Annotated in this window: 61 protein-coding genes and 1 tRNA gene (2 of these 62 running past the window's edge); 29 read left to right on the top strand and 33 right to left on the bottom strand. The window is 63.5% G+C overall.

The features are described 5' to 3' along the window. Window positions 1-165: the 5' portion of a DUF5791 family protein gene (locus tag BW940_RS13170; protein ID WP_076609678.1), read on the bottom strand. The gene continues 261 nt to the left of window position 1, outside the view; the window shows 165 of its 426 coding nt (coding positions 1-165); it begins with the start codon at window positions 163-165; its stop codon lies off the left edge, out of view. Window positions 166-292: 127 nt separating this feature from the next. Between BW940_RS13170 and BW940_RS13165 the strand changes: the two genes are divergently transcribed. The 6 genes from BW940_RS13165 (at window position 293) to BW940_RS13140 (ending at window position 6429) form a co-directional block, all read left to right on the top strand. Next, window positions 293-1375, top strand: a complete 1083-nt coding sequence (locus BW940_RS13165; RefSeq protein ID WP_076609753.1) for a tubulin/FtsZ family protein — start codon at window positions 293-295, stop codon at window positions 1373-1375. Between the two features lie 397 nt (window positions 1376-1772). Next, window positions 1773-2654, top strand: coding sequence for a coiled-coil protein (locus BW940_RS13160; RefSeq protein WP_006067892.1), 882 nt, complete (start codon window positions 1773-1775; stop codon window positions 2652-2654). A 146-nt stretch (window positions 2655-2800) separates the two neighbouring features. Continuing rightward, the gene (gene sppA / locus BW940_RS13155; RefSeq protein WP_076609677.1) at window positions 2801-3796 is read left to right on the top strand and encodes a signal peptide peptidase SppA; all 996 of its coding nucleotides are present in this window, start codon (window positions 2801-2803) and stop codon (window positions 3794-3796) included. 72 nt (window positions 3797-3868) lie between these two features. Next, window positions 3869-5131, top strand: coding sequence for a DUF373 family protein (locus tag BW940_RS13150; protein ID WP_076609676.1), 1263 nt, complete (start codon window positions 3869-3871; stop codon window positions 5129-5131). Window positions 5132-5183: 52 nt separating this feature from the next. After that, the gene (locus BW940_RS13145; protein WP_076609675.1) at window positions 5184-5909 is read left to right on the top strand and encodes a diphthine--ammonia ligase; all 726 of its coding nucleotides are present in this window, start codon (window positions 5184-5186) and stop codon (window positions 5907-5909) included. A gap of 55 nt (window positions 5910-5964) precedes the next feature. Next, window positions 5965-6429 carry a DUF892 family protein gene (locus BW940_RS13140; RefSeq protein WP_076609674.1) on the top strand — a complete coding sequence of 155 codons (465 nt, stop codon included), beginning with the start codon at window positions 5965-5967 and terminating at the stop codon, window positions 6427-6429. Between the two features lie 5 nt (window positions 6430-6434). Here the strand turns inward: BW940_RS13140 and BW940_RS13135 are convergent, their stop codons facing one another. After that, window positions 6435-7403: a sugar phosphate nucleotidyltransferase gene (locus tag BW940_RS13135; protein ID WP_076609673.1), complete on the bottom strand. Its 969-nt coding sequence runs from the start codon at window positions 7401-7403 to the stop codon at window positions 6435-6437. Between the two features lie 147 nt (window positions 7404-7550). On the opposite strand from BW940_RS13135, the gene BW940_RS13130 reads away from it, so the two are divergent. Then, window positions 7551-7847: a transcriptional regulator gene (locus tag BW940_RS13130; protein WP_076609672.1), complete on the top strand. Its 297-nt coding sequence runs from the start codon at window positions 7551-7553 to the stop codon at window positions 7845-7847. A gap of 203 nt (window positions 7848-8050) precedes the next feature. Next, entirely contained in the window at window positions 8051-8413 is a 363-nt protein-coding gene (locus BW940_RS13125) for a DUF7344 domain-containing protein (RefSeq protein ID WP_076609671.1), read from the top strand. On the opposite strand, the gene BW940_RS13120 is transcribed toward BW940_RS13125, so the two are convergent. Further along, the gene (locus tag BW940_RS13120) at window positions 8414-8842 is read right to left on the bottom strand and encodes a Rieske (2Fe-2S) protein (RefSeq protein WP_076609670.1); all 429 of its coding nucleotides are present in this window, start codon (window positions 8840-8842) and stop codon (window positions 8414-8416) included. Window positions 8843-8933: 91 nt separating this feature from the next. Between BW940_RS13120 and BW940_RS13115 the strand changes: the two genes are divergently transcribed. Then, on the top strand, window positions 8934-10052 hold the full coding sequence (locus BW940_RS13115) for a saccharopine dehydrogenase family protein (protein WP_076609669.1): 1119 nt from the start codon (window positions 8934-8936) through the stop codon (window positions 10050-10052). Window positions 10053-10179: 127 nt separating this feature from the next. Here BW940_RS13115 and BW940_RS13110 read toward each other — a convergent pair whose 3' ends face one another. Next, the gene (locus BW940_RS13110) at window positions 10180-11562 is read right to left on the bottom strand and encodes an MATE family efflux transporter (RefSeq protein WP_084776764.1); all 1383 of its coding nucleotides are present in this window, start codon (window positions 11560-11562) and stop codon (window positions 10180-10182) included. 117 nt (window positions 11563-11679) lie between these two features. Between BW940_RS13110 and BW940_RS13105 the strand changes: the two genes are divergently transcribed. Continuing rightward, entirely contained in the window at window positions 11680-11865 is a 186-nt protein-coding gene (locus tag BW940_RS13105; RefSeq protein WP_076609667.1) for a hypothetical protein, read from the top strand. A 157-nt stretch (window positions 11866-12022) separates the two neighbouring features. On the opposite strand, the gene BW940_RS13100 is transcribed toward BW940_RS13105, so the two are convergent. Continuing rightward, a complete protein-coding gene (locus BW940_RS13100) occupies window positions 12023-12853 on the bottom strand; it encodes an IS5 family transposase (protein ID WP_076609666.1) in 831 nt (276 codons plus the stop codon). 93 nt (window positions 12854-12946) lie between these two features. Between BW940_RS13100 and BW940_RS13095 the strand changes: the two genes are divergently transcribed. Beyond that, a complete protein-coding gene (locus BW940_RS13095) occupies window positions 12947-13237 on the top strand; it encodes a hypothetical protein (RefSeq protein WP_076609665.1) in 291 nt (96 codons plus the stop codon). A gap of 125 nt (window positions 13238-13362) precedes the next feature. Here BW940_RS13095 and BW940_RS13090 read toward each other — a convergent pair whose 3' ends face one another. The 5 genes from BW940_RS13090 to BW940_RS13070 form a co-directional block, all read right to left on the bottom strand. Further along, window positions 13363-14250 (bottom strand): aminotransferase class IV, encoded by an 888-nt coding sequence (locus BW940_RS13090; protein ID WP_076609664.1) that lies wholly within the window; start codon window positions 14248-14250, stop codon window positions 13363-13365. Then, window positions 14247-14888, bottom strand: coding sequence for an anthranilate synthase component II (locus BW940_RS13085; RefSeq protein WP_076609663.1), 642 nt, complete (start codon window positions 14886-14888; stop codon window positions 14247-14249). Before BW940_RS13085 ends, BW940_RS13090 begins: the two co-directional genes overlap by 4 nt. A gap of 127 nt (window positions 14889-15015) precedes the next feature. Beyond that, entirely contained in the window at window positions 15016-16677 is a 1662-nt protein-coding gene (locus BW940_RS13080) for an anthranilate synthase component I family protein (RefSeq protein WP_076609662.1), read from the bottom strand. Window positions 16678-16802: 125 nt separating this feature from the next. After that, complete coding sequence (locus BW940_RS13075; protein WP_076609661.1) at window positions 16803-17588, bottom strand: helix-hairpin-helix domain-containing protein; 786 nt, start codon at window positions 17586-17588, stop codon at window positions 16803-16805. Between the two features lie 82 nt (window positions 17589-17670). After that, entirely contained in the window at window positions 17671-18480 is an 810-nt protein-coding gene (locus tag BW940_RS13070; RefSeq protein ID WP_076609660.1) for a shikimate dehydrogenase, read from the bottom strand. Window positions 18481-18598: 118 nt separating this feature from the next. Here BW940_RS13070 and BW940_RS13065 point away from each other — a divergent pair, with 118 nt between their 5' ends. After that, entirely contained in the window at window positions 18599-19543 is a 945-nt protein-coding gene (locus BW940_RS13065; RefSeq protein WP_076609659.1) for a calcium/sodium antiporter, read from the top strand. 52 nt (window positions 19544-19595) lie between these two features. Here BW940_RS13065 and BW940_RS13060 read toward each other — a convergent pair whose 3' ends face one another. Together BW940_RS13060 and BW940_RS13055 are read right to left on the bottom strand one after the other, a co-directional pair. Next, complete coding sequence (locus tag BW940_RS13060; protein ID WP_076609658.1) at window positions 19596-20891, bottom strand: DUF7344 domain-containing protein; 1296 nt, start codon at window positions 20889-20891, stop codon at window positions 19596-19598. A gap of 86 nt (window positions 20892-20977) precedes the next feature. Beyond that, the gene (locus tag BW940_RS13055; RefSeq protein ID WP_076609657.1) at window positions 20978-23098 is read right to left on the bottom strand and encodes a bacterio-opsin activator domain-containing protein; all 2121 of its coding nucleotides are present in this window, start codon (window positions 23096-23098) and stop codon (window positions 20978-20980) included. A gap of 180 nt (window positions 23099-23278) precedes the next feature. On the opposite strand from BW940_RS13055, the gene BW940_RS13050 reads away from it, so the two are divergent. From BW940_RS13050 to BW940_RS13040, 3 genes are all read left to right on the top strand, one after another. Further along, the gene (locus tag BW940_RS13050; protein WP_076609656.1) at window positions 23279-24643 is read left to right on the top strand and encodes a D-aminoacyl-tRNA deacylase; all 1365 of its coding nucleotides are present in this window, start codon (window positions 23279-23281) and stop codon (window positions 24641-24643) included. A 155-nt stretch (window positions 24644-24798) separates the two neighbouring features. Beyond that, window positions 24799-25971 carry a cell division protein FtsZ gene (gene ftsZ / locus BW940_RS13045; protein WP_076609655.1) on the top strand — a complete coding sequence of 391 codons (1173 nt, stop codon included), beginning with the start codon at window positions 24799-24801 and terminating at the stop codon, window positions 25969-25971. Between the two features lie 188 nt (window positions 25972-26159). Then, window positions 26160-26909: a pirin family protein gene (locus BW940_RS13040; protein ID WP_076609654.1), complete on the top strand. Its 750-nt coding sequence runs from the start codon at window positions 26160-26162 to the stop codon at window positions 26907-26909. A gap of 44 nt (window positions 26910-26953) precedes the next feature. On the opposite strand, the gene BW940_RS13035 is transcribed toward BW940_RS13040, so the two are convergent. Then, window positions 26954-27286 (bottom strand): 2Fe-2S iron-sulfur cluster-binding protein, encoded by a 333-nt coding sequence (locus tag BW940_RS13035; protein WP_076609653.1) that lies wholly within the window; start codon window positions 27284-27286, stop codon window positions 26954-26956. 215 nt (window positions 27287-27501) lie between these two features. On the opposite strand from BW940_RS13035, the gene BW940_RS13030 reads away from it, so the two are divergent. Both BW940_RS13030 and BW940_RS13025 read left to right on the top strand, forming a co-directional pair. Further along, window positions 27502-28908, top strand: a complete 1407-nt coding sequence (locus BW940_RS13030; protein WP_076609652.1) for a geranylgeranyl reductase family protein — start codon at window positions 27502-27504, stop codon at window positions 28906-28908. Between the two features lie 271 nt (window positions 28909-29179). Next, window positions 29180-30031 (top strand): DUF4397 domain-containing protein, encoded by an 852-nt coding sequence (locus BW940_RS13025; RefSeq protein WP_076609651.1) that lies wholly within the window; start codon window positions 29180-29182, stop codon window positions 30029-30031. Between the two features lie 85 nt (window positions 30032-30116). Here BW940_RS13025 and BW940_RS13020 read toward each other — a convergent pair whose 3' ends face one another. The 3 genes from BW940_RS13020 to BW940_RS13010 all read right to left on the bottom strand — a co-directional run bounded on the left by BW940_RS13020 (window position 30117) and on the right by BW940_RS13010 (window position 32361). Beyond that, window positions 30117-31400, bottom strand: coding sequence for an amidohydrolase (locus BW940_RS13020; RefSeq protein ID WP_076609650.1), 1284 nt, complete (start codon window positions 31398-31400; stop codon window positions 30117-30119). Window positions 31401-31483: 83 nt separating this feature from the next. Beyond that, window positions 31484-31954, bottom strand: a complete 471-nt coding sequence (locus BW940_RS13015; RefSeq protein ID WP_076609649.1) for a hypothetical protein — start codon at window positions 31952-31954, stop codon at window positions 31484-31486. A 71-nt stretch (window positions 31955-32025) separates the two neighbouring features. Further along, entirely contained in the window at window positions 32026-32361 is a 336-nt protein-coding gene (locus BW940_RS13010; RefSeq protein ID WP_076609648.1) for an uS10/mL48 family ribosomal protein, read from the bottom strand. Between the two features lie 188 nt (window positions 32362-32549). On the opposite strand from BW940_RS13010, the gene BW940_RS13005 reads away from it, so the two are divergent. Next, window positions 32550-32984 carry a bis(5'-nucleosyl)-tetraphosphatase gene (locus BW940_RS13005; RefSeq protein ID WP_076609647.1) on the top strand — a complete coding sequence of 145 codons (435 nt, stop codon included), beginning with the start codon at window positions 32550-32552 and terminating at the stop codon, window positions 32982-32984. Window positions 32985-33132: 148 nt separating this feature from the next. Continuing rightward, window positions 33133-34182: a DUF5787 family protein gene (locus tag BW940_RS13000; RefSeq protein WP_076609646.1), complete on the top strand. Its 1050-nt coding sequence runs from the start codon at window positions 33133-33135 to the stop codon at window positions 34180-34182. Window positions 34183-34207: 25 nt separating this feature from the next. Here BW940_RS13000 and BW940_RS12995 read toward each other — a convergent pair whose 3' ends face one another. The 4 genes from BW940_RS12995 to BW940_RS12980 form a co-directional block, all read right to left on the bottom strand. Next, a complete protein-coding gene (locus BW940_RS12995) occupies window positions 34208-34711 on the bottom strand; it encodes a DUF5797 family protein (RefSeq protein ID WP_076609645.1) in 504 nt (167 codons plus the stop codon). A 126-nt stretch (window positions 34712-34837) separates the two neighbouring features. Beyond that, a complete protein-coding gene (locus BW940_RS12990; protein WP_076609644.1) occupies window positions 34838-36127 on the bottom strand; it encodes an MFS transporter in 1290 nt (429 codons plus the stop codon). Between the two features lie 125 nt (window positions 36128-36252). Continuing rightward, window positions 36253-37284, bottom strand: coding sequence for a phosphate uptake regulator PhoU (locus tag BW940_RS12985; protein WP_076609643.1), 1032 nt, complete (start codon window positions 37282-37284; stop codon window positions 36253-36255). A 104-nt stretch (window positions 37285-37388) separates the two neighbouring features. Further along, a complete protein-coding gene (locus BW940_RS12980) occupies window positions 37389-38531 on the bottom strand; it encodes an ATP-NAD kinase family protein (protein WP_076609642.1) in 1143 nt (380 codons plus the stop codon). A gap of 116 nt (window positions 38532-38647) precedes the next feature. Between BW940_RS12980 and BW940_RS22365 the strand changes: the two genes are divergently transcribed. Next, entirely contained in the window at window positions 38648-38773 is a 126-nt protein-coding gene (locus BW940_RS22365; protein WP_268875546.1) for a hypothetical protein, read from the top strand. 8 nt (window positions 38774-38781) lie between these two features. Here the strand turns inward: BW940_RS22365 and BW940_RS12975 are convergent, their stop codons facing one another. Further along, the gene (locus BW940_RS12975) at window positions 38782-39477 is read right to left on the bottom strand and encodes a competence/damage-inducible protein A (protein ID WP_076609641.1); all 696 of its coding nucleotides are present in this window, start codon (window positions 39475-39477) and stop codon (window positions 38782-38784) included. A 277-nt stretch (window positions 39478-39754) separates the two neighbouring features. On the opposite strand from BW940_RS12975, the gene BW940_RS12970 reads away from it, so the two are divergent. From BW940_RS12970 to queC, 4 genes are all read left to right on the top strand, one after another. Next, window positions 39755-40111, top strand: coding sequence for a winged helix-turn-helix domain-containing protein (locus BW940_RS12970; protein WP_076609640.1), 357 nt, complete (start codon window positions 39755-39757; stop codon window positions 40109-40111). A gap of 148 nt (window positions 40112-40259) precedes the next feature. Then, entirely contained in the window at window positions 40260-40748 is a 489-nt protein-coding gene (locus BW940_RS12965; protein WP_076609639.1) for a 6-pyruvoyl trahydropterin synthase family protein, read from the top strand. Between the two features lies 1 nt (window position 40749). Then, window positions 40750-41529, top strand: coding sequence for a 7-carboxy-7-deazaguanine synthase QueE (locus BW940_RS12960; RefSeq protein ID WP_076609638.1), 780 nt, complete (start codon window positions 40750-40752; stop codon window positions 41527-41529). A 19-nt stretch (window positions 41530-41548) separates the two neighbouring features. After that, window positions 41549-42295, top strand: coding sequence for a 7-cyano-7-deazaguanine synthase QueC (queC, locus tag BW940_RS12955; protein WP_076609637.1), 747 nt, complete (start codon window positions 41549-41551; stop codon window positions 42293-42295). A gap of 477 nt (window positions 42296-42772) precedes the next feature. Here the strand turns inward: queC and BW940_RS12950 are convergent, their stop codons facing one another. The 6 genes from BW940_RS12950 to BW940_RS22360 all read right to left on the bottom strand — a co-directional run bounded on the left by BW940_RS12950 (window position 42773) and on the right by BW940_RS22360 (window position 47150). Further along, window positions 42773-43996: an iron-containing alcohol dehydrogenase family protein gene (locus tag BW940_RS12950; RefSeq protein WP_076609636.1), complete on the bottom strand. Its 1224-nt coding sequence runs from the start codon at window positions 43994-43996 to the stop codon at window positions 42773-42775. 230 nt (window positions 43997-44226) lie between these two features. Beyond that, window positions 44227-44868 (bottom strand): 30S ribosomal protein S3ae, encoded by a 642-nt coding sequence (locus BW940_RS12945; protein WP_076609635.1) that lies wholly within the window; start codon window positions 44866-44868, stop codon window positions 44227-44229. Beyond that, window positions 44861-45160 carry a KEOPS complex subunit Pcc1 gene (locus BW940_RS12940; RefSeq protein WP_076609634.1) on the bottom strand — a complete coding sequence of 100 codons (300 nt, stop codon included), beginning with the start codon at window positions 45158-45160 and terminating at the stop codon, window positions 44861-44863. The genes BW940_RS12945 and BW940_RS12940 overlap by 8 nt, the downstream gene beginning before the upstream one ends. Continuing rightward, on the bottom strand, window positions 45157-46377 hold the full coding sequence (locus BW940_RS12935; RefSeq protein ID WP_076609633.1) for an exonuclease: 1221 nt from the start codon (window positions 46375-46377) through the stop codon (window positions 45157-45159). Before BW940_RS12935 ends, BW940_RS12940 begins: the two co-directional genes overlap by 4 nt. A 15-nt stretch (window positions 46378-46392) precedes the next feature. Next, window positions 46393-46860, bottom strand: a complete 468-nt coding sequence (locus BW940_RS12930) for a 30S ribosomal protein S15 (RefSeq protein WP_076609632.1) — start codon at window positions 46858-46860, stop codon at window positions 46393-46395. Window positions 46861-47027: 167 nt separating this feature from the next. Continuing rightward, window positions 47028-47150: a hypothetical protein gene (locus BW940_RS22360; RefSeq protein ID WP_268875545.1), complete on the bottom strand. Its 123-nt coding sequence runs from the start codon at window positions 47148-47150 to the stop codon at window positions 47028-47030. A 65-nt stretch (window positions 47151-47215) separates the two neighbouring features. Here BW940_RS22360 and BW940_RS12925 point away from each other — a divergent pair. After that, window positions 47216-47287 (top strand) — tRNA-Ala (locus tag BW940_RS12925). Window positions 47288-47517: 230 nt separating this feature from the next. Further along, complete coding sequence (locus tag BW940_RS21950; RefSeq protein ID WP_216819666.1) at window positions 47518-47940, top strand: hypothetical protein; 423 nt, start codon at window positions 47518-47520, stop codon at window positions 47938-47940. Window positions 47941-48051: 111 nt separating this feature from the next. On the opposite strand, the gene BW940_RS12920 is transcribed toward BW940_RS21950, so the two are convergent. Further along, the gene (locus BW940_RS12920; protein ID WP_076609631.1) at window positions 48052-48444 is read right to left on the bottom strand and encodes a hypothetical protein; all 393 of its coding nucleotides are present in this window, start codon (window positions 48442-48444) and stop codon (window positions 48052-48054) included. Between the two features lie 329 nt (window positions 48445-48773). On the opposite strand from BW940_RS12920, the gene BW940_RS12915 reads away from it, so the two are divergent. Then, window positions 48774-49094 (top strand): HalOD1 output domain-containing protein, encoded by a 321-nt coding sequence (locus BW940_RS12915; RefSeq protein WP_076609630.1) that lies wholly within the window; start codon window positions 48774-48776, stop codon window positions 49092-49094. A gap of 118 nt (window positions 49095-49212) precedes the next feature. Here BW940_RS12915 and BW940_RS12910 read toward each other — a convergent pair whose 3' ends face one another. The 5 genes from BW940_RS12910 to BW940_RS12890 form a co-directional block, all read right to left on the bottom strand. Beyond that, entirely contained in the window at window positions 49213-49359 is a 147-nt protein-coding gene (locus BW940_RS12910; protein WP_076609629.1) for a DUF1328 family protein, read from the bottom strand. 225 nt (window positions 49360-49584) lie between these two features. After that, window positions 49585-49974 (bottom strand): helix-turn-helix transcriptional regulator, encoded by a 390-nt coding sequence (locus BW940_RS12905; protein WP_076609628.1) that lies wholly within the window; start codon window positions 49972-49974, stop codon window positions 49585-49587. Between the two features lie 356 nt (window positions 49975-50330). Beyond that, window positions 50331-51128: a 5'/3'-nucleotidase SurE gene (gene surE, locus BW940_RS12900; RefSeq protein ID WP_076609627.1), complete on the bottom strand. Its 798-nt coding sequence runs from the start codon at window positions 51126-51128 to the stop codon at window positions 50331-50333. 103 nt (window positions 51129-51231) lie between these two features. Continuing rightward, window positions 51232-52785, bottom strand: a complete 1554-nt coding sequence (locus BW940_RS12895) for a small ribosomal subunit Rsm22 family protein (RefSeq protein ID WP_076609626.1) — start codon at window positions 52783-52785, stop codon at window positions 51232-51234. After that, the gene (locus BW940_RS12890) at window positions 52782-53639 is read right to left on the bottom strand and encodes a prephenate dehydrogenase/arogenate dehydrogenase family protein (protein ID WP_076609625.1); all 858 of its coding nucleotides are present in this window, start codon (window positions 53637-53639) and stop codon (window positions 52782-52784) included. The genes BW940_RS12895 and BW940_RS12890 overlap by 4 nt, the downstream gene beginning before the upstream one ends. 173 nt (window positions 53640-53812) lie before the next feature. Here BW940_RS12890 and BW940_RS12885 point away from each other — a divergent pair, with 173 nt between their 5' ends. Both BW940_RS12885 and BW940_RS12880 read left to right on the top strand, forming a co-directional pair. Continuing rightward, window positions 53813-54544 carry a GNAT family N-acetyltransferase gene (locus BW940_RS12885; RefSeq protein ID WP_076609624.1) on the top strand — a complete coding sequence of 244 codons (732 nt, stop codon included), beginning with the start codon at window positions 53813-53815 and terminating at the stop codon, window positions 54542-54544. A 93-nt stretch (window positions 54545-54637) separates the two neighbouring features. Next, a protein-coding gene (locus BW940_RS12880; protein ID WP_076609623.1) for an NAD(P)/FAD-dependent oxidoreductase crosses the window boundary here: on the top strand, window positions 54638-54824 show its start. 851 nt of this gene lie beyond the right edge of the window; the window shows 187 of its 1038 coding nt (coding positions 1-187); its start codon is at window positions 54638-54640; the stop codon falls past the right edge of the window.

The raw sequence follows: 54824 nt of genomic DNA, 5'->3' as shown, positions 1-54824 counted from the left end.
TGTGTCGCCCTCGAGAAGCGCCTCGAGGGAGTCGCGGTCAACGTCGGTCACGGTGGCGACCTCGTCGACGCCGTACTGGTCGATAACCGACCTGAGATCGGCTTCGTACTCGGCACGGAGTGCAGCGGGCGAGTCGGGAACGGTCATCCGCTGTTCGTAGAACATGGCAGAACGAACGGGTATCGCGCTGAAAGGTATTACTATCGGAACCACTGCCGTGCAGACTGTAGCAGCCAGTGAGAGTGACACGGCCACCGGAACGTTCAACAGGATTCCGTTACATGAGCGTGACATGAAAGTCGCCCTGATCGGTGTTGGACAGGCTGGCGGTAAAGTCACTGAACGACTCGCCCGATTCGACGCGGACATGGGCTTTGGGGCCGTTCAGGGTGCGCTGGCCGTCAACTCCGCGGAAGCCGACCTCCAGTCGCTCGAGTTCGTCGACACGCAGCTGATCGGCGCGGACCGCGTCAACGGCCACGGCGTCGGCGGTGACAACGAACTCGGAACCGAAGTCATGCAGTCGGACATCCAGCAGGTACTGGGCTCGCTCGATGGCCGCGTCACCTCGAGTGCCGAGGCGATTTTCGTCGTTGCCGGCCTCGGCGGCGGCACCGGCAGCGGCGGCGCGCCCGTGCTCGTGCATCACCTCCAGCAGGTCTACGACGTCCCCGTCTACGCACTCGGCATCCTGCCGGGGCGCAACGAAGGCGCGCTGTATCAGGCCAACGCCGGCCGTTCGTTGAAGACGCTCATCCGGGAAGCCGACTCGACGCTGCTCGTCGACAACGACGCCTGGCACGAACAGGGCGAAAGCGTCGAGGGAGCCTTCGAGACGATCAACGAGCGGATCGCAAAACGAGTCGGTCTGCTGTTTGCCTCCGGCGAGGCCGTCGACGGTGTCGGCGAAAGTGTGGTCGACTCGAGCGAAGTGATCAACACGCTTCGAGCCGGCGGCGTCGCGGCGCTTGGCTACGCCACCGAGGTCGCAAGCGAGGACAGCGCCGAGAACATCCGGACCGCGATGAGCGTCTCGCGTCAGGCCCTGCTGACGGGGACGAGTCTGCCCGATGCGACCACGGCCGACTCGGCCCTGCTGGTCATCGCCGGCGACCCCGACCGGATCCCTCGCAAAGGCGTCGAGCGAGCGCGCCGCTGGCTCGAGGACGAGACGGGCAGCATGCAGGTCCGCGGTGGCGACTTCCCGCTCGACAGCGATCGACTCGGCGCGCTCGTCTTGCTCGGCGGCGCGGAACGCTCCGACCGGGTTCAACAGTTCATGAACCGCGCCCGCGAGGCGAAGCGCGCACGCGAGGAGGAGCAGACGGATCACGCCGCAGCGTTCGCCGACGATCGACTCGAGGATCTGTTCTAAGCTGACCGAAATCCCCAGACGGCGTTTCGGATCACCCTGTCCGTGCGGACGGACTCGGCTACTGGCCGGCGCGGGGCGTTTATATACCAGCACAGTACCCGTGACACGTCTCAACACAGACGAGGACGGCCGTGTCAACTGTTTTCAGGGGTTTTGGGACCGGTACATTTAAATTGAAGGCGACAGTAGAATCTGATACCAGAACGCCACCGGGGCGCGTATCGCTCGACGATCGATGACAGGAAATCTTATTCACCGAGGTTTCGCAGATTGTGAGCGACCGCTGTACACAGTCGCGTCTCCCACTGCTGGACCGACTCCCGAGCGACGGGTGTCGGCTCCGTTCGAGACGCCGATCGCCCCCGGTGCGGGTATGGCACAGAGGTTTGACTAACACATGGTAGACGAATCACAGAACATCGAACTTACAGAGGACGACCTAGAAAACAAATCGAAAGGCCAGCTTATCAAGATGGCCGGGCAGCTCCGAGACCGGCGAAACGATCTCAACCAGATGGCCTCCGAGCGCGCATCCAAGCGCGACGACCTGAACGCCAAGACGCGCGAGAAGGTCGACAAAGCCCAGGAACACCGCGAAAAGCGTGACGAGCTCAACGAGCAGGTCCAAGAACACAAGGACAGCCGGAACGAGCTCAACGCCGAGGCCAACAAGCTCTTCGACAAGGTCGAAAAGCTCAAATCCGACATGGAACTCGACGAGGGCAAGGACTTAGAGGAGCTCAAAGAGGAGATCGAGCAACTCGAGTTCAAACAGCAGACCGAAGTCCTCTCGAGCGAAGACGAAAAAGAGCTGATCGAGAAGATCGAGTCCAAGCGCGAGGAGTACGAAGAGCGCAAGCAGAAACTCGACCAGAACGAGGACCTCGAGGAACTCGTCGAGGAAGCCGAAGAAGTGCGCTCGGAAGCCTCGAAACACCACCAGAAGGTGACGGAGCTCGCGGACAAGGCCCAGGAACATCACAACCAGATGATCGAGGCCTACCGCGAAGCCGACGACGTCCGTGACGAGGCCGACGAGATGCACGAGTCCTTCGTCGAGGCCCAGGAGGCCGCCGACCGCCACCACGAGGACTTCGTCCGCGTCCAGAAGCGCCTGCGCGAACTGGACAAGAAAGAAGAAGAACAGCGCAAATCCCAGCGCGACAAGAAGAAGGAAGCGGCCAAAGAGGAGGCCGAAGAGATCTATCAGAAGTTCAAGGAAGGCGAAACCCTCGACACCGAGGACCTGATGAAGCTCCAGAAGACGGGGCTGCTCTAACGCGGTTCGTCCACCTGTGTCTTTCTGCGGCTTGTTTTCTGCCAGCGTGAGCGGTCGCGCCGGACTCGAGTCGGTCCCACGAACGCGAACACGTATGCTTAACTCGACGGCAGCCACAGGTGCTGGCATGATACGAGGTGTTGCCGATGGACGACGGTAGTGGAATCGCACGGCTGGTGATCGTGGCGATCGGTGCCGCCGCGTTCGCCGCGATCGGCGTCGCGTTGTTCGTCGTGTATCCGGAGTCGCTGGCTGACCTGGTCGGCGTTCTCGTCGCACTCGCCGTGGTCGTCGTGGGCGTCCGAGTCGCCAGCAACCTCGCCGACTCGCTGTTTCCGGACTACGACGTCGCCGAAGTCGCCGTCGAGGGGCCGATTACCCGCGACGGCGGCGGCGGACGCCTGCCCTCGAGTCCGCGAGGGACACCGGCTGACGACATTGTCGACCAGATCGATCGGGCCGACGAGGACGACAGCGTCGACGCGTTACTGCTGAAGCTGAACACGCCGGGCGGTGAGATCGTGCCGAGTGACGACATCCGGCTCGCGGCCGAGCGGTTCGATGGCCCGACCGTCGCCTACACGACCGACGTCTGTGCCAGCGGCGGCTACTGGATCGCCAGCGGCTGTGACGAACTGTGGGCCCGCGATGGCAGTATCGTCGGTTCGATCGGTGTCATCGGGTCGCGCGTCAATGCGAGCGACCTCGCCGAGAAAGTCGGCCTCTCTTACGAGCGCTTCGCGGCGGGTGAGTACAAGGACGCCGGAACGCCGCTGAAAGACCTCGAAGAAAAGGAACGCGAGTACCTGCAGGGACTGATCGACGACTACTACGAGACGTTCGTCGAGCGGGTCAGCGACGGTCGCGACCTCGAAAGCGAGTTCGTCCGGGACACCGAGGCCCGGATCTACCTCGGCGAGGAGGCCTACGAGATGGATCTGGTCGACCACCTCGGCACGCGTCGCGAACTCGAGACCGAACTGGCGGACCGACTCGATAGAGACGATGTCGCGGTCGAAGAGTTTGAGCCGGAGCGACCGTTGATGGCTCGCGTTGGCACTGGTGCTCAGCAACTGGCCTACGCCTTTGGCGCTGGTATCGCCGGTATCGCGGAGGACCGAGAGTTTCGACTGCGGCTGTAACCCGTCTGTCGACGCTGGCAACGCGTCGAACGAGTAAGTGGTTTTATCGTCACACAGCATGGAACAGCAACCGTGACAACGCTGGTCGTCTGTCTCGACCGGACCGACGACGTGGGACGCAAGACCGGTCTTCGCTCGCCCGTCGTCGGCTGGGAAGCCGTCCGCGCGCTGGTAACCGATGTCGGACTGGCGGATCCGGAGGATTCGAGCGTGAACTCGCTGCTCGAGACGCTCCGCGTCGCCCAGGACCTCCGCGACGAGAACGAAGCGGTCGTCGTCGCGGTCGTCTCGGGGGACCGAGAGTCGATGGTCTCGGCCGATCGAGCAGTCGCCCATCAGCTCGACGAACTCGTCGCCGAATACGATCCCGACTCAGCCGTCGTCGTCATCGACAGCGCGGAGGACGAACGGCTGGTCCCGATCGTCGAGAGCCGCATGCAGGTCGATTCGGTCGACCGTGTCGTCGTCCGACAGGCCCGGGATATCGAGTCGACGTACTACCTGCTCAAGCAGTTCCTCGCCGACGAGGAGTTGCGCCAGACCGTCCTCGTTCCCATCGGGCTCACGCTGTTGGTGTTCCCGATACTTGCGACTGTCGTCGGCCCCGCCGAGGGTGCTGCCGCGATCACGACTGTAATCGGCATCTTCCTCCTGTACAAGGGCTTCAATATCGATGAACTCGTCACCGGGCTTGCCCATCAGGCGCGTGAGTCGCTGTACTCCGGGCAGGTCTCGGTCGTCACCTACGTCGTCGCCGCTGGCCTGACGTTCGTCGGGCTCTTTGCGGGAGCGCTCGGTGTCTCGGGTCTCGACGATCCTTCCGGCGTGGTGATCCCGGCGATGCAGTTTGCCTTCGACAGTGTGCCGTGGCTCGCCATGGCCGCGCTCACGGCGAGTGCCGGGCGGCTCCTCGACGAGGTGATCAGCGACGAACCGATCCGCAGTTCCTACCTCAACCTGCCCTTCATCGTCGTCGCCGTCGGGCTTGTCGTCCGAGGCTTTTCGGCGTACTTCCTCGAGCAACAGGGCGTCATCGAGCCGTTTGCGGTCCCGGCCGCCGAGTTCGGTGCCCTCTCGAACGAGCGTTTCGCGGTGACTGCGGGCGAACGGCTCGCCCTGTTCGTCGTGACGGCGATCGTGATCAGTCTCATTGGCGCACGAATCGCGTCGTATTTCAGCGAGAGTGAGTCCGCAGCCCTCGTCGATGCTGATGCTGACGTCGACTCGGATTCGAGTTCGGACGCGAGTCCGCAATCTGAACTGACTGACGGAGGGCCGACAGGGTCGCCCGTCGACGGCTCGGACGGCAGCCGTGAGAACGAGGCTGACGAGTAAGCCATAACAGCCGACTCGGTATCCATTTACCCCTGTACGCTCAGTGACGACTATGAGCGATGCAGACGGGACGTGGGTAAGTCTCTTTTCGGGCGGCAAGGACTCGGCGTGGGCACTGTATCAGGCTCTCGAGGACGGCCTCGAGGTCTCGCATCTCGTTACCGTCCACCCGGCGGGGGACTCCTACATGTATCACGTCCCCGCGACGGATCTCGCCGCACTGGCCGCAGACAGCATCGGTATCCCGCTCATCGACGTCGAACCCGACGATTTCGAGGCCGACGCCGCAGCCGACTCGAGCGCACAGGGTGACGACGAACTCGAGCCGCTCGAGGCGGCGCTCGTCGACCTCGACGACCGACTCGAGGGTGGTATCGCGGGGGTGACGGCGGGAGCCGTCGAAAGCGAGTACCAGACGAGCCGTATTCAGGGGATGTGCGACCGACTCGGCTGTGAGCTGTTCGCTCCGTTATGGCAAGAAGCCCCCCGAGACTTGGCCGACGCGATGCTCGAGGCCGGCTTTGAAATTACGATTATTCAGGTCGCTGCTCACGGCCTCGACGAGTCGTGGCTCGGCCGCACGCTCGACCGCGAGGCGCTCGAGGAACTCGAGCGACTCAACGACGAGTACGGCGTCCACATCTTGGGTGAGGGTGGCGAGTTCGAAACGCTAGTCGTGGATGGGCCACATATGGACCAACGCATTGCCCTCGAGTACGACACCGAATGGGAGGGCACCCGCGGGCGGGTGCGGATTACGGACGCTCGACTCGAGTAACGTTTCATTCGACGGCCGAACCCCTTTGCGCCCCGGCGATGACCCTGTCGATAGCATGATCGAATCCGAACACGACCTGTTCGTCCGAGAGCTTCGGGAACTCTACCACATCGAGCAGGAACTCGAGGACCTCCAGACGGGACTGGCCGAGGCGGCGACCGACGAGGACCTCGAGTCGTACTACATGGCACACAGCGAGACGACAACCGAGCAACTTGAGCGACTCGAACCGCTGTTCGAGGGACTTGGCGTCGACCCCGGGGTGATCGAGAGCTCGTCGCTGTCGGGGCTCCGGACGGAACGCGACGAACGCGTCGAGGATTTACAGGATCCGGTGCTCGGCGACCTCGTCGAGGCGGAACTCGGGCGCGCGATCGAACGCCTCGAGCTTACGAAACTCGAGACGTTGCTGACGCTGGCGGATCGCATGGACCTGCCCGGGGAAATCGTCGATCCCCTCGAGCAGACGAAAGCGGAGGCAGAAAGCGGCCTCGAGCGAATACAGGACCTGCCGGCGTAGCCCGATCAGGAGCCGTTTTTGATCGTCGTGTGGGCCCCGATCAGCGCGCCCGCGAGGTCGAGATCCTCGAGATGGGTCCCCTCGTCGATGATCGAGCGCCGAATATCGGCGTTTCGAACGGTTGCGTTCGGAAAGATCACCGCGTGATCGAGCGTCGTGTTCTCGAGGGTAACATTGTCCATCACGTGGACGTTCTCGCCGATCGATGCGTTCTCGAGGGTTGCCGACTCGGCGACGATCGACTCGCCGTCGAGATGCCAGGCGACAGCGTCGAGGTAGCTCTCGGGCGTGCCGATGTCGAACCATGCCCCTTCGAAGGTGTAGGCATACGTCGGCTCACGGTTCTGGAGCCACTGGACGAACCAGCCGGGCTCGTCCGGGTTGTTACCGTCCTCAAGATACGTCGGTAAGAGCGACAGCGACTCGGCGGGGAACGCATAGCAGGCGATCGAAACCAGCGTGCTCTTGGGATCGTCGGGTTTCTCCTGGAAGTCGACGACACGGTCGTCCTCGAGTTCGACCAACCCGTAGGATTTGGCCTTTTCGCGGGAGCCGACGTCGTAGGCGGCAAGCGTCGGCGCGTCCTGTTGCTCGAAGTAGTCGAGAAACTCCGCGACGTCGAAACTGATCAGGTTATCGCCGGCGATGACCAGGAGATCATCGTCGACGTTCTCGCGGTCGATCAGCTGTGCGAGCGCGCCAACGACACCGAACTTGTCGTCTTCCTCGCTCGTCTCCTCGACTGACAGCCGTGGCTTCTCGAAGTCGCTGTCGGCGAGATGTGCCTCGAAGTCGGCGGCAAACCGCTCGTTGGTGCTGACGTAGACCTCGTCGATCCGATTGTCAGCCTCGAGTGCGTCGAAGATGCGATCGACGACGGTCGAGTCGCCGATCGGGAGAAACATCTTGGGTCGATGTTTCGTAATCGGCCACATCCGAGTCGCGTACCCGCCGGCAAGGACGACGGCTTTCATGGTTCGGGCTTCACCTGCCTGTCGTAAGTGGTTTACCCTTTCAGCAGTCGTGACACTGCTATCGGGTGATCAACAGCCGCTTTGGAAGCCCAACGAGCGCCGTCCGTCGGCAAACAGTATAAAACCCCGACGCGCGTCTATCAAGCCATGCGCGAGGCCGACGAAACGACGCGACAGCGACTTGCCGATGTGCTCCGTGTCGAACCCGCAACACCCAGTGCGCTTGCAGTCCAACTCGAGTTGACCCCTGAATCGGTGCTCCGTCATGCCGAACACGTCTCTCGCTCGGTCGACAGCGCGGCGACCGACGACCAGTTGCTCGTCGCCCCGCCGACGTGTCAGGACTGCGGATTCGATGCCTTTGATGATCTGCTGAACCTCCCCTCACGATGTCCCAGCTGCAAGAGCGAGGCCGTCTCCGAGCCGACGCTGACGATCGAGTGAGAACGATCGGAAGCCGTACCTGTCAGTCATCGCTGACAATCTGACGCAGATTCGGTACTAATATTTACTGGGGTCCCGAGAAATCGGTACGAACTCTCGAGCGAACGACTGTCCGATGAGTCTGTCCCATCGATACCTGCCATCGTCTTTCGTTTCCATCGGACAGGTGTTCGTCTGGCTCGAGAGTCCCACGGAAAATACACATGACTGCCACGTCCCATCCCGAGTCCGACTGTGTTGAGTTCGTGCTGGCGGTGCTCGACACGCTCGACACGTGCGAGGTATCGGCCGAAACGGTCGACAACGCGTTCGGGTTGCTCGCCGACCAGCGTCGGCGACTGCTGCTCGAGGTGATGCGCACCTACGGCGAATCACTGACGCTCCCGGACGCCGCCGAGGAGGTTGCCGTCCGCGAAACCGGCCGCCAGATGCCGAACATTTCGGCCGAGTGCGTCCACGAGGTTTATCTCTCGCTGTACCACGATCATCTCCCACGGTTGACCGATGCCGGGCTCCTCGAGTACGATCAACAACGGGATATGGTCTCACCGACCGCCCTCCCCTAATCAGAGCTTGACGTTCGAGGTCGACGTCATATCGTCGTCGTCATCGATCGGTCCGACGCCGACGAACGCGTACTCGTCGTCGGTCAGATAGACGTCGCCATCCTCAACCCCTACCTCGAGGGCGGTGAGATAGGCACCCTCACAGGGGCCGTACGTACACACGCCGGAGTCGGCGTCGAAGTACGCGCCGTGGTTTGCACAGACGAGTTCGCCGTCTCGCATCGGTGCGCCCGACCCTTTGTCGATCTTGATATGGGTGAGATGTTGGCAGTAGTTCAACCAGCAGGCGATCTCCGTCTCGCCGTCGTTCGACTCACTCGCGACGAGAATGGCCTCCCGTTCGTCGCCCGACTCGGTCGTCACACGGAAGAGCACCGTCGACTCCGTCGACACCGCCTCGCGGTCGGTGATCCGTTGGGACGCGTTCATCGCCACACGGATTATCGGTCGCCCATCCTGAACGTTCCGGTATGCCGGATGTCTGACGCAGCTTTAACCCGCTGAGCGCCAAACGACGGCTATGGACTCCCTTCTCATCTACGGCTCGTATGGCTATACCGGCCGGCTGATCGCCCGTGAAGCCGTCTCTCGAGGAGGGTCGCCGGTCGTCGCCGGCCGTCGTCGGAGCGCAGTCACGCGACAGGCCGACGCACTTGGCGTCGAAGGGCGCACGTTCGCCCTCAGTGACAATATCGAAGCCCAGCTTCAGGGGTTCGACGCCGTGTTGAACTGTGCCGGGCCGTTCGTGCAGACGGTCGACCCGCTCGTCGACGCCTGCCTCGAGACTGGGACGGACTACCTCGACATCACGGGCGAGTGTCGGGTGTTCGAGCGACTGCGCCAGCGAGACGGTGCAGCTCGAGACGCGGACGTGACCCTCCTTCCGGGCGTCGGCTTCGAAGTCGTCCCCTCGGACTGTCTGGCCGGGTTTCTCCACGAGCAGCTGCCGTCGGCAACTGACCTCTCACTCGGCGTCAAAGGCAACGGCCCGCTTTCGCGTGGGACTGCCCGGACGTTCGTCGAACAACTCGGGAACGACGGTGTCGTCCGCCGGAACGGCCGCCTCATCAAGGTCCCAGCCGCGTTTCGGACACGCGAGATCGATTTCGGGACCGGTCCCGAACACGCCGTCACGGTTCCGTGGGGGGACGTCGTCACCGCTGGCCACAGCACGGGTATCGATTCGATCGTCGTCTATGCGGCAGTGCCGCCGTGGGCGACCCGGGCGATGACCGCCGTCGACTCGCTGGGCTGGCTGCTCGAGCGAGGGCCGGTCGAAACCCTGTTGAAGCGACTGATCGACGCGCGTGTCGACGGCCCCAGCGCACGAGAGCGGGCTCGAGACACTGCAGTCGTCTGGGGGGAGGCCGTCGACGACTCGACGGATCGTCGAGTTCGCGCTCGAGTGCGAACGCCGAATCCCTACGCCCTAACGGCCGAGGCCGCCGTCAGCGCCGCCGAGCGCGTTTTCGACGGTCGCGACCACACTCGATCCCCAGTTCCAGCCGGATTTCAGACCCCGTCGTCGGCGTTTAGCCCCGAGTTCGTCCTCGAACTCGAGGGGACGACGCGCGAACTACTCGAGACGCCGGCCGAATCCGATGAGTCCGAACGGTCGGCAGTCGAGTCCGACGACTGATACGGACCGCTGTAAGTCTTTTCCGGCGCGACTGCGCCCCACCTGCGGTCGCACCGGTAAAACGTTACAGCATTCCGTATGACGGGCCGGTTTCGCTGCGAGTTGTGTGCATTCGAGTGCCGTGAGATCAGTCTTCGCTGGGCGTACTGCCCCGTTCGTCCATCATCGTCTGTGTTCGCTCGATCCATTCGCCTCGATAGAAGCCGACGGCGACGTAGAGCGTCGCCCACAGGTAGTAGACGACGATGGAGGCGTACACCGCTGGAACGCCGTAGCCGAAGTAGATACCGCCCACTGCCGAAACGCCGAGCATCCCGACGAACATCCCCGAGACGCGGGCGACGAACGGTGTTCGCGTGTCGCTCCCGCTGGTGAGCGCGCCCGCGAGCACGATATAGAGCGCGGTAACCGGTGCGGCGACGGCGTAGGCTCGAGCGAAACCGGCCGCGTAGGAGAGCGTCTCCGGGTCGTCAGTGAAGAGGGAGACGAGCCACTCGGCACCGACGAAAAGGAACACGCCGAGCGAGCCGACCGTCAGAACGCCGAGGGCGGCCGCGGCCCAGCCGTTGTACCGCGCCCCGGCAGGGTCGCCGTCGCCGAGGGTCTGGCCGACGATGATACTCGTTCCGGTGCGATACCCGCGCGAGAGCGGGGCGGTGAGCTGTTGGTACACACGACGGCCGATCTGATAGGCGGCGTTGACCTCCGTCCCGAAGAACAGCAGGATCGAATTGAACGGGAACTCGATCGCCGTCGTTGCCATCCCCTCGACGATCCGCGGGGCGCTGATCGCAAGCAACTGCGTCGTGATCGTCCACTGACGCGGCCGGACGAACCCGGCGGGCGTCCACGACGACTGGATGGCGGCGACGAGCACGAGTGCGGAGAAGACGTTCCCGAACGCCGTCGCGATGCCGACGCCGAGAATGTGCAGTCGCGGGGCCGGGCCGAGCCCCAGTCCGAGTACGAGCGTCCCAACAATGTTGAGCCCGTTTGAGACGACGTTGACGTACATCGGCGTTCGCGTATCGCCAGCCCCCTGCATCGACCGCGCGGCGACCAGCGCGACGTGTCTGGCGGGGCTCGTCGCGAAGATGATCGCGAGGTAGAGCCCACCCATGCGGGCGACCTCCGACTCGGCCCCCAGAATCTCGATCGCCCACTGACCGAACAGATAGCCGAACAGCACGAACGGCAGGCCAGCGACCGCCCCGAGGACGATCGCTTGCGTGATCGCCTCGTCCCTGTTCGTCGTTGCACCGCTGCCCGTATCCTGACTCGAGAGCGCGATGACGCCGCTGCCAAGTCCCAGTCCGATGCGAAGCGGCAGCCGTCCGTAGAGATCCGCCAGCCCGACGGCTGCGACCGCTGCGGGCGAGAACAGCCCGGTCACGATGATGTCCGTCGTTCGCATCAGCGTCCGGAGGAACTGCTCGACCATCACTGGCCACGAAAGATCGAACACCCGCCGCCAGACGGCAAACAGTCGTTGTCGTCCCCCAGAATACACGACAGAGAGTCGCGCGGTGGTGTGCTTGAAGCTATTGGAGGCGGCACTCGAGGCGGCTGTTCGAGCATATATAGCCAAACAAACACTTATTTGCTAACGAACGAAACCGTGAGACGAATGGCCCGCGCCCTCGTTCGCTCGCTCGTGCTGTGGTCGCTGTTTGCGTTTCTCGCCATCGCCAGCTTTGACGCACTCATTTTCGGCCGGTTCGAACCGACGAGATACCTTCCGGGAGCGATCGGTGCGGGAATCGGTATCGCCGCTGCAGACCAGCTGACGCCGATACGGGTCTTCCGGTTTTGATCGAGCGGTGTGTGGTGGGCTTGAGGGAATCCAGTCGTGGCTGCGATGCGGTGTGGTTGCGGTCTCGATCGACGACCTGCGCAGAACCGAAACACACCTAACGAATATGCAGAGTGGGTGAGAAGGGCTGTGTTGAATCGCCATACGGCGTTGGATTTCACTGTTTGATGGCCTGCTTGATGTTATAGACGACACACATCAAGGCGATTTCACGGAACTCTCGATACCAGGTACGCGCTCGCACGGCGTAGCCGAGCGAGCGCTTGACAGCTGAGTTGACGGTTTCGGCCATTGACCGCTGAGCGTACCGATCGTCGTCAATGCGGGCGTTGTGTGCGTGATCGTACGGCGCGAAGATCCGGTGTTTGATCAGTGGGCGAATGTCGAGTTCACGCAGTCGTTCCCGGAGTTGTTGCTTGTCATAGCCTTTGTCAGCGGCAAGTGACCGCAGATCGCCCGCATTCCGGCGGGCGATCTGCTCGGCGAGGTCTGCGTCGCTTCCTTCTAACGTCGTTGAACAGTGAAGATCAAGAACGGCTTGCGTTGCTGTATCGACGAGTTTTGTGACTTTGAGCGTTTGAACGCGGTAATTCGTTCGGTGGCAGTAGTGGCGGCTCGCACGATCTCGTTCGTAGAATGTTGCGTCGATAGCAGCGTGTTCGGATGGATCGTGTAGCTTCGCCGACTGGCGAAGCAACACTCGACAGACGCTCATACTGATCCGGTCGAACGCTTTACACAACGTAGATGGCGAGGGGAGATCGGCCGCGCTGAGGCCGATCTCCCCGGTTATTTGTGGCATCTCTTTGAGCAGGTCTATCGTCATCCGATAGGACGTATCGAGGTAAATCCGCAAACAATGGAGAGAAACGAGGGCATAGTCGGCGAATCCGCCGCCTCCTTCCGGAGCGGCGGATTCGTCTCCATCGCCAGTAACGTTTTGAGCGACCGGGACAACTTCCCCAATGAAGCGGGAGATTTGGGTCATGGACAACTCGACTCTCCCGCTTCAACTCCTTTGATTTAGCGACCTATCCCGACGCCGTCTAGTGATTCAACACAGCCGTGAGAAGTATTGCCTATGCCGAATCTCCGGAGACTCTTCGCAGCCGGGTTGTTACTGATCGGGGGTCTCCTCGCAGTGCTGATCGCACTTTCGTTTCCTGAACTCCCGCTCTCTTCGTGTACCGACGTCGGATACAGCGGTGACGAGCCGCCCGGTGGCTTCGAGTACTACGAGTTCTACCTGGGATGGATCGGGTACTCACCGGACGGGGGCGTCAATCGGTGCGATACGCCCAGTGTAACCATCGCGGGTGGATGCATCAGTCTTGGCAGTGTGATTCTCGCTCTCGATCGCCGGAAGCGGTAGGTTCGCTCCCGCACTGATCGACTCGTTCCTCCCGAAAGGTTTGACCGGTTCAAAATAGGCATTCCTTACCCGGTTCTGACCGTGAATTTCGAAGTGAGCGCTCAATAGCGACACCGTACGGCCGACTACTGATAACAGGCTCGCTCAACGCGCTCGTCATATCGCCTCGAGAGACGATCCGTCACCGGGCCGCCACCGATCTCGCGGCCGTCGAGTGTCCCAATCGGCCGCAGTTCCCACGTTCGGTTCGTCAAAAACGCCTCGTCGGCCTCGAGCACGTCCGCAAGCCCGTATCGACCCTCCTGAAACGAAATTCCGGCTTCGGCGGCGAGCTCGAGGACGATCGCCCGCGTGATTCCCGGCAACACGGGGCCGTCGGTCGTCGGCGTACAGAGCTCCCCGTCGCGGACGAACCAGAGATTGCTCGTGGCTCCTTCGGCGACGTGACCCTCGCAGTCGAACATGAGCGCCTCGTCTGCGCCGGGCTGGCCGTCGTCGTCTCGTAACTCCGCACGGGCGAGAATCCCGTTGAGATAGTTGTGCGTCTTCGCCGCGGCCGGAATCGCGTCGGACGGGATTCGGCGCGTCTCGACCGTCCGAACGGTCGCCGGCCCGTCCCAGACGGACTCGCCGTCGACGCCCCCACGTGGCAGCGGCTTCGCGTAGATCACGACCGTCGGCTCGACGTCGGGCTGGGGCGTCAGTTTCCCTGGCTGGACGCCACGGGTAATCGAGAGCCGGACGTAGGCGTCCTCGAGATCGTTCGCCGCCAGCGTCTCATCGATCCGCGCCCGGAGGTCCGCAGCCGCGAGACCGTGCTCCAGCGACAGCGCCGCGCAGGTTCGCTCGAGGCGGTCGACGTGGGCGTCCCACTCGAAGACCGTCCCGCCGTAGACGCGCATCGTCTCGAAGGCGGCGTCGCCGTACCGGAAGCCGCGGTCGTCGACGCTGACCGTCGCCTCGCTCGCGGGGACGAGGTTGCCGTCAACGTGGTAGATCGGATCGTCGCTCATTCGTGATCAGTTTCCGTGTTCGCGTTGGTTTCCACGGCGAGTCGACAGAAGTTCGCGATCATCCGTTTGCCGACCGCAAGCGAAATGCCGTCACCGTCCGCGACGTCTTCGTGGCGGCGCGTGAGGATGCTCTCGGGGTGGAACTGGACGCCGATGTGGGGGCGCTCGCGGTGGCGAACCGCCATCAACACGCCGCGCTCGTCGGTCGTCCGAGCCGTCTCGACCAGTGAGTCGGGGAGGTCGTCACGTTCGACGGCGAGTGAGTGATAGCGGCCGACCTGGACCGTCGACGGCAGGCCACTGAAGAGGCCGACGCCGTCGTGGCTGACTGGCGAGGGCTTGCCGTGGACGACGTGGGGGGCGTGGACGACCGGTGCGCCGTTTGCCGCACAGAGCGCTTGATGGCCGAGACAGACCCCGAGAATCGGGTACTCTGTCTCGGCGAACAGCGGGATCGAAATGCCCGCCTCCTGTGGGGTTCCCGGCCCCGGCGAGACGATGATCCCAGTCGGATCGATCGCGTCGACGGCTGCGAGATCAATCTCGTCGTTGCGCCGGACGATCACCTCGTCTGCGAGCTCGCCCACATATTGGACGAGGTTGTACGCAAAGGAGTCGTAGTTGTCGATGACCAGCAACTTTTTGCTGCGGTCACTCGCTGACGCTCGTTCCCTGGCAAAACGTTGATGAAAACCCTGCCTCCCTCCTTCCGGTCGGTCGTTGGGCCGCTCGCTCGTATCCACTCGCTCACGGGTGCGATCTCTGTCACTCACGTTGATCATCTCCGCTCTCGGCTTCGAGGACCATCGCGGCTTGCTCGCCCAGAGCGTCGTCGACGGCCGTAATCAGCGCACGAGCCTTATCGAGCGTCTCGTCGTACTCGCGTTCGGGATCGGAGTCGTGGACGATTCCCGCTCCCACGCGGAGGTGGTACTCCTCGGCGTGGCGAACCAGTGTTCGGATGACGATGTTGAGCGTTGCCCGGCCGTCGAAGCCAAAGATACCGACGCTGCCCGTGTAGGGGCCTCGCTGGGTCGCCTCGAGTTCATCGATGATCGCCATCGTCCGGGGCTTTGGCGCGCCCGTGATTGTCCCGCCGGGGAAGACGGCTGCGATGGCGTCGGCGAGCGTCTCGCCCTCTCGAAGCCGGCCCGTGACGTTCGAGACGAGGTGCATCACCTCGGCGTAACGATCGATTCGGCGGTACTCGGAGACCTCGACGGAGCCGTATTCACAGACTTTCCCGAGGTCGTTTCGCTCGAGGTCGACCAACATCGCGTGTTCGGCACGTTCTTTCTCGTCAGTTCGAAGGTCGTCTTCGAGTGCCGCGTCTTCTTCGGGCGTTTCACCGCGGGGGCGTGTCCCCGCGATGGGCTCCGTCCGGAGAAAGTCGCCGTCGCGGTGTTCGCGTCGGTGGCCACTCCCAGCGCTCGCCGGGGCCGAAGACGAATCTTCCGGTGGCTCGCGCTCGAGGAGGAGTTCGGGGCTGGCGCTCACCAGATCGGTGCTGGGGAACTCGAGCAGACACGAGTAGGGCGCGGGGTTGACCCGCCGGAGGGCGTCGTAGGCCGCGACGGGATGGACCGCCGCCGGGGCGACCAGCCGCTGGGAGAGGTTCGCCTGAAACGTCTCGCCGTCGCGGATGTACGCTTTGGCCTTGCTGACGCGGTCTGCAAAGGCCTCGCGTCCGCAGTCGCTCTCGAAGGTTGCTTCCGTCGTCTTCGCCGGTGGCTCCCCGACGGCCGGATCGCCCTCGAGTGTCGCCTGTGCGAGGTCAAGGGCCCGTTCTCGGCCACGGTCGTAGACGTCCTCGAGCGTGTCGTCCGAAATCCCGTCGTCGAACGCCTCGGCCGCAAGCCGCGGACAGGCCGTGATCCGCAGCGTCACCTCACCGTCGGTTGGTTCCGTCCAGGCTGCCAGACAGTCGTAGACGCCGACCTCGAGGCGGGGCAGGCCGCGGTCGTCGACGGCCGACTCGGGGAGGGCCTCGAGTTCGCGGGCGATGTCGTAGGCGAGCCAACCGACTGCGCCACAGGGGTAGGGCACGTCACAGTCGCCACGAATCAGGTCGTCTCCCTCGAGGAGGCCCTCGAGCGCCGCGAGCGTCGGCGAGCCATCGTCCGATCGCGGCCGCGTGACTGCGTCGGGTGAGACCGTCAGTCGATCGACGGGATCGACGCCGAAGTAGCCCCAACCGGGCTGGCCGCCCGTCGTCTCGAGGAACGCAGCGCCACGGCCCTCAGCGGGTCGGGCGCGACGGTAGGCGAGAAACGGATCGTCGACGGTGACTCGAACCTCGATCGGGAGTCGGAATCCGGTGGTGCGCGTCGTCGGTGCAGTATCCGCTGTGGTGTCGCGTTGCTCAAGCCACTCGTGGGCGGTGGCTCGGAACGACGCGAACGACGTGACGACGCGCGGGTCGCGCATGTTCCTCGAGAGGGAGCGGGAGCCTAATCCTTTTGCGATTTCGAACTCGGGCGAGGACAAGGAGAACGGGTAGCGGGGTCGATCGTGGGACTCGTCGCGGCGCGAAAGACGGGTCGACAGTCTCGTTACCGGACTTCGGCGCGGTCGATCCAGCCCTGAAGTCGTGTTTCGGAAATGTCGGTTCCCTCGGCGAGTTCGGCTGCGTCCGAAGCGGCGAGTTCGCCGACGGTTTCGACGCCTGCCGAGGCGAGGCGGTCGGCGTAGGCCGGACCGATGCCCTTGACCGAGTCGACGGGTTCCTGGTTGACCGCGTCGGCGGCCGGTTCGGCTGCCGCTGGCTCGTCCGTCGTGGGCTCTGCCTCCGTCATCTCGTCGGCGGTGACGGATTCGTCGACGTCACCATCAGCCTCGGCCGTCTCTGGCGCGTCGTCGGCCACTGCGTCCGGCTCGGCTTCGTCGACTGGAAGCTCACCCTCAGAGAGATCGGGCGTCTTCTCAGCCGTCGGTGCTGCATCTTCCGTGGTGGGACCAGTTGCCTCCGCCGGTTCGGCTGCCGCGTCGGGCTCGTCCGTCGGCTCCACCATCGAGTCCGTCGAACTCGAGGCGGTTGAGCCGGCGGCCGCCGACTCGTCGACGGTGGTAGCGGCTTCAGTTTCGGTTTCCGTTTCGGCCTCCGTTTCCGTCTCGGCCTCCGTTTCCGTCTCGGATTCCGTTTCCGTCTCTGTTTCCGCCCCGGCCGTCGCACTCGCCGGTGCCGGCGGTTCAGTCTCTATCGTGGTCGATCCGGCGTCGCCGTCACCCTCCTGTGACCCTTCCCGTTCGACCGTTACCCCGACCTCTCGAGTCTGTCCTCGCTCCGGCTCGGAGCTACCGAGTCCGAGGAGCGATTTCAGCTTCTGGAGGAATGCCATTGTGCCGATATAGTTGATACCGGCACTTAAATTCGCCTGATACCGGGATGCATCGACCCGACAGTCGGATTTGAAAGCGCAGCTACAGCTGCGAGCGCAGCGCCTCGTTCATTGCCTCGACCGGCGGTTCCTCGCCCGTCCACAACTCGAACGCCTCGACGCCTTGATAGAGCAACATCCACGCGCCGTCGACGGTCGTCGCCCCGACGGCCGCCGCGTCCCGAAGCAGTCGCGTCTCGAGGGGCTGATAGACCGCGTCCATCACGGCCAGCCCCTCGTGGAGCGCGTCAGCGGGAACCGGCGTCTCGTCCGACTCCATGCCGACGCTCGTCGCGTTGACGAGGACGTCGGCGTCCGCGAGCAGGTCGGTGAGCGTCTCGGTCTCGAGGCCGTGGCCCGTCGCCCCCGGGACCTCGTCGGCGAGTTCGTGGGCCGTCGCTTCGGTCCGGTTGGCGATCTCGACCGTCGCACCGGCGTCGGCGAGACCGAAGGCGATCGCCCGGCCGGCCCCGCCGGCACCGACGACGACGGCGTCTTCGCCCTCGAGCGTGACGTCGTGATCTCGCAGGGCACGCATCGCGCCGACTGCGTCGGTGTTGTGACCCGTCGGCGTTCCATCCCCCGTAAAATCGATCGTGTTGACCGCGCCGATCCGGGTCGCCAACTCGTCCGCGTCGACGGACTCGAGGACGTCCTGTTTGAACGGAATCGTGACGTTCAGCCCCGTGATCCCGAGCGCTTCTGCCCCGTCGATCGCGGCCTCGAGATCGGCCGGGTCGGGCTCGAAGGTGACGTAGCGGGCGTCGAGCCCGAGCTGGTCGTAGGCCGCTTCGTGCATCGGCGGAGACAGCGAGTGTCCGACCGGGTTGCCGAGCAACCCGAAGACGTCCATAGCCATACGCCACACTCGAGGCGGCGGGGATATATACTGCCCGACAGGATACAGGGATCGCGGTGGGACTGCGGTCGGTTCCGGGCTCCTTTTGACCTGGTGTGCAGTACCAGTCGCCATGCTCTCCGGAACGGTGCTCTCTCTTGTCTACCTCGCGGCCGGTATCGTCGCGCTCTATGTCGGTGCGGAGTTGCTCGTCGCCGGGGCCGGCCGACTCGCACTGGGTGTCGGGCTCCGGGCCGCAACCGTCGGCGTGACGGTGATCGCCTTCGCGACGACCGCACCCGAGCTGTTCGTTTCGGCCATCGGCGCGGTGAACGTCTCGACCGATATCGGCCTCGGTGCCGTCATCGGCTCGAACATCGCCAACATCGGACTCGTGCTGGGGATTGCTGCGCTCATCAAACCGTTACAGATCAGTCAGACGGCCATGCGACGTCACGTGCCGTTCATGCTCTTTGCAGTGTTCTTGCTCGTCGTCCTCGGTGTCGACGGGACCATCGGCGCACTCGAGGGCGCGATCTTCCTGCTGGTACTCGGTGGCTTCACGGCGTATCTGGTCCACTCCGTCAACACCAACCCGGCACCGGCGGTCGACGACCCTGGCGCTGGCGACGGACTCTCACTGCGGGACGTCGCGCTCGTTCTCGGTGGGCTGGTAGCGCTCGTGATCGGCTCCCGGTGGCTCGTTTCGGGCGGTACGGGGCTGCTGTCGGCACTCGGTGTGTCGGATCTGGTGATCGGGCTGACGGTGCTCGCACTCGGCACGTCACTGCCAGAACTTGCGGCCTCGGTTATCGGCGCCGTTCGCGGCGAGACCGAGTTCGCCATCGGCAACATCGTCGGCTCGAACATCTACAACATCCTCGCCGTCCTCGGTATCGTCGCCCTAATTACGCCGATCGAGATCGCTCAGAGCACGCTGCGACTCGAACTCCCCGCACTGGTCGTCTGTACGGCGATAGTGGTCGCCATGATGGGGTATGGCCGTCGGCTCACGCGACTCGATGGGGCCGTTCTCGTCGGTGGCTACGTCGGCTTTCTCTGGCTGCTCGTACCGTGATTCTCCGTGGCTCCCGCTATCGGAGCCAGTAGATTGCGCTGCAACCAGTCCGCTACAGCGGTAGCGGTGTTTCCTGCTCGAGTTCGTCGACACCGTCGGCACAGCGCGATTGCAGCCGATCCAGCCGCGGCCCGACGTGTTCGCGGACGAGTCTGACCAGCGTACTTGCCGGGCCATCGCCAGTGATCGCGGTCACCTGTGGTTTGACGTCCCCGTCGCCGACGGTCACGACCAGTACCCGCTCGCGATCGGCGAAGACGACGCGGCCGTGGTGGATCCCCTCGACGGGGAAGTTCAGCCAGTCGAACTGTGGCTCACAGACCGTCGCCTCGGGGACTGCAGACCGAACCGTGTCTCGCACTCGCGGTGACCGCGAGCCGACGTAGACGTCGACGCCGCGGTCCGTGGCCGCCCGCCAGCGCTCGAGACAGCGCTGCTGGACCATCGCTTCGTCGGGCATCGTCACGAACAGCTCCTCGTCGGCGCTGTCCGCGAGTTCGTGGCTTCTGGTGATGACGCGGTCGGCCCCCTCGAGCGTCCAGCACGACCCCGCTCTCGCCGAGGTGCCGTCGGCAGCGCCGTCCTCTGGTGGGCCAGTTTCGACCTCGTTTCGTCGCGTCTCGAGTGCCGCAATCGCCTCTCGAAGCGGGCTGGCGGCCAGCCAGTCGGCCCGCCACTGCGGCGCGTCGGGTGCGATGGTGGCGGTCTCGCTCGAGTCGTCGTAGTCGATGAGATCGGCTGCTGCGAGCGAGGGGAGATAGTTGTGCCGCAGCGCAGTCGCGATGGGCTGCCAGTCCGATTCCGAGAGGGAAACGAGTTCGGTGTCGCCCTCGTGGGCTGCGATCATCGCGGCCAGATCGGCAACGGAGAGCCCATCACGCCGTCTCGCAAGGAGCACACAGGCAAGGCGACATCGAGCGGGCTGGAGCGCGTCGAGCGTGCACTCGAGGGCCGCCTCGTCGATGGCCGTCCCGCCGGTCGGCTGTTCGAGAAAGTAGGCGACCCACTCGAGTTCGAGGATCGGGTGCTCGGTGAGGCTGATCGTTCGCGTGTCGCCGTCGGTGTCGACGGTCACCAGCCCAACGTCACGGAGCCGCGGGATGTGGTGGTGGACGAGTTCGATATGTGCCTCCTGACACTGCTCGTCGGTGACGATCGGACAGCCGTGTTCACGCGCCGCCACGTCAGTCGCCAGCGTCGAGATCGAGAGCGGATCCGACTGGGTCGTCGGCTGTGTCCCATCCGAACCCGTCCGCTCGTAGAGGATCGAGAGCAGGTATCGCCGGCGAGGGTCGGCGAGAACGTCGAACGCGGTCGTCGTTCGCTCGGCAGTCAAGGAGGCACTCATTGATCGATGAAGACGACGAACGCGGGAAAGGAGTGTACCAGCATACTCTGGTATGCTTGGGTGGGTGACTCATCGAACCCCAACAGTCATCCGTCACGGTCACGGCCAACCCCAGTGTCGCCCTCGAAATAGGCCGTGAGGAGTTTCGCCTGTGCGACCCGGAGGTGCTGGTGGAACGTCTGGCGAGCGATGTCGAGTCGGTTGGCGATCTCGCTTGCGTCGCTGTTTCGTGTCGGCCACTCGAAGTAGCCGCCGTAATAGGCCGCCTCGAGGGCGGCTCGTTGCTTCTCGGTCAGTTTCTCTCGGACACGCAGTCGGAAGTCGCCCCGTGTTTCGACCGGCTGCTCGACGGTTCGTTTCGAGACCAGTTCCGTTTCGGGGTAGGTCTCCATGATCGCCTCGACTAGTTCTCGAACGGCGACGTCCCGACTGGCCTGGACAACGATGCTCGAGGAGCCATCGTCGACAACCTGTGATCGCATCCGCGCGCCGTAGTCCGCGAGCAGGCTGGTGGTTGTCGGCCCGTAGACCACGAACTCCCAGTAGCTCTCGTCCCCGCTGGTGTCGATATGACGAACCTCACCGATCCCCGGGTGCTCGTCAGTGAACGTCCGGACCCGCTCCGAATCGATGCCGATAACGGAGACGTAGTAGACGAACACCTCATCGGTCAATGGCAATACGTGATCGACACTCAGTTGACAGCCCAGCTCGGCGGAGAGTTCCGTACAGACATCCCCGTCATCGGTCGATTCGAACTCGAGTTCGACGGCGATGTCGTGATAGAGCAGCCGACGGACGGCCATCGCGTTGAGCGCGTGCCCGACCGTCGCGCCGAACTCCTGGAGGACTTCCCGTTCGCGGTCGGTAAACGCCGTCGCTTCCTCGGCGGCGACGACGAGGACGCCGAACGTCCGGCCACTCGCCATGATTGGGACGGCCGCGACCGAGCCGTAGTTACGCTCGCGAGCATCGGCTCGCCAGCGCTCGACCGCGCTCTCGCGAAGGTTATGATAACACTGGACGGACTCCGTTTCGAACGGTGACGTGCCCGGCCCGTCGGCCGGCGGATCGACGAACGACGAGAGAACGTCGTCAGCACCGGTCACGTCAATTCCAGCCCATGAACGTGGCTCCAGGGGCTGTTTGTCACTCGCCACTGCGATATCGCCCTGTCCGATGACGGCAAACCGGTAGGGTTCGGCGGCCGCGAACGCCTCGACGACGGCGCGTTCGATCGCCTCACGCGTCTCCGCCACGACCATCGTCTCGTCGATCGTCCGAATCGTCGCGTTGAGGCGCTCGAGACGCTCGAGTTCCCGTTCGCGTGCTTTGCGATCGCTGATGTCGCGGCCGACGCCGGTAAATCCGAAGCCGATCCCGTCTGAACCCGTAATCCGCGCGCTGTTGAACTCGAAGGGAATCTCGTCGCCGTCGCTGGTCAGCACTCGTCCTTCGGCAGTGACCCGATCACCGTCGTGCAGGATCCGATCGATCGCGTCACCAATATGCTCGCGATCTTCTGGGACGATGAATTCGAGGGCGTTCATTCCCTCGAGTTCGTCAGGGTCGTAGCCGGTGACCTGTTCGAACCGCTCGTTCCACTGAATCAGATTGCCGTCCGTATCGAACGCATAGAGCAAGTCCGGCTGGGCCTCGAAGATGCTCTCCGTGAGCGCTTTCTTCTCCCGGAGTTCCAGCTCTCGTCTGTATTCGTCGGTCCGATCGTGGAGGATTTGTACGTAGCCCCGAAGGGGGGCGGGCTGGTCGCCTGATTCGGTGGCGGAATCGTCGGGTCGTCCAAGTACTGGACTGCCGTCGTACTCCCGGATGGGGGCAAGCACCTCGCGAACCCAAAACCGGCTTCCATCGTTTCGGAGCCGCCACCCCTCGTCCTCGGCCCGTCCGTCGGTGCGAGCCTGCTCGAGGAGTCGTTCCGGTCGGCCGGCCTCGCGTCTCTCCGGCGAGAAAAAGACGCGGTAGTGTGTTCCCTCGATCTCGGCTTCGTCGTACCCCGTTAGCTGTGTGGCTGCTCGGTTCCACCGGACGACTTGCCCGGCCGTGTCGAGCATGGAGACGGCGTACTCACCGACGAGGTCTGTCAGTTGGTGCACGTCGAGACCGAACTCCGAGGGGAAATCGGCCGTCGCCGATGTGACACTCGTGTTGGCCGAGCCGTCGCGGTTATTCGATGCTGGATCGGTCATAGATTATCAGCTGCGTCCATCGATGGTTGTTCCTATCGCGAGTTACCATTCGCATGACCGAAAAGCCGATGGTGGCGTTTGCATACACAATCTTTTCGTGCCACGCGGGTCTTTCGGATCACTCTCGAGTCGGCATCGAGAACCGACGGCGTTACTGGGCCCCAGCCCACCCACTCGAGTATGACTGCGCTCGCGATCGTCGAGAGCCGGGCCGACCGCGCGTCGGTCCACATCTGCGACCAGCTCCGCGACCTCGCCGACTGGGCGGCCGTCGACGACGACACACGGCCCGCAGCCGACGGCGGCGGCACGTACTACCGAACCGACGGCGTCGAGTTGCGCTCGTTCGACGAGTTCCACCTCGATCTCGAGTACCCGGTCGATGCCTTCGACTGCGACCCGGATCTGCTCGTGTTCGCCTCGCGTCACTCGGGCGACACGGGGCCACTCCTGACGGGCCATTTTACGGGCAACTTCGGCCCGGCCGAGTTCGGGGGTGAAGCCGACGCCGTCGCCGAGGCCTGTCCGAACGCCCTCGCACGGCTCCTCGAGGCCTTTGACGAGTACGCTCCCGAGCGCTACGACGTCGGGATGGAGTGTACCCACCACGGCCCTACCGACGTCGGCTGTCCGTCGCTTTTTGCGGAACTCGGCAGCGGCGACGAGCAGTGGGACGACCCTGACGGCGCTGCGGCCGTCGCCCGCGCGATTCTCGAGCTCCGTAACGTCTCTCCCCACCGCGATACCCAGATCGTCGGCTTCGGCGGCAACCACTACGCCCCCCGGTTTACCCGCGTCGTCCGCGAGACGCCGTGGGCCGTCGGCCACATCGCCGCCGACTGGGCGCTCGAGGCAATGGGCCATCCCGACACGCATCGTAACGTTCTCGAGGCGGCGTTCGACGCGAGTGAGGCCGAGATGGCCGTCATCGACGGCGAGTGGCCGGTGCTCGAGGACACGCTCGAGGCCCTGGGTGTTCGGATCGTCAGCGAGACCTGGCTGCGAGAGAGTGGCGATCGATCACTCGCCCTCATCGACGCGGTCGAGACAGCCCTCGGGGCCGTCGACGACGGTGTCCGCTTTGGCGACCGTCGCGCCGAGTCGGTTGCCGTCGTCGATCTCCCGACCGAACTGGTCGACGCTGCAAACGGGTTCGATCCGGCAGCAGTGCGAAGGGCCGTCGAGGCGAACTCCGTCGCCTTCACGACCGACAACGGCGGGAGTCGGGTCGGGTCGCGGGTCGCGGTCCCCGACCCCCCGGAGTCGGCGGACTCGACGGACTCGACGGACACCGAACCCGCCAGGGCAGCGATCATCGAGGCGCTGGCGGGCGTGCTCGAGGAGAAGTACGAGACGGTCACGCTCTGTGACGACGCCGTCGTCGCCGAGCGGACGAGTTTCGATCCGGCACTCGCTCGCACGCTCGGCGTTCCCGAGGGGCCGAAGTTCGGCGCACTCGCAAACGGCGACGCCGTCACGGTCGACGGGAAAACAATCAGTCCCGAGACAGTTCGAAGCCAGCAGACGGATCAGTTTCCGATCTAGCGGCTCCGATACAACGGGGAAATCACAGCATACGACTCCCATATCGGGGGCCGTTGAGTGTTCTGTCTGGAGAGACGTTCTTCGTCCCGTGTCAGACAGGTGTCTGACGTGTAGGGGAAAGGTAATTATGCTCCATCGTTTAGAGTTGGCCAAGAATGGACTCCATCATCGACGACGCCATCGACGAGGCCGAAGACGGGGAGCCGGCGATGGCCTCCGAAGACGCCCACTCACAGGACGGGCAGTCGCCGACCGGAGACGAACCGGACAGCCAGCGGACGGGGACGATGACCGACGACCAACTCGAGGACGTCCTCAAAGACCTCCAGACGGACATTACGGTCGTCGGCTGTGGCGGTGCCGGCGGCAACACCGTCAACCGCATGCACGAGGAGGGGATTCACGGTGCAAAGCTCGTCGCCGCCAACACCGACGTCCAGCACTTAGTCGAGATCGAAGCCGACACGAAGATCCTGATGGGCGAAGAGAAAACCGGCGGCCGTGGGGCCGGCTCGCTCCCACAGGTCGGCGAGGAAGCCGCCCTCGAGAGCCAACAGGACATCTACGACGCCATCGACGGCTCCGACATGGTCTTCGTCACCGCCGGACTCGGCGGCGGAACCGGAACCGGCTCCGCGCCAGTCGTCGCCAAAGCCGCCCGCGAGGCGGGCGCGTTGACGATTTCGATCGTCACGACGCCGTTTACGGCAGAAGGTGAGGTCCGCCGAACCAACGCCGAAGCCGGCCTCGAGCGCCTGCGTGACGTCTCTGACACCGTGATCGTCGTCCCCAACGACCGCCTGCTGGATTCGGTGGGCAAACTGCCCGTCCGACAGGCGTTCAAAGTCTCCGATGAGGTGCTCATGCGCTCGGTCAAAGGAATCACCGAACTCATTACGAAACCCGGCCTCGTCAACCTGGACTTCGCCGACGTTCGCACCGTCATGGAACGCGGCGGCGTCGCAATGATCGGCCTCGGTGAATCCGACTCCGAAGCCAAAGCCCAGGACTCGGTCAAGACCGCGCTTCGCTCGCCGCTACTCGACGTCGACATCTCCGGCGCGAGCTCCGCGCTCGTCAACGTCACCGGTGGCAACGACATGGCGATCGAGGAAGCCGAAGGCGTCGTCGAGGAGATCTACGACCGGATCGACCCCGACGCCCGCATCATCTGGGGGACCTCGATCGACGAGAGCCTCGAGGGCAGCATGCGGACGATGATCGTCGTCACGGGCGTCGAATCACCACAGATCTACGGCCAGCCCGACGGCGAGGCCGTCCAGCCCGAAGCGCCAGCGCAGGGCGACGATATCGACTTCGTCGACTAATCGTTAGTTCGGCTCCAAACGATTGCGGAACCACGTGGCTCGTGCGGAGTCCATCTTTTCACCATCTATTACCCGCGTGCGTCGGCTGTTCTGCTGGTGGATGACGGAGACACGGATATCAAGAACGGTGTTCGCAATGATGTCCCAGAGACCGGAGACGTATCAGGAGTGAGGCCTGAGAAGGGGGTATGGACGCAGACAACCGAACCAGCGACTCGAGCGATCCGGTCTCCGGACAGACGATTCGCCATGGGACTGGGGTGACGGCGACCCGTGCGTTTCCGACAAACGCGTATCCGTCGAGTCTCGACCCGTTCGTCCTGTTCGAGCGGTTTTTCATCGAGCCGGACACGGGGTTCCCAACTCACCCCCACCGCGGCTTCGAGATCGTTTCGTACATGCTCGAGGGCGGGATGGAACACGAGGATTCGCTCGGGGTATCCAACACCGCATCTGTGGGCGACGTCATGCGGATCACGACTGGTGGTGGTATCGAACACTCGGAGTTTCCGGCCGACAATGTGGCCTGTAACGGGCTGCAGCTCTGGGTCAACCTGCCACGCGATAAGAAGGAGATCGACCCCAACTACGTCGATGCGGCTGCTGACGAGTTGCCGACAGCGACGGACGACGGGGCAACCGTCACGACCGTCGTCGGTGATGGCTCGCCAATCGCTCTCGAGACATCGATGGAGTACCTCGACGTCCGCGTGAGCGAGTCGTGGACGTGGTCACGTCCTGAGTCGTGGGCGGGCTTTTGCTACGGCGTCGCCGGGTCGGGAACCGTCGACGGCAACGCCTTCGGCGAGGGCGACGTGCTCCCGGTCACCGGCGATCGGTCCGTCGAGATCCGAAGCGAGGACGGCCTCCGCCTCGTCGCCGTGTCGGGCCAGCCACACGGCGAGCCGATCCGCCAGCGCGGGCCGTTCGTGCTGTAACGACCACGTCTCAAACAGTCGATGTGGGGCCTGCAGTCCGCACGTCAGTCGTCAGCGGGCGTTTCCGCACTCGAATCGCCAGTGAGATCGCCCTCGATACTCGGTGGGTATTTGCCACGATCGAGTTTCAGATCGGACTGCGGCCGTGCCATACAGGTGAGTGCATAGTTCTCGGCCTCTTCTTCCGTCAGCCCACGAGCTGCAGGCTGGGTGACCTCGCCCTCGAGAATCTCGGCCGAACAGGCCAGACACATCCCGACGCGGCAGGAGTACTCCTGGGCGATCCCCGCCTCGAGACACCGACTGAGAATCGTCTCTTTGTCCGAACAGGTAATCGTCTCACCCGTCCCGACGAACTCGATCGTGTACTCGGTCATACAGCCAGCTACGAACGACCCTACTAAAACTCTTTATTCACCGTTTGTCGTCGTCGACACAACGAGACTCGAGCAGTGTGACCTGTTCGGGAGGGTGCACTCGTCTCGAGCGGTGCGGACGGCTGTGAACTGGCCGTCGGCGTCCGATTGTGTCCTTGTCACGGCCACAAAGAACACATAAAACGTTTTCTTCCCGTGGTGACCATCTTGTTGGTATGAGTACGCAGGAGCAGTCGGATACCACCACCACGTCCGACCACCAGTCACCGGACGTGGTTGTCGTCGGTGCCGGGACTGCCGGTTGTTATGCCGCAGCGACCGTTGCACACGCCGGCTACGACGCCGTCATCCTCGAGCGCAAGACCGCCGACGAAGCGGGCCACATCGCCTGTGGGGACGCACTAAAAGGGGCCGATTCCTTCCCCGAGGCGATCCCCAAATCGAAACTCGAGCCCGCGTTTACCAATACGGGCGTCGACCACGGGCGCTTCGAGATCCCACAGGAGGACACCGTCCTCGAGATTCCCGTCCCCGGCGAGCTGGCGGTCATCGACCGCTGGGAGTACGGCCGCCGCATCATCGACGGGGCCGAAGACGCCGGCGTCGACTTCCATTACGATACGGTCGTCAAAAACGTCACACAGGCCGACGACGGCCGCGTGACGGGCGTCGAAGCGATTCGGAAGGGCGAGCCGCGCACGTACGAGGCCGACATCGTCATCGACGCCGCGGGCTCGTTGTCGATCCTGCAGGACAACGTCGACTTCTCCGAGTCAACGTTCGATACGAACGTCAACTATCGACACTTCTGTTCGGCCTACCGCGAGATCGTCCACGTCGATGAACCCGTCGAGTGGGACGACGCCCTCGTCTTCAAACCGACCGAACGCGCGGCGGGCTACCTCTGGTATTTCCCGCGCACCGACACCGAGATCAACGCCGGCCTGGGCTTCCAGATGACCGAAGAGCCGATGAAACTCGTCGACGACCTCAAACGCGACCTCGAGACCCGGCCAGAGTTCGAGGGGGCCGAAGTCGAGGATAAACTCGGCGCTGCTCTCCCAACCCGGCGGCCCTACGACTCCGCGGTCCATCCCGGCTACATGGCCGTCGGCGACGCCGCGGGCCACGTCAACCCGACGACCGGCGGCGGGATCGCCGGGGCTGCCTACGGCGGCAAATACGCTGCTGATCAGGCGATCGAAGCCCTCGAGACGGGCGACTACAGCGAGGATACGTTCTGGAAGTACAACGAGCGCGTGATGGATCACTTCGGGGCCCGCTACGCCGCCCTGGACGTCTACAACATCCTCTCGACGGCCGTCGACGTCGACGATCTGATGGGGCTACTGGCCGCGATGCCCGGCGACAAACTCGCCGAGGCGCTGTACTCGGGCAGCACCGACATCGGAATGAAACTCAAACTCGAGGCCCTGATCAAAAGCCGCGGTCACTGGGGAACGATCTGGAACCTCTACCAGACCAAGCGCTGCGCTGACGACCTGCTTGCCCACTACGAGCAGTATCCGACCAGTCCCGAGGGACTCGCGAGCTGGCAGGAGCGCCGTGACGAACTGATGGAGGACGTCTACGAGACAACCGGGGCCGACCCGAAGTACTAGACTCGAGAACTGCACGACTCGAGGCGTCGTTTACCGCCGACCGACAGTATCATCCACTGATCGTTTGCGAAACATCTCGGAAAGTCGACTGTTTTCCGCATCCATCGATTGCCGCTCTCGCCGGCCGACACTCGAACAAAATAGTGTCCGATACTCAACACAACAACTCGAGATACAGACGTTAACAGTGTCATGATATAAAAACAAACTGGCCAAAAACCTACTCTGTTAGGGGCTCTGGCTATTCATGTTGGTCTGTTACACTATTCCGATGGTACAACAACACACACGCCGACGCGCACTGTCACTGATCGGAGCCACCGGGGCTATCGGCCTCGCCGGCTGTCTGGGCGGCGACGACAACGGTGACGACGGGATGGACGACGGCAATGGCATGGACGACGACGGAACGGACGATGAAATGACCGACGGCGGGATGGACGATGCCGGCGTTCGTGTCGCTCACCTCTCGCCCGACGCGCCGAACGTCGACGTCTACGTCGACGGCGACGTCGTCCTCGAGGACGTTCCCTATCGCGCGGTCAGCGACTACCTCGAGCTCGCACCCGAGACGTACGGGGTCATGATCACGGCCGCCGGCGATCCCGATACGGTCGTCTTCGACGATGACGTCGAGGTCGGTGACGGCGACTACACGATCGCCGCACTCGGCGAACTCGCGGAGGAGAACCAGCCGTTTGCACCCGCAGTACTCGAGGACGACCTGAGCGATCCCGGTGAGGACGCCCGTATCAGACTCGTCCACGCGTCGCCGGATGCCCCCGCGGTGGACGTCACGGCCGGCGATGGCGAGACGGTGCTGTTCGAGGGTGCTGCCTTCGGCGACGCCGCAGCAGTCGAGGTCCCCCCTGACATGTACACCCTCGAGGTTCGACCCGCGACCGAAGACAACGACGGCGACGTCGTCGCAACATTCGACGTCGAACCGATGGCCGGCACCGTCTACTCGGCCTTTGCTGTCGGCTACTTAGAGCCCGAGGCCGCACCGGCAAACGAGGCCTTCGATCTCGAGGTCGTGGTCGATGCTGAACACCACGACGGCGCTGCTGACGATCACGACGACGAGCAGGACGCTGCCGACGACGATGACGGCGGATACTGATCGACAGGCTGCCTCGAGCTATCGGCTGCCAGTCGACGACACCTAACTCGCTTTTTCTGGAACTCCTGTCCCGAAGCGCCGCCGCTCAGACGCGTCTGCGCCCGATCCGTTCGATCGTTCCGGCGAGGACGTCGATTCCGTGCGCGATACTTGACTCGTCAACGTCGAACGTCGGCGTGTGGTGGCCACCGGGGTGGTCCGTACCGATACCGACGTAACACGCGGTGCCGCCGTTCTCCTGGACTGCCTGCATCAGGAACGTTGCGTCCTCGCTGCCGCCGAGTTCGTCTCGCTCGAGCACCCGTTCGACGCCCTCGGTTTGCCCCGCGACGTCGGCGACGATGTCGACGAGTTCCTGATCGCTCGTCGCACTTGGGGCCTCCGCGCCGATCGAAAATTCGACCGTGCATTCGTGCATCTCGGCGGCGCTGCGGACCACGTGGCGCGCCTTGCTGTGCATGTACTCCATCAGCTCGGTCGTCTCGCCGCGAACTTCGGCGAGGATACGCGCTTCTTCCGGAATGACGTTAGCAGCAGTGCCGCCCTCGACGACGCCCGCGTTGACCCGCGTTTTCCCGTCGTTGTGGCGCGGAATGCCGTACAGGTTCTGGACGGCCGTCGCCATCGCCTGCACGGCGTTTCGCCCCTGTTCGGGATGGCCGCCGGCGTGGGACGACTGGCCGGTGAACTCGGCCTCGAGGTGGCGAACGGCGAGAAAGCCGTCGATACCGGCGACGATCTCGCCGGTCGGGTGGTCGAGGCCGATGTGGAGTGCGAGCAGGTGGTCGACGTCTTTGATGTGGTCGCTTTTGGCCATCGACTTCCCGCCGCCGACGACCTCCTCGGCGGGCTGAAAAAAGACCTTCAGCGTCCCCGAAAACTCGCCACTCTCGGCGATCCGCTCGAGGACGCCGACACCGATCGTCGCGTGGGCGTCGTGGCCGCAGGCGTGCATCGCCCCTTCGTACTCGGATCGGAACCCCTCTGCAGCGGGTTCGTGGGCCGCGTCGTCGGACTCCTCGACCGGCAGCCCGTCGATGTCGACTCGGAGCCCGACGGTGGGTCCTTCGCCGCGCTCGAGGACGGCGACGAGACCCGTATACCCACCTTCCAGCGACTCGAGGATCGCCTCGTCGACGTTGGCATCGCTGGCGCGGTCGTACCAGCGGGCCAGTTCGGCCTCGTCGGGGACGGCCATCCGGTGGTCGCCCGCGATGGCATCCGGGCCGACGTGGAGTTCGTCGAGGTCGAGTCGCGACTCGAGTTCCGTGGCGAGTCGTGCGGTGGTATAAAACTCACACCAAGCGGGTTCGGGTCTGCGATGGAGGTCCCGACGCAGCGAGGTGCGGTCCGATTCGGTGAGTGCCATACGCATCCGTTAGACGACAGAACCTATAGTTGCCACTGAAACGCAGTGTCCGGTCGAGTACACAGCAGCCGCGCGCTCTCCGCTTACTCTTGCTGTGCGGTCCCGGGCTCCTCCCGCGCAATGGGGGCCTCGAGGTCTTCGAGCGCCCACGTGACAACCCGTGCCTGCACGAGCTCTCGGTCGGATGGTGGATACTCGGTGTTTCCCGCAAGAATCTGCTGGCTGTCGGTCCAGAATCGTTCTTCGATTGGCTGGTGGTCAGGCACGTCTTTCGTTCGGTTGGTGAACGCCTCGAAGTCCTCTCGAAGATCGAAGGAGGCACGAGCGGCGTTACACCGAGGCAACGGCGTCATTCCGGTCTCGAGGACGAGTTCACAGACCGTCTCCCAGTCTCGGTCACAAAAGTACAGCGACACTTCACCGATGACGTCCTGCCAGGCGATAGCTTCGCCGTGTTTCAGTTGTTGAATCGCTCGCGGTGGCAGGTCAATTCGGTGGTCGATATCGCCGATTTCACAGAGACAACAGGGCTTCTCGGTCTTGCCCGTGTACATTGTCCGTCTATTTGACTCGAGCGAATAAAAGCAACCAGCCAACGTGGGCGGGTATGGTCTGGGACGGGCCGTTAGTTGCCGCGGCCGACGCCGCGGATATGCTCGACTTCGGCCTCGATATGGACCGAATCGGGAAAGTTCTGTCCGGCGATGTTGCGCGCGAGGTTGTCGTGGCCGTGAATCTCGAGTTCACGGGTGAAGACGGTGTACTCCCACGAGGCAAACTGCCGGTCGTCGTCGGTGTGAAGCCGACACCGCTGGGGAACCGAGAACTTCTCCGGGGGATGGGAGTGGGGGCCTTTCAGTGCAGCGCCTTTGCGTTCGGCGGTGGCTTTGATGTCCTCGACGATCCCATCGAGTGCGGCTCGATCGCCGCTCTGGAGCGTGAGACGGGTAACGAAGGTCATAGTTGTGCTGTCCATTTGTCAACGGCCGGTGCGTAAAAACTTGCTGAGATACGCCCAGGTCACTCATCGGATGGTGAACGAATTCGGACCCGACAGGGGGCGATCCGTCGACATCGAGCCAGCAAATAGTATATATTCTGGACGAACAGTCCGATATTCTCTTAACGTCGCACCTATTAAATCAGCCAATGGCAGTCGAAGCTACGAGCGCAGGCGCGATCCTCTTCCGCGATACGCGGGGCCGGCGCGAGTATCTTCTACTCAAGAGCCGCCCAGGCGATTGGGAGTTTCCCAAGGGCGGTGTCGAAGGAGATGAAGAACTACAGCAGACGGCGATCCGCGAAATAAAGGAAGAGGCAGGTATCGAGCAGTTCCGGCTTCTCGACGGCTTTCGTGAGGACTACAGCTACGTCTTCGAGGCGAACGGCAAGACGATCCACAAGACCGTTCACCTCTTTATTGCGAAATCGTTCGAGGCCAGTGCGGAACTATCAAACGAACACCGGGATCTCCAGTGGCGCGATTACGAGCAGGCGGTCAACACCGTCACACAAGACGGCCCACGCGAGATCTTAGAACAGGGTCACCGGTTCCTCGACGACCTCGAGGAGGACGAGGAGTAGGCCCGATCACAGCCGGTCAGTCCTCGAGACCGCCGGCGAGTGACAGCTAGACCTGTTCGAGGACGTCTCGAGCGGCGTCTGCGACACGAGTCGCACACTCCCGGATCAATCGAGCAGTGCTTTTGACATCGTCGTGTCAAGGGACGATGTGGACCGCACTCAGACCGAGTTCGCGTTCGAACTCCGGTGTTGTCGCTGGGCCGAACGCACCTGGCCACCGGCCGAGTCGACCAGTGACGATCACGCGGTCATCGTCGCCCGCCAACTCGGGACGAAACGCCGCCGCTGGGACACGATCATCCTCGAGTGCGACCCCGATGCCCTCCGCGAGCGGGCGAAATTCGGCCTCGAGCGACTCGACAGCGATCTCTTACACGTCATCCGAAACGCACCCACGGAGTGGACCTACTACCGCGACTGTCTCCCCAACCCCGGCTATCCGTGGCGCTACGTCCGCGAGACGATTCACCGCGCCAGCGACCGGGACATCCTCGAGACCCGTAAGTCGGGCAACCGCATCCAGATCCGCCGGAAGTGGCCCTATCCCGACTGGCTCGAGCGAACCGTCGTCATCGAGAACAAACCCGACCTCGACGCCAGCGCGGCCCGCGTGCTGGGCGCACAACTCGAGTACGACGTCGCGATGGGGCTGGCCGATGAGGCCTGGGTCGCCACTCGAACGACGGGCGACACCGTCGAACCCGCGCTGTTCGAGGATCTACCGGTCGAAGCGGGGATTCTGACGCTCGCGCCAGAGACTCTGACCGCGACAGTCGAGTGGTATCCCCGGACGCTCGCGGTCGACGACCCCGGCACGCGAATCCTCGAGCGACCCGGCGGCGGCGAGCGGGACGACTCGGCAGCGCGCTTCGAGTACGTCGATCCCGCGACGAAGGCCGAAACACGGCTCGCGATCGCCGAACGCGCCTATGAACGTGGCTGGCGCTCGTTCGTCGAGACCATGCGCCCCGACTGTCGGCACTTCGAGTTGCGCGCTCGAGACGGCACGCAACTCCGACCACACTGTGCGGCGAAAGGACGGTGTCAGACGGCTGTTGAGTGTTCTGGGAACTGTCCCGAGTTCGAACCGGAGCCGCCAGGCTGGCGGACACGGGGCTGGCCGATCGAGGGGGGTCCGGGAACGCGCTGTCGACGATTGCTCGAGGATCGGCGGCGGCGACGGCGGCCGGGGCTGTGACTCGCTTGACGTACAGTAGTCCGTCTCAATCGGAGACCGCGACCTCGAGGTCTTCGCGGTCGACGGCCAGTCGGAACGTGGGAACGGTCCGGTACTCGACGGCGACGACATCCTTGCGACGAAGACTCTGGAGGCCCGAGCGAACGGCTTCGGCCTCTGGGTCAACGTCGAACTCGTCGCGGAGCTTGTGCAGGACCGAGACGACGCTCTCGGACTCCTCGTCGGGGCCGGCAAGCACCGCGACGATCTGTGACTGGAGTTCCGGGACGCGGATTCTGGACGGCGGCCCATCGGTTTCGGGATCGCTCTCGATACCGGGTTCGACGTCGACGAGGTCGGCTGCCTCGCTCGTCGCCCGAATCAGGCTGTTGTCGTCACGAAAGTAGTAATCGCCGAGTTCGGTCTCGAGATACTGGTGGACCTCGCTGCCGCTTTCCATCCCCCACCGGTCCTGTAGCTCCGAGTTCTTCGTCGGCTGTAGCTCCACGACGTCTGCTAACCGTTCTGTGGCCTCCTCCGAGAGCGTCATTGTCGAAGCGTATGCGGATCCGATACTTTTGCGTTGCGTCCCATCGGTTTTCGACCGGTGGGCTGCTTTCGACAGCAGCGCCGTATCAGTCGTCCGGATCGACGGTCGCGCGGTGTCACTCGCGAGTCAATCGTCGCCGACGACCGGGATCGGGCGCGTCGTCTCGAGCGTCTCCTCGATCTGTGTGTAGACGAGAATCGTCCCGGCGGCGGCAAGCGTGGCTCCGAAGACGAACGGGACCTCGAAACCGTAGCCGACCAGCGCGCCCGACGAGAGCGGACCGATGGCGATCCCGAAGCCGAAGGCCATCGTGAGCACTGACAGCTTCGAACCGGATTCGCCCTCGCCCGCGAGGTCGCCAGCGAGGGCAAGCCCCGGTGCGAAGACCATCGCACCCGCGATTCCCTGCAGCAGCCGAGCAACGAACATCAGCTCCGAGGTCGTAATGAACCCCTGGACGAGCGTCGTCGGGATCAACAAGAGCATGCCGCCGACGATGAACGGACGCCGTCCGTACCGATCACACGCCCGTCCGATCGGCGTCTGGAGGATCACCTGGGCGAGAATAAAGGCCGCAAACTGAAGCCCGAACCAGGTCGAGCCCTGCTCGAGGCGGGCGTTGACCTGCGGCTGGATCGTCGCGAACAGCGCGATTGCCGTCGCCATAAACAGTGAGGCGACGCCGAGCGTGAAGATCGGGCCGAGCAGGTTCGGCCCGGACTGATCCCGGATCGGAATCGAGAGATTCGCACCGGCGTTGGCTCGCGTCGCGTCGGGGTCCGTGATGAGGACGGTCACCAGCAGATAGCTGATCACGGCGGTAATCGCGGCGATCGCGAACGCGGCGTCGAAGCCGTTGATCGTCGGCCCGATGGGCAGCGTGTACGGGCCGAGGTTGACGACGGCACCGGCGACGACCGGCCCGGCACCGAAGCCAACCAGGCGAAACGTGTTGTAGACGCCCATGTTGCCGCCGCGATCCTGCGTCGTCGCGAGTTCGTTGACCAGCGCGATCGACGCTGGGACGATAAACGCGACGCTCACGCCTTGCAGGCCGCGAATAACGACGAGCGAGAGATACGTCTCCGCGAAGACGTACGCCACGTTCGTTACCGCGAGGCCGGCAAGCCCGATCAAGACGAACGGCTTTCGCCTGCCGACACGGTCGGAGAGTCGGCCGGTGAACGGCTGAAAACTGCTGTTGAGAAACCCGAACAGCGAGAGGATGACCCCGATGATCATCGCCTCCTCGAGGCCGAGTGTCCGCCCGCCGACGGTACCGCTTGCCACGTACAGCGGGATGACGATGATCAGAAACGAGTTGCCGATCCCGTCGGCCATCCGGGCAAACGCTAGCGCGAGCACTCGCTGATCGACGGCAAACTGCGCGAGAATCCGCCGAACGAGCGTCCGCATGGGGAAGAGGTGTGTCGCCCGAGCGGATTATTGTTTCGAACTGACGAATCACAACGCGATACCGAAGCGTCTCTCGAGGGCACTCGAACAACAAAAACGGAAGAACAAGCGGCGACGAGACGGGGTCAGTTGATCGTTGTGTGCTCGGATTCCTCGTTGAGCGCGAGGTTCGCGGCGATCTCGGCGTTTCGCATCGCGTACTGGGCCGTCTGCTGGAGACTGACGAGCACTTCTCGAACCCGAAGGAGGTCCTCGTTGGACATCTCCGGCAGTTCAGCGAGGATCTCTTTCTCGCGGTCGGAGATCTCGTGGAAGAGTTCTCGAACCCGGTTCGATTTGTCGTAATCGCGTTCGACGGCCGCCTCAACCGCGAGGGAGGTGATCTCGTCGACCTGTTCGTTCAGCTCACGGATGTCACGCATTACCGAGCTGTCGACATTCAGGCTGTGGCCCTCGGTCTCGATGACGATTTCAGCGATGTCCTCGGCGTTGTCTGCCGTCAACTCGAGGTTTTTCGCGATTGAGCGGTAGCCGATCAGCGGGAAGCCGCTGTTGAGACCGACCGCACGCGCGAGGTTCGGGTTCTGGTAGGCCGTAAAGATCAGGCGCAACAGGAGCACGAAGATCTTGTTCGCCTGCCGCTCGCGGTTCAGGGCGCGCTGGGCCAGATCGGGGTTGCCGTGAGCCAGCGCCTTGATCCCTTCACCACGCATCGTCTGTCCCGTTCGCTCGAGGCGCTCTAAGAGGTTGTCGAGCGTGAAGTCCTCCGGATCAACCGAGCAGCGAATCGAGATGCTCTCGGGGGTCTCTTCGATGACGCCCAGTCCCATCAGTTGCGTTTCGGCCTGATAGACCGCGTTGATGTGGTCGGACTCGAGTGCGCCGTCTTCGGTGTCGATGCGGATGACACGCCGGCCCAGCACGTACTGGGCGACGATCGCCCGTTCGACGGCGTTGGCGTCTAAATCGTCGGCGTGGATGATCGCTTCCGTCTCCTCGGTGTTGGCCGATTCCGGCATGACGGTCAGCGTCCCCTTGCCGCTGGTCCGCAGGGAGACTTCGTCACCTTTCTCGACACCGTGTTCGGACGCCCATTCTGCAGGGAGGGTCATCGCAAGCGTCGATGGACCCAATCGTTGCACTTTCCGCGTTTCCATGCGACACCCTAAGCGAGAGTTGACCTTAATCTTGACTATATGGTCATTACATGGCCGACAAATAGTTATATGGTTGATTGTGAAGGCCGCGAGTGCAGTATACCTTATACAACATTGACGAGGCGGGTCGTAAACCGCCCCGTTCGGACCTGTTGCCAACCTCGAAGGCTTTCGTCGATCGCTGCGTCGTCGGTATCGACGCGCAGGGCATCGATCCCGTCGAGTTTCTCCCCGGAGGCGACGACCTCGATCTCGTCGGCTCGCTCGATCACGGCGGGCGAGAGCTGGTGGTTTCCCCGCCCGAAAATAAAGCCTTGCCCACCGATCGGCGAGACGACGATCGTCACCGGCTCCGCGAGGACCTCGAGGATCTCGCTTTCGGACGCGTCGCGAGCGAGCACCGTCCCGTCACGCCAGACGTCGACGCCGAGCGGGGAGGGATCGATCCCCAGTTCGGTCTCGATCGCTCCGACGGTGCTTCCGGGACCGAAGACGTAGGTTCGATCCGGATCGATCTCACGAGCAAACCCCGATGCCAGTGAGTCGACGCTGCCGCTCGAGACCTGTTTGCCCGACTGGACGTCCGGCGCGACGGGAACCGGGACGACGGCCTTGAGTTCCGCTCGGACCTCCCCGTCGCGGTAGGCATCCTCGTCGATATCGTTGACCTCGCGGGACGTGACGCGGTCGAACTCGGCGATGATCCGGCCGGCGTCGGCGGGTGTCACGGCAAAGACCGACGAGTAGATCTTAACACCGGCTGGGACGCCGAGCATCGGTGTTCCGCTGTCGTCTCGGGAGAAATCTGTCTCACTCCCGGAATCGGTCGTGGCTCTCTCGGCGTCGCGTTCGATGACCTCCGCGACGTCGACGGCGGTGCCGTCACCGCCGACGAAACAGACCAGATCGACGTCGCGCTCGAGAAAGGCCCGAACGGCCGCGCGCGTATCGGCTGCGGTCGTTTCTGCGGGCGGCTCCGTCCCATCGTCCGCCGTCGGCTCGTAGACGACGATCGGCTCGTAGCCAGCATCACGGGCCGCGTCCTCGCCCAGCACGCCCGCTGCCGTATACACCGTTAGCTCGGGTGCGCGTCGGTGTACCGCCGCGAGTGCCTCACGTGCCCGGTCGGGTGCGCGCGGCTCGGCCCCCAGTTCGCGTGCTTCCTCGAGTTTGCCATCAGTTCCTTTCAATCCGACCCGACCGCCCATCCCCGCGATCGGGTTGACGACGACACCGAGAGACTCCATAGCCGACGTAGGCAGAGCCGATCCAAAAGCCGTGTGGTGTTTTCGGCGCTGCGACCGACTCGACGAACGCCCGACGTTTCTGAAAGATTAAGAGGGATGGGAACTGATCGCAGCATATGAACGAACTCGCGTTCGCCGTGCTCGAATCGGATCCAGAACTCCCGATGGCACTGACCGGCTGGGGGACCCTTGCCCTTGGCCTCCTCGTGACGATCGTCTGGCTCGCGTATCTGTATCGATAATCGACCCGCTATCGGTCGCCACTCGGCTGTTCGACCCGCTCGCGGAGCCACGCTTCGGCTTCCGAGACGGTTTCTTCGTCCGTTCCCTCGAGTGCGAGCCGAACCGACTCGCCCGGGTAGCTCCCGACAGTGATCTCGAACCGTTCGCGGACTGTTGCAACCCGATCGAGCAGCGCGCTTTCCGGCTCGTCGGCAACGACGACCGCACGATAGGTCTGGGTCCCCGAGAACTCGTCGGCGACCGATTCGAACATCGCTCGCATCTCCGAGGGAACACCGGGAAGGACGTAGACGCCCTCGAGGACCGCCCCCGGTGCGACACCGGTCTCATTGTGAAGTGGCCGTGCCCCGGCCGGCAGGTCGGCTGTCCCCGCCGTCAGATCGGCTCGTGAGTAGCCGTCCGCCTCGAGCCAGGCGAGCGCGTCCGCGTGTTCCTCGAGCGAGCGCCCCAGCGCGGCGGCGACGCCCTCCATCGTGACGTCATCGTGGGTCGGGCCGAGCCCACCGGTGACGATCACGGCGTCGTACTCGGCACGATACTCGTTGACGACGCGCGCGATATCGCCGATCCGGTCGGGAACGGTAGTTACGCGCTCGACGGAGACCCCGCGCTCGGTCAGCCGTTCGGAGAGCCACGTGGCGTTGGTATTCGTCGTTTGGCCGGCAAGCAGTTCGTCGCCGACGGTGACGATTGCGACGTTCATAGCTGTCATTTGGTGTGCGGCGTAAAACGAGTGTCGAGACTCGAGACCGGAGTCATCCGCCGAGGCCGTCCGCGGCTCGCCAGTGCCGCCCCTTCTCACTACCCCAGCACACCCCTGTCAGTAAAGATATCTAATATGAATCCGGTCGGCAGAATTGTTGGTTCACTATCACAACTACAGACGGCCCAGTATACGTCGGGGGTCTTTATAGACCGCTGCTCGATGTAATTTTACTAACCACAAGATTCAATTCTGATAATTCAGTATAGGGTGAATAATGTCTCAGAGTCGGACAAAACGAACCGAGGCGGAGTCGACTGCAATTCTCTCGGCGCTCGGGAGCAAGTACAGCGCGGAGATCCTGTGTGCGGCTGGCACCCCAAAATCGGCCCAAGCGTTGAGCGACGATATCGAGATCCCGATCGCGACCTGCTATCGCCGCATTCAGGATCTCGTCGAAGCCGGGCTGTTGACCTGTGAGGGGCGACAGCTCTCCGAGGAAGGGCGACGAACGAACATCTACCGGCGAACGCTCGACGAGATCGAGATCGACTTTACCAACGATCGACCGCAGTTCTCGCGCAAACGCCGGACGGAGGCCAAAAACCGGCTTCGAGACCAACTCGAGGACTGAATGTCCGTCTCCGAGGGCAGTTACAGTCGAGACGTCGGTTTCGATCCGAGGCGGTTGTACCCGTCGTTCCGCGGATCGGTTTTTCTGTGGCCGAGCAGTGACAGCGTCAGTCGGTCACGCTTAAGTAATCTCACGGGAATACCCGAGTATGACTGAACGAGCGGACCACGCCGATCGACCGGTAACGGTCGCTGCCGATGTCGACGGCGAGCCGGTCATCGGGACCGAACGCGTCCTCCACGTCGGCCGGGATCGGCCGATCAGGATCAGTACCGGCCATCGGCTCCTCCATCACGACGGCAAGTGTTCGCGGCCACACGGACACAACTACGAGATTTCTGTCCGTGTAACCGGTGAACTGACCGAGGAGGGATGGATCGCCGACAAGGGCGATATTACCACAGTAATCGACGAGTGGGATCATATGTTCTTACTCGAGGCCGGCGATCCCCTGATCGACGCCTTCGAAGCCGCGGGTGACGACGATGCGCTCGTCGTCCTCGAACAGCCCCCGACGGCGGAAGTGATGAGTGTGTTGCTCGAGCGAAAACTCGAGGCAGCGCTGCCCGACACCGTTTCCCACGTCGCCGTCCAGGTCAACGAGACAAGCGAACTCTGCGGTGGCGGCCAGTTCTGAGATGCCGGTTTCCGACTCGGTCGATCGGGAAGACGTGGCCGGGGACGACCAGCCAGCCGACGGCCTCCCGATCAACGAACTGTTCTACTCGCTGCAAGGGGAGGGAACGCTCGCCGGCGTCCCCTCCGTCTTCGTCCGCACGAGCGGCTGTAACCTCCGCTGTTGGTTCTGTGACTCCTATCACACCTCCTGGGAACCCACCCACGCCTGGCTGGACGTCGAGGAGATCCTCACGGAAGTCGAGCAATACGAGAACGCGGACCACGTCGTCCTCACCGGCGGCGAGCCGTTGCTCCACGAGACGAGCGTCGCCCTCCTCGAGGCATTAGACGATCGCGGCTACCACACCACCGTCGAGACCAACGGGACGATCTACCGCGACGCGCCGATCGATCTCGCCTCGGTCAGCCCGAAACTCGAGAGCAGCACGCCCACGCCCGAGCGCGACCCCAAAGGCGACGGCGAATGGGCAGCCCGCCACGAGCGCGACCGGATCGACCTCGAGGCGCTGGCCCGCCTGATCGAGGACTCCGACTTCCAACTCAAGTTCGTCGTCACTGACGAGAGCGACATGCCCGAGATCCTCGCGCTGCTCGAGGACCTTCGCGAGGTCGCTGCCGTCCCGATTCGGGACGACGACGTCCTCCTGATGCCCGAAGGGGCGACGCGGGAGCGACTCGAGGAGACCCGCGCCGACGTCGCACAGCTCGCCATGGACCACGGCTTTCGATACACGCCCCGCTTGCACGTCGACCTCTGGAACGACGCGCCCGAAACCTGATGTTCGAGACTGATTGCCGATGACCGACGATACGACACCCACGACCGACGAATCGACTCCCAAACGCGCCGTCGTCCTCCTCTCGGGCGGCATGGACAGCGCCACCGCCGCCTACGAAGCCCGCGACCGGGGCTACGAGATCTACGCCCTGCACACCTCCTACGGCCAGCGAACCGAGGACCGCGAACTCGAGTGTGCTCGTCGCCTCGCTGACGAACTCGACGCGGCGGACTTCCTGCAGATCGAAACCGGCCATCTCGCGGCGATCGGGGCCTCGAGTCTGACCGACGACGACCTCGAGGTCGCAGACGCCGATATGGACAGCGAGGAGATCCCCACCTCCTACGTCCCCTTCCGAAACGCGAACCTGCTCGCGATGGCCGTCTCCTACGCCGAGGCTAACGACTGCGAGGCCGTCTTCATCGGTGCCCACAGCGAGGATTTCTCGGGGTATCCAGACTGCCGGCCCGCGTTCTTCGAGGCCTTCGAGCGGGTCGTCGACGTCGGCACGAAACCCGAGACCGAGATCTCGATCGAAGCCCCGTTCGTCGAGTGGTCGAAGACCGATATCGCCGAACGCGGGGTCGACCTCGAGGTGCCCTACGAACACACCTGGAGCTGTTACCGCGAGAACGAACCCGCTTGCGGGACCTGTGATGCGTGTGCGTTCCGGCTGCAGGCGTTCCAGAACATCGGCGTTCGGGACCCGATCGCGTACGCCGAACGGCCGTCATACGTGGACGACAACCCCGCTGGTAACAGTTGATACGGTCTGCGATCCCGATGGATCGGGAGGCTTGCCGGACGGTCGCGACTGCACCGGCACTCGTCCCCGTATTTTGAGCAGGGACTGATCGCTTCGGCAGCAGTCACAGCCGTCAAAAAGGCCGCGCAAATTGGGGCTCGAATCCTCGTTTGCTACTCCAACCATTACTCGAGGATGCGCGGCCCGGATCGCCGTGGTCGGTTATACGCGGAGCAGGCGCAATACCACGGTCTTCAGGCCGTGGATACGCGCCGTCACTTGATACGTGAGACGCCGGTCGATCACTGAACTTGCTATCGCCCAGCGACAGCAATGGCTCCGCGCCCCTTCAGTATAAGTATCATGCTTGGTAGTATCATGCATTTATTTGCCGGCTCTCGATTGCCGAGTGTCGTCATACCGGTCCGTACTCGAGTGCGTGCGACGAGAACGACTGATGGGGATCGTTACATCAATCCCTATGAGACCGGTCGAACGCTACCACGCCTGCTCGAGAATGCCTTCGATGTCCTCAACTGAAGGATCCAGCCCTGGCGGTGCGTTTTTCATGAACGAATCAGCGAGGATCGCCTCCGCGACGGCAGCGAACTCGTCCGGTTTAGGGCCGTCGACGTCACGAAGCCGCGTCGGCAACGCGAGTGCGTCGCGCACATCGGCCACCCTGTCGACGACCGCTCGTGCCGGATCGGCCGCATCGGCGACGCCCAGTGCGTCGGCCAGCACGTCCTGCCGTGCGTCGACACCTTCCTGTTCGAACAGATACGCGAGGACGTGTGGGACGACGACAGCGTGTGCTGCCCCCTGCTGGACCTCGTACGTGCGCGTGAGCCCGTGGCCGAAGGCATGGACGATCGACAGCATCGTCTCGTCGGGCCGGGAGATGCCGTACTGGACCAGCACGACGCCCTCGAGGATCGTTGTGAACGTCTCGATGCCGCGCTCGCCGCGGCCGAACGCACGAAGGCCGGTCTCGAGTTTGCCGAGCCCGCGCGTCGCCGTGGCGTCGGTCACCGGCGTCGCGTTGGCGGCGTAGATCGCCTCGAGGCCCTTGTCGAAGCCGTTCATCGCCGATCCCGCGAGGATCGACTCGGGCGTCGTCGCCACCAGGTCGGGATCGTAGACGGCTGCGGCGGGCATCAGCCCCGGCCCGGAGATGCCGCCGCCGACGTCTTTATTCACCAGTCCCGACTCGGCTGTGGCGGTGACGCCTGCGACCTGCGAGAGGTCGGCCCCGGCGAGGGTCGTCGGAATCGCGACGATCGGCACCAGTCTCTCGTCCGGGACCCGAATCGTTCCCGTCTCTTCGAACGCCGCGCCGATCGCCGCCGGCTCGCGGTCGCTCGCCGCGAGAACGCTGATGACTTTTGCGACGTCGAGGCTGCTCCCGCCGCCGAGGCTCACGAGCACGTCGGCATCCTCCTCTTCGAGTCGCTCGAGCCCGTCGACCGCCGTCCCGAGCCGTTTTTTCGGCGTCGTCTCGGCGAACACCCCCGCGAGTCGGTCGCCGAGGCCGTCCCTGACCGGGTCGATCACCTCGGCTGTACTGCCGACCGTCGAACCACAGACGACCAGTGCGCGCTCGAGGCTCTGGCGCTCGAGTTCGCCCTCGAGGTCGTCGACACAGCCGGCACTGAATCTGATCGTCGCCGGATCGAACTCGAATCGAAACGCCGCGTCGCGAGTGCGTGGCGATGCTGTCATGGATACGTATCACACCCCAGCGGTAGTAAAGGCGAGCCGCTCGCGTTTTCTCACTCGAGACGGAACGTGGTTGAGTGACTCTGTTGGCGGGTTTCGCCCTCGAGGGGCACAGCCCGTGGTCGACGTCGGCCTCGCGCCAAGGCTTGGTTGTGGCTGTTCACGCCAGCAGCTGATACAGGTGTCTCTGGCGGGGAGGACACTGCTTGAAAAATGGCGTCTCGGCGTCGGCGTTAGTCGTCCGTTGCGACGTCTTCGTCGTCGACGTCGACTGCGGTCGCCTGCTCTTCGGCGACTTCGTCGGGGTGGGCCTCGAGTGTCGTCTTCTGAATCTCGACGCGGCGCAGCGGGTAGACCGTCTTGGCTTCGCCGTAGATTCCCGAGGAGAGTCGCCCCTCGACGACGCTGTCGATGAGTTCCTCGAAGGTGCGCTCGGCGGCGGCGTCTTCGATCATCTCGACCATCGTCTCGCGGATGGCCTTCTCCTGGCTCGCGTCGGCCTTTTTCGTCGTGAAGGCGACGGGCTGGATCTGGACGCGGTAGTCGTCCGTCGTGAGGACGGTGACGTAGGCCTCGACCTTCGAGGCACCGCGGCGGACCAGCGAGCGCAGGTAGTCACGGGTCAGGGAGTGTTCCTTGAACTCCGTGTAGGCACTGTCGCTGCCGACGTCGGTGATCTTGAAGGTCAGCTTGGTGTTGTTCTCGCTGGCGTTGTTGTTCAGTTCGCCAAGCGTCGTTTCGATGGTTCGGTCGTAGACCTTTTCCGGTTCGTCAGCGGGGGTTTCGCCGAGTTCCTGGCGGTCGAACTGCTCCGGTGCCAGGACGGTGTACCACCGCTTTTCCTGTTTTGCGCGTGAAACTGATCGTTCACTCATTGTCTATTGGTGTATCTGGGTCGCTATCGGACACAGGGCCCGTGTCCGTCGGTTGATCGCGCTGTCCCGCTCGTGTCTGCTCGAGAACGTCGACTGCGACCTCAAGGTTGACGACGTAGTCGTCGACCGTCGAGTGGAGTCCGCCGGTCGTCTCGCGTTCGATCTGCGTAATAACGGCGTCACCGTCGTCGGATATGACGGTCTCCATTTCGTCGGTGTTGTCCGGGCGGATTGCCCGCACGACGAGGTCCGGCTCGTCGTGAGCCGTTCGAATGGTCGCGCGTCGACTCATCGCAGCTCCCTCACTGTCTCGATGATCGTCTCGTCGTCCCTGGTTGTGTCGTACCGAAGATAGCCACGTCGGTGTCCGACGTCGTACTCGGGGGCTGTGTCGCTCTCGTGGCCGAGCTCTCGGGCGACGCCTTCGATCGTCGCACCGAGGGGGTCGTCGCTCCGAGTCACGATCGCAGCCTCACCGGTCCCGTTAGTCGAGGACCGTCGCCCCTTGCTGACGGCGAGGACGGTCGGCTCCGGCGAGCGAAACGCTGCAGCGATTCGGGCCACCGCTTCGACCGGACCGTCGTCGAACTCGACGACGAACAGTCCGTCGTAGCGGCTCGTCGATGCCCCCTCGAGTGCCGCGTGGGCACGGCGGCCGTACTCGCGCCAGGCCACACGCGCCGACTCGTCGACGTCGTGGCCCATTGCGAGCGCAGCGCCCGTCCCGGGTTCGGTTCGAGCCGTCGCCTCGAGGACGTCCGCGAAGCCACCGACCGTATCGAACGCGTGGTCGGGCGTCGCGTACGGACGGAGTGCTCGCTGGATCGTCTCCGCCGCCGTCACGGTCGCCTCGTCGGCACCGATGACGTCCAGTGCGACGGCCGAACCGATCGCCCGGTGGTCGTCGGCCTCGAGCGTGTCGGGTGCATCGAGTGCGACGCCAAGTCCCGTGAGGGCCTCGCGTGTCGCGTCGACGTCGCCCGACCACGGCCCGAGCAAGCGCGTCGAGTGGGCGATCCCGTCGACCAGGTCTGCGGTCGGAACCGCGACACCCGGTCGGCGGGAAACGAGTCCGCGTTCGGTAGCGGTCTCGAGCACCCACTCGCTCTCACCGGCACCCGGCTCGATATCGGCGGCGACGAGGCCAGCAAGTGCGAGCACGGGCTCCGGTGTCGTCTCGAGGTCGCGGACACAATCGAGTGCCGCGAGTGTAGCCGATCGATCGGCCGTCTCGAGTCGCGCCACGTCTGCATCGATCGCGCCGATCGCGAGCGTGACGTCGTCGGCCGCCGGCTCCCGGTCGCGAACGCGTGCGGTCCGGGCTGTGACGGTCCGGTCGACGCTCACCTGAAACGGCGTTCCACGCTCGGCCAGCGCCCTCGCGAGGAGGCCACTCGCCGCGAGCGCGTCGCCGTCGGCTCGCGCGATGAGGTGGACGAAGCCCGCGCTCTCGAGTGTCCTCGAGACGGGAGCAGACGTCGCGTCGACGGACCGACCTTCGGATACCATGTAGGGACGTTCGGATTACTCCTCGATGAGTTCGACGGCGACGTCGTAGGAGTACGTGAAGTCGGCCTCGAGTTCGTTCCCACGGTAGTAGGAAACGAGTCGACGGACCTTCGATTCCGTGTTCTGCAGGGCGCGTTTGTTCTGGTAGTCCTGTTGGTTCTCCTGGATGTGCTCGCGCAGACGCACGGCACGTTCCATCAGGTTGTAGAGGTCCTCAGGGATGTCCGACTTCGCGTCGTTGTCCTCAAGGATCTCGGTGAGCTTCTTGCCGGTCGCCAGCTTGACGTCCGGGATCGGCGTGCCCGTGACACCTTCGTCACGCAGCTTCATACCGATCTGGCTCGGCTCGTAGCCCTGCTCTGCTAGTTCGACGACTCGGGCTTCGATCTTGTCCGAGTCGACGTCGCTCCACTCCGGCGGTTCATCTGCCGCTGGCTTGTCCGAACCGGACGAGCCACGACGGCGGGTATGCATTCGTGCCATTGGTCGAGGATAGGAACCGCACTGACCGCTCCGTACGCAACAGTCGAATCGGTCGACTGCCGGTGCACTTCCGCAATCCCAAGCCATCCGAAACAGTGGATGACACAGTCGGATTTGCGGCCGCGCGCTTCCCACCACCGCTTTCGGTCGAACCGACTAAAGGGTTTCTAGACCGGGTTCGCGAGTTCGACAGGCGACGTCGGCAGGACAATCGCGTTCGGTTCCAGCGAGTGCATCCCCTCGAGTCCGTCACTCTCGTCGCCAGCCGGCTCCCGTATGTGTGGCAACATCTGGGTGGGCTCGAGCGTTTCGAGGGGTTTATTTATCACCCAGCGAAAGGACTGGATGCGAACGAGGGCTCGTAGATCAGCGGTAGATCATCCCCCTGGCACGGGGAAGGCCCCGGGTTCAAATCCCGGCGAGTCCACTTCTCTCCGCTCGTTTTACTCGCTTCGATCAGTGAGCTCGCCGAACATCGCAACCGCTTCGCGTTTGCTTAACCCCGGTGAATCCATAGAATTCGTGTCTGCTGTGTTACTCGATCTGTACGTCGGTTTCGCGGAGAACATCGTATTCGAGGATAGTAACAGTTCTTCCCTACCTGATCTCACTGGATAGACATACAAGTTGATACTACTGGGCTGTGGCAGTGGTGACATGCGCACACCTCCCGAAGGAATCACAGTCGGTAATCGCTACGAAAAGGACGAAATCGAGGCGACCTTCGATACGGGCTTTGGTTACCAAATTTCTGGAATCAATCCGAGGCGTGACAGTCAAGATAAACGGTATGTATTGCTATTTGCCAACGAAGATGGGCCATATGGTGATTCTGTAACACAGGGGAGGTTCGAGTACATCGGAGAAGGTCTCTCGGGAGACCAGAGTGAATCCTCTCCGGGAAATTCGGTCCTAATTGATGCGATTTCTTCGGGGACTCCGGTTCACTTCTTTTATCAGGATTCGGGGGACGGAGAATGGGAGTATCAGGGATTAGTTGATGTCCACGATTATCGGTTTGAGCGACAGGATGGACGACAAGTATTGGTATTTGAGATGGAACATCAAGAAGAGCATTGAAGATAGAATCTGGTTACTTTTTGTGTAGTAACTTCACTCAAAATCATCACCCCTGTCTGCGCGCGTTGGAGTAGTCCTCGAGCCCACCGCAAAAACACCACCCGAAGCCGCTCACTCGTCGTCTCGAGCCGCGGCTGCCCGTTCTCGAGCGTCCTCGATCTGTGCGTCGAGTTTCTTCACGACGGTGTATTTGAACGCGTCGGGCATCTGGCCGTACTCGACGTCGACGGTGAGCATCGCATCGCAGTCGTCGACGATCTCGGGAGCCCACTTCCCACGGGCGAGTTTCGACTCCTCCGTGACGACCGCGTCGCCGTCCTCGAGGTCGATGAAGGCGGTGACGGTGTTCCAGATCTGGGGATCGCTCGTGGTCGCTTCGTCGAACAGGGCCTCGAGTCGCGACTCCTTGATCGGCTGGGCTGCAACGTCGTCGCGCAGGTCCTCGAGGGCGTCGGCGAGCGCCTCGTACTCGGCTGCGGTGCCAGTCGGATCGTCGAGGATCATCGACGCCACCCCGCGTCGTCGGTGTTGGGACGCATCTGTATCAGGACGTTGTGGCTGGATCCCCAAGACTCCCGCCTTTCGGTCGACAGCGATGTGGATGCCACACGCGTGGTGAGACACGACAGGTGACACGTCGTGTCTCCGCTCACCGGCGGGCGACGTGGAGTCAGAGTGCGGCTCTATCTGTAGCGAAATCGGCGGCAAACGACCGTCAGGAACAGCGTACGTAACCGATGCGTGTCCATGTCGGTGGCGTAGTGACACCCTAGTTAACACTGAGCCGACCAACGAGGCAGAATACACTCGCGACCACGATATCGGAGTTCGTTATGAATCCAGAGCACTCGAGGCCGACTCGGACGATGGCTGCACAGCACACGCAAGACCGCCTCCTCGTCGACGTGATCGAGGCACTGGCCGAGGCCGATCGGCTCGAGCCCGAGGAAGTCGAGTACACCCTCTATGAGTATCTCAATCCAGAGATTCTGACGCAGTTGGCCGACGACGAGGGCAACACGTGGGAGTTTACCTTCGCGGTCGCCGACCACGAGGTGACGATCGCGAGCGACGGACGGCTGTTCGTCGACGGTGTACTCTGTCGAACGGAGCTGGCGCTCCAACGGCCGTCATCGGTTTATTCGTGTGGATGAACCTCGCTCGAGCGGGCCGATGAGACGGGCTGGTGTCCGTCAGGTTCAGAGCGACCGCGACCCGGCGTGGGACACGCCAGGACACAGTGGCAGCAACCCGTCTGCGTCGCCTGCCGCCTCACAGCAACAACGAGAGGACGGCGAGGACGAGAAAGAGGACCACCAGCCACTTCCCGATAGCCATGGTGAGGCCCGCGACGCCGGTTGCGCCGAGTGCCCCGGCGATGATCGCGATCACGAAAAACAGCAGTGCGAGTTCTAGCATGGGTGTTCGGAGGGTCGTTCAGCGGAAGTGGATTCGGCCTGAATACGCCGAACGGGACGGTGTATGGCTTTCCCTCGTCGATGTTCGGCTTTGAGTCGTCTCGCTGTCGTCATGCTCGAGGCGAGTGTCGAAAACGATGGTGGGGACTGTCGTGGTCGAAACCGGACTCGAGAAGCACTCGCGGTCGTCGGTCGCGACGATACAAGACTCGTCGGCCCTGACTCGTCACTCGTTGAGATGTGATCGATACCCTTTGGGTTCGAATCCGCGCCGGCAGATAACCCGTTTCCGGCCGACGGAGATCGCACTGACCTGGTTGTCGTCTTCCATTCGGCTGATGACGTCCGCCAGATGCTCGTCCGACCAGCCGGTTTCTTCTCGAACGGTTTCCCGGTCCACACGGCCGCCCCGTTTGACCAGGAGTCTGAGAATCTTGTCTTCGTCGGGCAGGTCCCGTTCGTCGACACCGTATTCGACTTCCTCCGCATAGCTCAGTGTCTCGTCGCCAGTATCGTCGCCTGATTCGTCGGTCGTGGACTCGCTGGGTGCCGTCTCATCCGCCGAATCCGTCGACCAGAGAGACGAGAGTCGGGTCCAGAGTGTGTTGAATACCATTGTTGATCACTTTCCGTGGAAACGATCCGTCATCGTACGCGCATCTACCGTGATAGTATGTTTCATTTAGTATCTATCCCTGTCGCTACTGAGTACGGTATGAGTACCGTAATGCTTCTGTCGGCGAATAGCGACGGCCTTGCGACCCGCAAGTCAGTTATCACATCACCGATTCGACACACGCGATGTGCGGGTATCGTGGTCACAGTCGATCACGCACCTGCTGGACGAGCTCATCGACGTCAGACGTCTCGCTGCGGTCCTCAATCTCGATGCTCGTCATACTCGAGGATTCACTATCCCGATACAAATGCGTTCGGTAGCGGTGCGTTCTCCGGTATCGATCCGCGAGCAACTTAGTGTTCGACCGTCTCCAGATACGTCTCCGCGAGTGCGGTGAGCGTCTCGTGGTGGTTCGTCGAGTGGGGTGCCGTAAGCGGGGAGACGCTGATCCGGCCCTCGACGACGGCTCTGCGGTCTGTCCCCTCAGGGTCAGGCAGCGTCTCTGGATCCATCTGTTCCCAGACGCGGTCTTTGAGGTGGACGCGATCCCCGTCGCGTTCGGCGTCCATCTCGTACCGTTTCGAGGGTCGCGTGACCTCGAAGGGGGCCGGCGCGCCATCAGCAACCGGGACATTAATGTTGAGATACGCGGCGTGGTCGAACACGCCGGCCTCGAGGGCGTGGTCGACCAGATAGCTCGTCACGCGGGTCGCTTCGGCGTAGTCGTCAATACTGAGGTCGATCTCACGTAGCGACGTTCCGGGGGCGGGAACGTACATCGAGGTCGCAATCGCGGGCACATCGAAGAAGGCGGCCTCGACAGCGGCGCTGATCGTCCCTGAGCGGCCGAGGACGTACTCGCCCAGGTTCGCTCCCTTGTTACAGCCCGCGACGACGAGATCGGGAAACGGCCCGAGTTCGGCCAAGCCGGCAACGACGCAGTCGGCGGGCGTCCCGTGGACGGCGTACCCCAGTTCGTGGTCGCTGACGTCGACCTCGTGTGAGATCGAGCGTCCGCAGGCGCTGTGGTCGTTTGCGGGAGCGACGACGGTTACGTTGGCGTGTTCGGAAAGCGCATCGTGGAGCGCCCGAATGCCGGTGCTGTCGATCCCGTCGTCGTTCGTCAGCAGGATCTCGAGGGGATCGCTCATATCACCGGGTTGGAGCCAGGGGCGAAAAGCCCACCGCTTTGACGAATCCGATCGGAACACTGGATGAGACCCACCGAGCGACGGATGTGGGAGGCGGACGGCGTCAGCTGAGCCGGTCGACGATCGTGTTCTCGTCGACGACCAGATTGTACGCGCCCTCGTCGTCGTTCCAGAGCGCGAGGATCTGTTCGAACGAACAGAGGTCGCCGTAGTCGGCCTCGAGCAGCGGTCGGTTGAGTTCGGTTTCGCTCGTGAGGACGGCGTAGTGGTCGATCGTCTCGCTGCCGTCGCTGATCTTGAACAGCGGGTTCGACCTGCTCGAGTGGCCGCCGCCGTCCGAATCGGACTCGCTCAGCGAGCGGCTAAGCTTCGCCGCGACGATATCGATCCGGTTGGTCACGTGGGCATCCATATCGGCCATCGTCGCCCACTCGCTGGTCTCGAGTGCGACGTCGAGCCGTCGCTGGCCATCGAGTCGTAACTGTGCGTAGGAAAACTGGACGTCGACGTTGACGAACTCGCCGGGGGCGTGCTCGTCGTCGTCAGCCGGCGTCGCTTCGTCGAGCTTTCGCTGGAAGCGTGGCACCTCGAGGTCGGGGCGGACGTCGAACGACCAGCCGCGATCGGTGGGTCGCTCGCCGGGCCAGAGCCGAACGGTGGGGCCGTAGACGGTCACCCGGCCGTGTCGGCCGTCGGTATCGTCACCCTCCTCGGCGAGCCCCAGCGCCTCGGGCTGCCAGAGACGCTCGTCCTCGAGTTCGCGTTCGACCTCGCGAAGCCCGACGCTGGTGTTTTTGTCGGCAGGGGCCATCGCGAGGGCTGTCCCATCCGGCGCGAGGAGTTCGAGTGCCGAACGGAGCACGGCTGCCGGCTCGTCGAGTTCGCTCAAGACGTTACAGGCGAGCACGAGATCGAATCCGTCGTCGGGAGCTGTCGGATCGAACCCGTCATCGTCAGTGTCGGCGACGGTCGCGGGATCGAACGCTTCGGCGGTTGTCCGGTGGATCGTCGAGTGGACGTTTTGCCCTGTCTCGTCGAGGAGGTCTTCGAGGATATCCGCGGCGGCGCTGGGTTCGACGGCGTGGTACTCGAGCAACGAGTCGTCGGGCAGGTACTCACAGAGCCCGAGCGCCGGGCCGCCGACGCCAGCGCCGAGGTCGAGGACGCGCATGCTGCGATCTAACAGCCCGCGCTCGGCGAGGTCGCCCAGCGCGTACTGGACGGCGGCGTAGTACCCCGGCAGGTGGTAGATCGCGTAGCCGGCGGCGACGTCGTCATCGTATTCGACCGGTCGCCCCTCGAGGTAGTGAGCTTTGAACCGACGGATCGTCGACCGAAGCAGGTCACCGGTCGCGTCTTCGTGCCAGTTGACGCCGTACCGGTCAGCCAACAGGTCGTCGAGCCGGCGTTCGTACGCCGCTGGGAGCTGTGTGACGGGCCCGCGTCGTGGTGACACCGGCTCGTCCGAGACGGGGACGAACGCGCCGTCCTCGCGCTCGAGCAGGCCGAGTTCGACCGCCAACTCCCGGAGGTGCTGGCGGACGACCGCCGGGTGGGGAGAGCCGTCGATGTAGTCGCAGATCTCCTCGGGGTCGATTGGTCTGACGTTGCGGAGATACTTGGCGTTCGATCGGACGGCGTCTCGGTGATCACTCATGCGGTAGGTCCTCCATTGCTCTCATCGGTGTCCGTTCGTCCGTCCGTGTCGTCGGGAGCGGTGTGACGGCTTTCGGCCCGTTCGGGGTCGTGTTTGGCAGGGGAGTGAGCCGCTGGCTGCCACTGCGTGGCGGCCTCCCGGTACAGCGACTCGAACGTTTTCGGGTCGGCGTCGGCGATCCGTTCGGCGGCAGCGGCGACCTTGTCAGCGCCGTCGAAGGTGTGCTGGATATCGGCGTAGACACGCGGTGTCCCCTCGGTCACCTGCTCTGTCAGCTGGCGGAGCTGCTGGTAAATTGGCGTTTCGAAGCCATCCGGCACGGACTCCGCGGCGAGGGCAAACGAGAGCACAGCGGCGTGGGTTGCCGCCTGCACCGTCTCCATCGCCTCGTCGTGTTCCGTCGCGGTCGTCTCAAGCGGGTCGTTGCCACGCGCGACGAACGCCTCGAGCAGTGCATCGATCGCCGGTCCCGGATTGTCGCTGGCGACGGCGATCGAGCCGGGTGCCCGCTCAGGGGCAAACAGCGGGTGAAAACTCGCTCGCTCGAGGTCGGGTGCGTGGGTGGCCATCGCCTCGAGCGGGGGGTCCATCACGCCCGAGACGTCGACGATCGCGCGCTCGGCCCGATCGGCGTGGTCGGCGATCGCGTCGACGACGTGGCGCATCGGGACCGCGAGACAGACGACGTCGTAGCTGTCCGTGCCCTCGAGAGCGGTGGTTTCGGCGTCGGCTCCGACGGCATCGGCGGCGGCGACGGCAGCGTCTTCGTCTACGTCGGCGAACGTGACCGCGGCGTCCGTGGCCTGGCCGAACCACGTCCCCATCGCGCCCGCGCCGACGATCAGTACGTCCATCGACGCCACCTACCTCCCGACGTTGCAAAAGGCGTTCGATCGATCGGCTCGCGGGACCGTCCGGTCGCTCGAGGTGTCGCTACGGGCCTCGGATTTCGACCTGCGGTCGCGCACAATACTGATTATTGATAGCATCACCCTATATCTAAGTCACCAGTCCCCATACGAACGCTATGGGAGCGACCGAACGGCCAACGTTTACATCCGACGCCAAGCGGCGTCTCTACGAGTACGTCGAGCGCAACGGGACCGTCAAGCGACACAAGCTCTTAGACGTCGTGTCACTCTCGTCCGACGAGTTCCAGTCTCATCTCGAGGAGTTGAAAGCCGACGGGTATCTGCAAGAAGAGGGTGGAACGCTCCAGATCGCACTCGAGTTCGGAACGGTGACGAAACACGAGCTCGATGGAGTCGAGTTCGTCATCCGGCCGGGCCAACAGTCCGATTTCGACGGCCTGATTAATACGATCCGTGACGTGACGTCGGAGGAAACGTACATTGTCGCCGAAACCATCGCGGAGGAGTTGCTGTACGACGATACCGTCACCAGACACAACGCCGTCAGGTCCCGGGTGTTCTTCGTCGCGACGGTCGATGGTGAGGTCGTCGGCTGGACGCATCTCGATCTGCCACAGATCGAGCAGATGCACGGCACTGCCCAGCAGACGGTCGGCGTCCGCGAGGCCCACCGCGGCCACGGGATCGGCAGCAAGCTCCTGAGCCGCGGTCTCGAGTGGGCCGAAGCCAACGGCTACCGGAAGCTGTACAACAGCGTGCCAATCACCAACGATCGCGCCCTCGAGTTTCTGACCCATCACGGCTGGGATACCGAGGCGATCCGCCGGGACCACTACGCGATCGACGGCGACCTCGTCGACGAGGTGATGATGGCCCGCGAGCTGTAGCGGTGTCGACTCCCGGTTTGCCGTCAGGGTAGTCTCCGGCAAGTGACACTGGTTGGCTCGGACTATTTCAGTTCTCACCCCGGAGTATCAGCCATGACACGAATCGGTATCGTCGGCGCTGGTGTCGCCGCCGCGGCTGCGGCCTCTCGGATCGAAACCACACACAAGGACGTCTCGGTGACAGTCCTCGAGAAATCCCGCGGCCTCTGTGGTCGTGCGGCAACACGACGCCGTGACGGCATCAGGTACGACTACGGCGCGAACTACATCAAAGACGCCG

Origin of the sequence: Natronorubrum thiooxidans, from assembly GCF_900156475.1 — an archaeon.
Lineage (GTDB): Archaea > Halobacteriota > Halobacteria > Halobacteriales > Natrialbaceae > Natronorubrum > Natronorubrum thiooxidans.
This window is presented reverse-complemented; position numbering and strand designations above follow the sequence as displayed.

Excerpts from the sequence above, each read along its gene's own strand:
- BW940_RS13165 (WP_076609753.1), top strand. The coding sequence starts at position 293 with ATGAAAGTCGCCCTGATCGGTGTTGGACAGGCTGGCGGTAAAGTCACT.
- BW940_RS13160 (WP_006067892.1), top strand. The coding sequence starts at position 1,773 with ATGGTAGACGAATCACAGAACATCGAACTTACAGAGGACGACCTAGAA.
- sppA (WP_076609677.1), top strand. The coding sequence starts at position 2,801 with ATGGACGACGGTAGTGGAATCGCACGGCTGGTGATCGTGGCGATCGGT.
- BW940_RS13145 (WP_076609675.1), top strand. The coding sequence starts at position 5,184 with ATGAGCGATGCAGACGGGACGTGGGTAAGTCTCTTTTCGGGCGGCAAG.
- BW940_RS13140 (WP_076609674.1), top strand. The coding sequence starts at position 5,965 with ATGATCGAATCCGAACACGACCTGTTCGTCCGAGAGCTTCGGGAACTC.
- BW940_RS13135 (WP_076609673.1), bottom strand. The coding sequence starts at position 7,403 with ATGAAAGCCGTCGTCCTTGCCGGCGGGTACGCGACTCGGATGTGGCCG.
- BW940_RS13130 (WP_076609672.1), top strand. The coding sequence starts at position 7,551 with ATGCGCGAGGCCGACGAAACGACGCGACAGCGACTTGCCGATGTGCTC.
- BW940_RS13125 (WP_076609671.1), top strand. The coding sequence starts at position 8,051 with ATGACTGCCACGTCCCATCCCGAGTCCGACTGTGTTGAGTTCGTGCTG.
- BW940_RS13120 (WP_076609670.1), bottom strand. The coding sequence starts at position 8,842 with ATGAACGCGTCCCAACGGATCACCGACCGCGAGGCGGTGTCGACGGAG.
- BW940_RS13115 (WP_076609669.1), top strand. The coding sequence starts at position 8,934 with ATGGACTCCCTTCTCATCTACGGCTCGTATGGCTATACCGGCCGGCTG.
- BW940_RS13105 (WP_076609667.1), top strand. The coding sequence starts at position 11,680 with ATGGCCCGCGCCCTCGTTCGCTCGCTCGTGCTGTGGTCGCTGTTTGCG.
- BW940_RS13100 (WP_076609666.1), bottom strand. The coding sequence starts at position 12,853 with ATGACCCAAATCTCCCGCTTCATTGGGGAAGTTGTCCCGGTCGCTCAA.
- BW940_RS13095 (WP_076609665.1), top strand. The coding sequence starts at position 12,947 with ATGCCGAATCTCCGGAGACTCTTCGCAGCCGGGTTGTTACTGATCGGG.
- BW940_RS13090 (WP_076609664.1), bottom strand. The coding sequence starts at position 14,250 with ATGAGCGACGATCCGATCTACCACGTTGACGGCAACCTCGTCCCCGCG.
- BW940_RS13080 (WP_076609662.1), bottom strand. The coding sequence starts at position 16,677 with ATGCGCGACCCGCGCGTCGTCACGTCGTTCGCGTCGTTCCGAGCCACC.
- BW940_RS13075 (WP_076609661.1), bottom strand. The coding sequence starts at position 17,588 with ATGGCATTCCTCCAGAAGCTGAAATCGCTCCTCGGACTCGGTAGCTCC.
- BW940_RS13070 (WP_076609660.1), bottom strand. The coding sequence starts at position 18,480 with ATGGACGTCTTCGGGTTGCTCGGCAACCCGGTCGGACACTCGCTGTCT.
- BW940_RS13065 (WP_076609659.1), top strand. The coding sequence starts at position 18,599 with ATGCTCTCCGGAACGGTGCTCTCTCTTGTCTACCTCGCGGCCGGTATC.
- BW940_RS13060 (WP_076609658.1), bottom strand. The coding sequence starts at position 20,891 with ATGAGTGCCTCCTTGACTGCCGAGCGAACGACGACCGCGTTCGACGTT.
- BW940_RS13055 (WP_076609657.1), bottom strand. The coding sequence starts at position 23,098 with ATGACCGATCCAGCATCGAATAACCGCGACGGCTCGGCCAACACGAGT.
- BW940_RS13050 (WP_076609656.1), top strand. The coding sequence starts at position 23,279 with ATGACTGCGCTCGCGATCGTCGAGAGCCGGGCCGACCGCGCGTCGGTC.
- ftsZ (WP_076609655.1), top strand. The coding sequence starts at position 24,799 with ATGGACTCCATCATCGACGACGCCATCGACGAGGCCGAAGACGGGGAG.
- BW940_RS13040 (WP_076609654.1), top strand. The coding sequence starts at position 26,160 with ATGGACGCAGACAACCGAACCAGCGACTCGAGCGATCCGGTCTCCGGA.
- BW940_RS13035 (WP_076609653.1), bottom strand. The coding sequence starts at position 27,286 with ATGACCGAGTACACGATCGAGTTCGTCGGGACGGGTGAGACGATTACC.
- BW940_RS13030 (WP_076609652.1), top strand. The coding sequence starts at position 27,502 with ATGAGTACGCAGGAGCAGTCGGATACCACCACCACGTCCGACCACCAG.
- BW940_RS13025 (WP_076609651.1), top strand. The coding sequence starts at position 29,180 with ATGGTACAACAACACACACGCCGACGCGCACTGTCACTGATCGGAGCC.
- BW940_RS13020 (WP_076609650.1), bottom strand. The coding sequence starts at position 31,400 with ATGGCACTCACCGAATCGGACCGCACCTCGCTGCGTCGGGACCTCCAT.
- BW940_RS13015 (WP_076609649.1), bottom strand. The coding sequence starts at position 31,954 with ATGTACACGGGCAAGACCGAGAAGCCCTGTTGTCTCTGTGAAATCGGC.
- BW940_RS13010 (WP_076609648.1), bottom strand. The coding sequence starts at position 32,361 with ATGACCTTCGTTACCCGTCTCACGCTCCAGAGCGGCGATCGAGCCGCA.
- BW940_RS13005 (WP_076609647.1), top strand. The coding sequence starts at position 32,550 with ATGGCAGTCGAAGCTACGAGCGCAGGCGCGATCCTCTTCCGCGATACG.
- BW940_RS12995 (WP_076609645.1), bottom strand. The coding sequence starts at position 34,711 with ATGACGCTCTCGGAGGAGGCCACAGAACGGTTAGCAGACGTCGTGGAG.
- BW940_RS12990 (WP_076609644.1), bottom strand. The coding sequence starts at position 36,127 with ATGCGGACGCTCGTTCGGCGGATTCTCGCGCAGTTTGCCGTCGATCAG.
- BW940_RS12985 (WP_076609643.1), bottom strand. The coding sequence starts at position 37,284 with ATGGAAACGCGGAAAGTGCAACGATTGGGTCCATCGACGCTTGCGATG.
- BW940_RS12980 (WP_076609642.1), bottom strand. The coding sequence starts at position 38,531 with ATGGAGTCTCTCGGTGTCGTCGTCAACCCGATCGCGGGGATGGGCGGT.
- BW940_RS22365 (WP_268875546.1), top strand. The coding sequence starts at position 38,648 with ATGAACGAACTCGCGTTCGCCGTGCTCGAATCGGATCCAGAACTCCCG.
- BW940_RS12975 (WP_076609641.1), bottom strand. The coding sequence starts at position 39,477 with ATGAACGTCGCAATCGTCACCGTCGGCGACGAACTGCTTGCCGGCCAA.
- BW940_RS12970 (WP_076609640.1), top strand. The coding sequence starts at position 39,755 with ATGTCTCAGAGTCGGACAAAACGAACCGAGGCGGAGTCGACTGCAATT.
- BW940_RS12965 (WP_076609639.1), top strand. The coding sequence starts at position 40,260 with ATGACTGAACGAGCGGACCACGCCGATCGACCGGTAACGGTCGCTGCC.
- BW940_RS12960 (WP_076609638.1), top strand. The coding sequence starts at position 40,750 with ATGCCGGTTTCCGACTCGGTCGATCGGGAAGACGTGGCCGGGGACGAC.
- queC (WP_076609637.1), top strand. The coding sequence starts at position 41,549 with ATGACCGACGATACGACACCCACGACCGACGAATCGACTCCCAAACGC.
- BW940_RS12950 (WP_076609636.1), bottom strand. The coding sequence starts at position 43,996 with ATGACAGCATCGCCACGCACTCGCGACGCGGCGTTTCGATTCGAGTTC.
- BW940_RS12945 (WP_076609635.1), bottom strand. The coding sequence starts at position 44,868 with ATGAGTGAACGATCAGTTTCACGCGCAAAACAGGAAAAGCGGTGGTAC.
- BW940_RS12940 (WP_076609634.1), bottom strand. The coding sequence starts at position 45,160 with ATGAGTCGACGCGCGACCATTCGAACGGCTCACGACGAGCCGGACCTC.
- BW940_RS12935 (WP_076609633.1), bottom strand. The coding sequence starts at position 46,377 with ATGGTATCCGAAGGTCGGTCCGTCGACGCGACGTCTGCTCCCGTCTCG.
- BW940_RS12930 (WP_076609632.1), bottom strand. The coding sequence starts at position 46,860 with ATGGCACGAATGCATACCCGCCGTCGTGGCTCGTCCGGTTCGGACAAG.
- BW940_RS22360 (WP_268875545.1), bottom strand. The coding sequence starts at position 47,150 with ATGTTGCCACACATACGGGAGCCGGCTGGCGACGAGAGTGACGGACTC.
- BW940_RS21950 (WP_216819666.1), top strand. The coding sequence starts at position 47,518 with ATGCGCACACCTCCCGAAGGAATCACAGTCGGTAATCGCTACGAAAAG.
- BW940_RS12920 (WP_076609631.1), bottom strand. The coding sequence starts at position 48,444 with ATGATCCTCGACGATCCGACTGGCACCGCAGCCGAGTACGAGGCGCTC.
- BW940_RS12915 (WP_076609630.1), top strand. The coding sequence starts at position 48,774 with ATGAATCCAGAGCACTCGAGGCCGACTCGGACGATGGCTGCACAGCAC.
- BW940_RS12910 (WP_076609629.1), bottom strand. The coding sequence starts at position 49,359 with ATGCTAGAACTCGCACTGCTGTTTTTCGTGATCGCGATCATCGCCGGG.
- BW940_RS12905 (WP_076609628.1), bottom strand. The coding sequence starts at position 49,974 with ATGGTATTCAACACACTCTGGACCCGACTCTCGTCTCTCTGGTCGACG.
- surE (WP_076609627.1), bottom strand. The coding sequence starts at position 51,128 with ATGAGCGATCCCCTCGAGATCCTGCTGACGAACGACGACGGGATCGAC.
- BW940_RS12895 (WP_076609626.1), bottom strand. The coding sequence starts at position 52,785 with ATGAGTGATCACCGAGACGCCGTCCGATCGAACGCCAAGTATCTCCGC.
- BW940_RS12890 (WP_076609625.1), bottom strand. The coding sequence starts at position 53,639 with ATGGACGTACTGATCGTCGGCGCGGGCGCGATGGGGACGTGGTTCGGC.
- BW940_RS12885 (WP_076609624.1), top strand. The coding sequence starts at position 53,813 with ATGGGAGCGACCGAACGGCCAACGTTTACATCCGACGCCAAGCGGCGT.